The sequence below is a fragment of the Vibrio sp. 10N.247.311.51 genome (assembly GCF_041467855.1).
GTDB lineage: Bacteria > Pseudomonadota > Gammaproteobacteria > Enterobacterales > Vibrionaceae > Vibrio > Vibrio coralliirubri.
The window spans coordinates 122,109-179,779 of the sequence record NZ_JBFSVK010000003.1; the positions used below are offsets into that span (position 1 = coordinate 122,109).

Here is a 57,671-nt window from a genome sequence, read left to right on the forward strand (position 1 = left end):
CCAAGTGCCAAGTGCCAAGTGCCAAGTGCCAAGTGCCAAGTGCCAAGTGCCAAGTGCCAAGTGTGACGAACACACTTGTTCACGGTATGGGCTAAATTCGATAGAGCCGTATTTAGGAAGCCGCACCTGTTGAGCTATGTTCTGGCTAATAGGTTGCGCCACCAAACGGTAAACGTTCTCGATGATCTGTGTAGTGTTGGGATATTTGTTTGGGATGTGGAAATCAGTGAGGTAGGGGGTTGAAGGTTCGGGAGTGTGTCGGATTGGTTTAGATAGTTTTGTATAGCGCCATTTGAATAAGGGCTTTCTGTATCGCGGAATCGATAAACATGTACCATAAAAAGAAAAAGTGATAGCGGACGCCGAGGTCACACTATCACTTTTTGAGAACAATGAGGCTTAAGCTATTGAGATGCTTTCGCTCAGCTTAGAGCAATGTTCATCGTTATTGCGCTTACGTTATTGCGCTTACGTTATTGCTGTTGAATCGCCGTAAGAGCATGTTGGAAGTACAAGCTTGTCGCACACACATCGTGGTCATGATCATGATGGTGGTGATGACCGTGAGCGTTGTGGTATCTGTTGATTACATTCACAACTTTCATATTTTGCTCAGTCATGGCTAAACCAGAGTTACTGTTTTTTACCGGAGCAGGGATACCTTGGTAAATCGTTGCTTCAACTTTTATCTTGTTGATGTCTTCAGGTTTTACCGTGTATGGGTTGTCGTCGAGTACCGTAAAGTTGGCCGTTTTACCGATATCAATGGTACCCACTTCATTTTCTAGACGTGCTGTGTACGCTGCATCAATCGTGATTGCGCGCATTGCTTCATCAACCGTGATGCGCTCTTGAGGTCCCATTACCGTTTTGCCAGACAAACCGATTCTGTTTACAGCAGCCCAAACCAACCCTAGTGGTTGCGCTGGTGCCATTGGTGAATCTGAGTGCAATGATAAAATACCACCCGCATCGATGAATGAACGTCCACGCGCCATCACTTCTGCACGCTCTTGACCGATACCTTGTTCAGAGTAAAGCTCAGCCAGAATATGTGTGTAGTAAGGGTTTACACTAAAGTTTGCGCCAAGTTCAACGGCTTTAGGGATGTCGTCTTTATCGGTAATACCTAAATGGTGGAAGCTGGTTCTGTGATCGTCTCTGCCTTTTTCTTTGTTGAGCTTGTCGACAATGTTCAGTGCAGTCTCAAAGCCTAGATCACCATTGGCATGGATAACAATCGTGTAGTCGTCTTCCCAGTAAGGACGCATACTTGCTTCAAGGTCTTCAGGTTGTTGCAACCATTCACCTGAGTGACCATCGGTGTAACCATCTTTAAGCTGCATTAACTGGCTGTACATTGCGCCGTCTGAGAACAACTTAACGAATTTAGGTAGCCATTTGATCTGTTCACCTTGATAAGACGGGTGTTGAGTCAAACCTTCGGCAATCGCTTTACCTTTGGCAGGGTCGTTTTCTGCCATCATGTAGGTAAAGTTACCGGCTGGCATTAACCAGTAATCCATTGGGAAGTTACCGTCTTCAAGAATGTCGACTACTTGTTCGAACATCTCTGGTGTTGCAACAACACCTGGATCAATGGCGGTAGTGATACCACCAGAGTGGATGTAATCTTTGGTTCGCTCCATCCCCGTTGCAAAAATGCCGCTATTTACCCAGAAGCTCATTACATCATTGAGAATGAGTTTGCCGCCAGCTTCATAAGCATGGCCTCGTTCCCAGTCCAACTGAGTATACGCATGGCCTTCACCAGTCCAGTCTTCTTCAGACCAACCTAGCATCTCCATCGCTGCATCGTTGAAGAACAATTCGTGGAAGCTGCGATGCCAAATGATAATTGGTCGATCTTCAGAAATGTTATTCAACAACTCGCGGCTCATTTCATTGCCGTGGAAGTAGTGATGGTAGCCCCAGCTTACCAATGGTTCGCCTTCAGCCAGTCCACTTTCTAACTCTGTTAAACGGGCTAAGTAGTTATCATGACCTGTTACGCCTTCAACGTTACCCCACGGTAAATCCCAATCAGCAGGAGTAATAAAGTCTGTGCCGATCAATAACGCCATCAGCCAAAGGTGAACGTGAGGTTCAACAAAGCCCGGTGTAAGAACGCGATCTTCAAATGATTTATCAATCGTAAAACCATCTTTAGATTGGTACTTAGTGGTGAGCGTTTTTTGATCGCCAAGGTCGAGTATTTTACCGTCTTGGACTGCGATAGCGTCTACGTTGCTATGATCGTGATCTGAAAGAGTAATGATGTCGTTCGATACATAGAGCGTGATAGGGCTAGTAGAGGTTTCGGCGAAAGCAGGTGTGGCGACTAGGCCAGCAATAACCGTTGAGAGAAGTAGCTTTTTCATAATGGATCCTATTGCTCTCAACTAACGGCCTTGTTCTATGAGAGGATTAAGTCGACCATCGCGCTTTGGAAAATCAATCTTCCTGTGAGCGCTTAGAAAGTCAGTTCTTTGTATTCACGGATAAGTGACAAGAAAAGAGAGGCGGTAAACCCATAATTAGCAATGCGTAACTCTGTTCAAATAAGTGTGTATAGCTAACTTCTGGGCTTACTGCCAATACATAGAGAAGCGAATTTTATCGTTCAAATACAGAGTGAAAACTCTCTTCGCCTCACATTTGTTGCTAATTTAGCAGTGTTATTACGTTTCTAATAACGCATAATGATGGGTAAAACCAAACATTAATTATCTAAGGTGGTAGGGATGTTTTCTTATGAACACTTAAACTCATTCTGTGCGACGTATGACGAACAGAGCTATAGCAAGGCTGCGAGAGCGATTGGTAAAGATAGAACGACCATTCGAGAACAAGTGAAAGCGCTAGAAGACAGCTATCGAACCATTTTATTTACGATTGAAGGAAAAAAAGCAGTACCAACCAGCTTTGCACGTTCTATTTATAAGCAATCAAAATTACTGGTGCAAAACAGTGAGCGATTGCATCTAAGAATGATGAATGCTTATCAACAAGAGCTGACCCGTTTAGATTTTTATCACGATACTCTGATGCCCAATGATTTAGTGGTGGAGATAGAACAGCATGTTTTGAAGGCTCACCCTGACATGGTGCTCAATTGGCTGCATCGAAATCGAGATGAGATCTTGGTTGATGTGACACAAGCGCACAACAAAGTTGCGATCATGCAGCACCGAATGGAAAACATGTCGGAATACCCAATCAGCGCCATCAAACTTGGTGACGGTGATATTGCTGCCTACGCACGGATTGATAGTCCTTTGTTCAAAATCGGTGAGATTCGACTTGAAGATCTTCAATTAGAAACGCAATACATCAGTGAGAACCAAAGCAAAACCATGCCTGAGTGGTTGGGTATATCACCGTATTTTCGCACCGTTAGTAATAACGATATGTTATTGGAGTTAGTGAAAGTGAATGGCTGGGCGTTACTTCCAAAAAGCTTAGCGACCGAAGCGGTGAATACGAAGCAGCTACGCCGAATAGAGTTCAATGAGTTGCTTTCACACAGCGCGAAGTTCGGGCTCTCATTCTTCTATCCAACGAGTTTTGAAAATACCAATGTGTATAAAGGTTTGGTTGAAGTACTGAAGGGTTACGCAATCAAGAATCTATAGGCGAAAATTTAGATTTGGGCACATCAACGAAAAATAGAAATCGAAATAGAAACAAAAAGTGTCGTTTTGTAGTGTACCCCAGCCAAGGATAATCTCAGCTGGGGAGCTCAGTAGACTATTGGTTAACGTAAACCGTATTGCCGTCTTTGATGGTTTCTAAGATCTTGATGTCTTTGATATCCATAGGGTCAACGGTGAGTGGGTTCTCCGCTAAGATAACTAAGTCAGCACGCTTTCCAACTTCGATGCTTCCCTTAGAGTCTTCCTCAAAGTTCTGGTAAGCCGCATTAATGGTAATGGCTTCTAGTGCTTGGTATGGCTCAATTTTATGATGCTCACCCAGAGTCTCACCACTTCGTGTTACGCGATTCACATTGGTCCACATGTTCAACAGTTGATCAGGAAACAGCACAGGTGCATCCATGTGCGTTGTGAACATCAAATCATACTCATTTGCCCATCCCATTGGTGAGATGTTAGCGGCACGCCATGGGCCAAGCACAGAGCGTTTATGCCAATCTCCCCAGAAGAAGGTATGCGCGCCAAAGAAAGAAGGAATCACATCAAGTTTCGCCATTCTCTTTACTTGGTCTAATCGAATGGTTTGAGCGTGAATTGCGACTGGGCGACGATCGGCTTCACCATGCTTTTCGGCTGCGTGTTCAACCGCATTAATGAAAAGATCAGCGGCAGCATCACCATTGGTATGCGCAATCACCTGTGCGTTATGGCTGTAAGCGAGATCGACCCATTGGTTGATTTCTTCCTGAGATAAGACTGGGTAGCCATGATAGTGGTAAGCATGGCTGTGTGGCGGCTCCCAGTACGGAGTCGACAAATACGCAGTTTTACCTTGAGGTGAACCATCGGTGGTAATTTTCATCCCGCCAACTTTCACGCCGTTATGGTACTCACCGATTGGCATGACTTCGATTGAACCTTCAAACTCGCTCCACATAGGGTAAGTAATGACGTCCATGTAGAAGGCGCCTTGGTCGGCAAGGGCTTTTAGAGTGTGAGTAAGTTGAGTGTTCGATTTACCTTCTTGCGCTGTTGTGATGCCATAAGCAAGGAACATATCCTGAGCAAGTTTCACATTGGTCAAAGCTTCTTCCATATCAGCAACCGCAATGTGTTGGAACATTGGGTAGGTTGCGGACTCATCGAGTACACCGGTTAGTACGCCATTTTCATCACGTCGTAATACGCCTCCCGGTGGGTTTTCAGACTCTTGGTTGTAACCCATAGCCTCTAAACCTTTTGAATTACAGGTTAAGAAATGCCCTGAAATATGGAGTGCACACAACTTGTATTCGCCAGTCACTTCGTCCAGTTCCCATCTTGTTGGATGGCGATTTTCTTCAACGGCTGCGTCATCGTAACCAATCGCAAAGTGAAGTCTTTCTGGATCGAGTTTAGGGTCCGACATGTGATCTTTAATGATACGCTGAATGTCAGAAATACTGTTGCCTTCACCGAGAGGTGAAGGGTAAACGTAAGGTGAGTTAATTACCGGAATATACTGTGCAAAGTGACCATGAGAATCGATAAAGCCAGGTGTCATGGTGTTGCCAGCGAGATCGCGTATTTCAGTATTGTCGCCCTTTGAGCTTAATAGCTGCTGGGTGTCACCGACCGCGACAATCTTGCCATCTTTAACGGCTACTGCTTGAGCGCGCTCAGCGCTGCCTGTCATGGTGACGATATCACCGTTTGCAAAAATAACATCAGGGGCGGCGACTGAGAACTGACTCACTAATGCAATGCTTAATGCACTTAATGTTAGCTTTTTCATAAACGTCTCTTTGTATAGGAACAAGGTATGGCTCATATAATTAACCAGTAAACTCGAACAACAAAGTCAGTTTTGTTAGGCTTTCCCTATCAAGTGAAAGGTTGAGATCATATGCATACATTAGAACAGTTGAGTGCTTTCATTGCGGTTTATGAGCAAGGCTCTTATAGCCAAGCAGCAAAAACACTAAATAAATCAAGGACAACGGTGCGTGAGCATGTGATGGCGTACGAAGATATGGTGGGCTATCCGTTGTTTGATATACAAGGAAGAAAGGCGGTTCCGAGCGACCAAGCCAAACAATTGTATCCGCGAGCTAAAACCGTTGAACGTCAAAACCGTGATCTGTATGTGCAAAGCCAAGGCTTATTTGAGAACGACGTGCACACCATAAACTTGGTTTACGATGTGATCACGCCATTGGCCTTGCTGACGTCGATTGAATCAAAGGTGCAGCAAACACTCCCGGGAGTGGTCGTTAACTGGCAGCATCGCACTCGTGAGCGTGCATTAAAAATGCTTGATAACGGCGAAGCGGATATCGCGATTATGCCGAACCGTTCATCGTTGTATCCAGAGCAGCCTATTGCTTGGAAATCGATTGGGGATGTGGAACTCGCGTGTTTTGCGAGAAGTGATTCCCCGTTGGTTAGAGAGGCAAATCTAACACTGAACCACCTGCGTTTAGAGACTCAGTACATCACCGAGAATATGCTTACTTTGGATATCGCCTCGGCAAGAATATCGCCGGTTTTACATACCGTTAGTAATAGTGATCTACTTTGTGAGTTGTTGAAGTTTGGCGGTTGGGCGGTGATGCCGAAGCACTATATGAGATCCCTAGTAGAGACGGGTAAAGTCGTTGAGTTGAAGCTGGAGGAGTTAGGGCGAGGAGGGATGTTTGGTCTAAATGTGTTCTTTTCTCATGGCAAAGACAATCATCCTATATTCCAACAAATCATAAGTTGGTGCGTGGATTACGGACGAGAGAACAACCATCTTTTTGAGTAAAGAGGCTAAATAAGCTTAGCCTCTTTTCTAGTCGATTATTTTGCTGATTCGAGTATCGTTTCAGTCACATCTCCAATCAGACCTGGCTGGATTAACTGGAAGTTGATCGCTTTTCCAGATTCTTGGATATCTCGCATGTTGTATTGAAGCTGGGTGAAGTCATCTCCCCACTGGTAGCGAAGTAATGTTTCACCTGATTGTAGGTGATAGTTAACCGCGTATTCTGTCGCATAACCAGCCATCACACCATCAATGGGCGCGTTTGGCGCATCATGTGGGATCTTGTAAGTAATCGAATCTAGTTTGACCATGCCATTGATCACGCTGCTCGGCTCGGTAAGGTGGCCCATGTAGTAGCTTGAGTGTACAAATCTATCTTCTGGGTTGGCGTTACCACCTGTGCCTAAGTTGGTTTGTGAGTATTGGGCTTCTTGCGGGCCCCAACCGCGTTTAGAGCGCTCTACGTTTGCCAAGTGCTGGTCGTAGTCCGGTTGGTTGGTCATCACTGTGTATTCCGCGCCATGCCAGACTCGCGGACCTTCCGCTCTAAATTCTATAATCGCTGAATCACCCGATGTGTCTTGAAAACTAATGTGCAGTGCGATTCTAACGGGAACACCGGGTACAAATTCAGTAGCAGGCTGCGTTTTTTCAACGAATTGAACGGCTTCTTCAACGGTACTGAACTGCGATAAAACATGCTTTAGGTAGGTCAGCGTGCCTAAATCGTCAGCTTGAGTTGACTCTTCTGTATTCATACCTCGGTCGTACAAAACATTGCCACTAAGCCCTGCGTTGTTCATACCATCAGTGATTTGACCATAAGTCGTTAGTCCAGTGACATCGTATTTAGAGGTCATCTGGTTAGTATTATCTAAGTGGGTAACGTAAGTGCTGTCTTTTGGAATATTAACGAGGTGCACATCCGTTTGCTCTGACCAATCCAGAGTACGCGAAACGAATGTGCCTTGATCTTGTGTATCCCAAAGTAAGCGGGTGCAAGCTTCGGCGGCAGTAACAACGCCCATAGAGAAGGTAGCAATAATAGCGGTAGATAGAATCTTCTTATTCATGATGAATGCCTTTGTAATTTGGGGACACAATCATCATGGCATTGAATCTAGAAACGAAAAACTCAAGTATGCGGGTTAAAATCCATCAAATCATGGGGCGAAGTGTGCTTGAGTGATCGCTTTGATGGTCGGTAGTGGTTCTTTGTTACCCATTGATACTGGGTAATATAAGGTTAATCCAAAGTGAAATTGGTTTGCGATCTGCTGTATATGGAGCGTCTCTAACTCGCCGCGTTGTACTAAGGGCTCCGCAAGGTCGGTACTCATGATCGCCCAACCATCATGTTTTACTAACTCTAATAACAGATCGTTGTTGCTGACGAGGTGGTACTGAGGCGAAATGAGATAGAGCTCTGGTAGCGTGTTGAAATGGTTTTCGCTCACATATTGCTTGTCTAACTTTAAGTCTTCAATGGACAGTGCATTAAGGTGAGGGAGTTTGCTTCTTCTTCCTGCATACATACCTAACTCGCCATAGCCCAAAGAGAAGAACTCGATATTTTTACTAAAGCGCTGGATGTTTTTGTGCTGCATCAGTGCGATGCTGTTTGTTTCAGATTCAATGCTATCAAAGGCTTCCTCTCGATTACGATGCAGCCAATGCACACGAAGTTCTGGGCATTTTTGTTGTAAAGCGTGCTCGATTTTGACGGCCAAATTGAGTGGCAAGGAAATGTCGTGATAGATATTGAGCGTCAGCATCTCATCCATATAGATGTTTTCTAATGAGGTACTGAGCTTCTCAGTGTTATTCAACACAACCTTGGAGCGTTGATAAATATGATCGGCCGCTTGAGTCGGTGTTGCCTTCTTTCCGATGATTTCAAATAGCGTAACGCCATATAAGTCTTCGACGGCCTTTACTTGGTCTCGTATTGTGGTGCGGTCTTTGCCTAACTTTTTGGCAGCAGCGCTGTATGAGGATGCTTCGTACGTGGTGCAAAATGCCAATAGATGCTCATAGGAAAACATGCTCAAACCTCAATAGAAAGTGAACTCAGACTTTATGATGGAAATTATCCTGCATTAATGCTGAATTCGCTAAATTTTATCTTCGGTAATAAGATGAAAGTGTGATCAATACTAGGTGTTTATTTTTCGAGTTCGATTAACGCGCTTCAAGTAAATGCGGCGTTTCGATTTTAAGCTGTCTCACCAATCCTATATACGGCAATTCAGTGATGATCTCGTGTGACGATACAGAGATGATTTTTCTCGGTGTTGAAAACATACGAAGGATCATATCTCTCGAGAACGACTTGAATTTAACCTCGTCAATTTTCTCTGAGACTTCTTCCAAACGAATTGAATCGGCAATGACATCAAACTGTATGTGATTGTTTTCAAAGCGTTGCCACTCAGTGTCGAACTTCACTTTCACATGAGCCACGGTTCCTGTTTGGTCAAAAAAATTGAAGTGCATGGCGTGATAAGACTTATCTTTGGTCATGAGAACCTCAGATTCCGTCTCGACGACACGTATGTCCCATAACTGAGCCAAGTAGCCAAATCGACTTGGGTATCCTCTGTGTTTATATGACCAATATTGATTCAAAAACACCGATTCTGGACTGTAATGAGTAACGTAGAGGTCTTTGATGACGTAAGACATCAGCGCCACAATAATGAAACTGCTTGTGATTACTTTAGTGGTGAAAGATGACATACAAGCACCTCCTTATTGTGATCTCGCCAGAACAATCTCGGCAGTGTTGGTGCAGAGCTTTCACGATGTAACGGTAAAGTATCGAAGAGTGCGCTCTGCTGCGCTTCAATCAGTAGTGATTGGCAGATTTGAATGTCATGATCACTTGGCGTCTCAGCGTTTTGATGGATTAACATCGGGATAGGTGGCGCGATGGTGGGCTCGGTGACTAGACGGCTGAATGCGCCATTGTGGTATAAGCTGACTAAGTTCCAGCCGATAAACAGAACACATGCGAACCTGATAAGGTTATGAATGAAAAAGGTTTTGTTATGCTGAACCCAGCTTGCTGCTTTTGACCATAACGAAGCGTGGCGAGTAATCAATAATTGATATTCTACTTCAGTGAGCGCTTGAGTTTCTCCGATATAGGCGTAGCCCTTCATCACTTGAGTTTGGATGAACTTTGGTTGTTCGCTCGAATCTCCCAGCTGTGCACGCAAGTTTTTTACTGCGGTGGCGACACTCGATTTTGCACGCGTACTTTCCCAAATGGCCTCAAGAATAAACGCTGATGTGAGGTCAGAACCTGAATGTTCAATGAAAAGTGATAGCAACTTCCATTCATTGGAACGCAGTTGCGTCTCTTGCAAAGACGTCAGGTTTAACAGCTTTCCACTTTGACTGTTAAAAAGCAGATTTTGATTTAATAGGTAGAAACTCATCGTAGCTCACTCAAGGTTAAGTCTAAATCTTACTTAAGGTGGATCGTATCGTCAGTAACTTTTGATCCCACTTGCGACGCCGAGCAAGCTCAAGTCGACTCTCTTGTATCGCCAATATGCGGTCAGCGTGCGCTATTTTATTGGTCAGCCAAAGGCTTTGATACTGCAAAATATTTCTCACTATCGTATCAGCGGTTGCTGACTTAGTTTTTGATTTCAACTGTTCAATGGCTTGATTTATGTTGACGAGTTTGGCTTTTAATCGAGTTATTTGGTGTTGAGGCGAGAGTGTTGGGCGTCCTCTCTTAACGGGTTGATCTATTGCCGAGCCACTTTTAACGTCGCTACTTTGGTTAGATTTCAATTTTGAACAATCGATGGTGCGCTCATTGAGCTGATGTTCTTGGCACAGTATCTGATCTTCTAATACTAAGCTCTGATTGACGAGTTTTTGCAGTTCGCTCATCGGTTTTCTACCGGCTTTTGTTTGGGTTGTTGCTTTGCTGTTTTTTTCGAGCGCCTTGGCGGCCAGTGTTTCGATACTTAATGCTGGTTGGTTGTGTGCATGACAAGCCTGTCTGTATTCGAGGTAGGTATCTTGAAGCACTTGCTCTTGTCGCATTAATTGCACAGACAAGGGGAGTGCTGGCCGGCCCACGCTGCTTTGTGCTTGTCTTGGTAGCAGTGAATCAATTTTGTTGTCAATAATATGCAGCATCAGTAAGCGAATGACTTTTCGGTGATGCTTGATGTGTTCAAGCACAAACGAAGTGTTGTCACTCCAGAAATGATTGAAACTCTCTGAACCATTCAATAAAGCTCCGTTGAGCTCTCTGATGCTTGATTTGAAGTTTTCAGTGACGGTATAGAACCAATCATCTTGCTGCAAGACCGTCGCATTTACTAACGTACTTTCGAGCCAAGGGTTCACTGTTTGCGAAACTAACGTTTGCGAGATTACTGTTTGAGAGATTCCCTTTTGTGAGATTTCCTTTTGCGTGACAGCCTGCTCATGGAGCCAAAGCTGATCCGCGAAATCACACACAAGTATTGACCTTGGCTGCGCCGGAAGCGACCTAATCCGAAGTTGATACAGGCTAATAAGTTGCTGCACATTGCCTAATACCTTCTCTTGAATGCTTTGCCATTGCTGGGTCGGATCAGAATGACGTTGCGCAGACAGCATTAGGTTATCAATGCTGCTCCAAATCTTATACTCCTCGGAGGCGCTGATGATGTCGGCGTTAATGAGAGCCAACTGCTCTGCATTGTGTTCTGGGTACAGTTGACGAAGTTGAGCTTGGTAACGAAGGTTAAGGCTCACGTAATCTTGATAGTCTTTTACAACGTATTTAGCAAGCTTCACAACTGGCGATAGCGTAGGACGACCCCGTTGATGAGTATTCATCATACTGGCTCTAATGCGGAGAATGGTTTTGCTAGAGGTAGCACTTTGACAGCATTCCAGTGAGGCTTGCCTTTTACTTCCTCAAGCTCCATATAAACTCTCTGACCTTCCTCTAAGTTAATTTCACCATCAAATTCAATGACACTGATGTGAATGAGTACATCAATATCACCGTGATCAGGTTTAGCAAAACCAAACCCGTTTTCTAGGTGAAACCAAGTGATGTAGCCACGAGTGCAAATCAAATCGGACATTTACGAGATTAACTCAGTGAATAGATAATGAGGTGATTCTATCAGTGGGTGCTATGACTAATTTTGATTTAAATCTATTTAATAAGTAATTAATTAAATCTAAATTCTCTGTGGAACCCGACACAAAACCCTCGGTATTTGCCCGTAAATAATGACTTAGAACAAGTTTGATTCCGACGGCGCTACAGCTCAACTCCCTAAATCGCAAAACTTGACTTAAAAGGGCGCAAGTCCGTTCATCCATTTGATGTGTTGGTGGGTCATTCCATGAAAAAACAAACTTCAATGCTTCCAAGTACGGTTGCCGTTAATCGCAGAACGCCGAGATCTTCTATGAAGATTTCGGCGTTAGCTGTGCTGGTGGCCGGAGCATTAACGAGCTACGGAGCCTTGGCTGAAAGTGTCAGCTTAAGTGAGCTGTATCAGCAATCTCTCGACAATAACCCTGCGTTAAAAAGTGCAGCACTAGCCATTGATAGTGCGACCTATGGTGCAGACAAAGTAGGTGCCGCGTATTTACCTCAGGTTGATGCAAACCTTGCGTATGGTGTGCTTCGTAACAGCTACACCACACTCAACGAGATAGACACCAACGCGGCGCAAGCGTCGATTTCTGTTGGGCAAAATCTTTATAACGCGAAACTGAACGCGGCAAATGAGCTAAGTAATCAACAGGTTGAGCTCAGCCAAGTCTCACACCAAGTTGCGTTAGAGAGCCTCGCTTTGCAAGTCGTGGTGGGTTATTTCAATGCCCTTAAAGCGCAAGAGTCGTTAAAGCAAACCAAAGCGACACAAGAAGCGATCGAAGAGCAGCTTAAGCAAACCGAACGTCAATTTTCATTGGGGATGATTCCGGAAAATGACGTGATTGATGCGCGCGCTCAGTTCGATTTGGTTTCTGCATCGGTGATTGTGGCTGAAAACGAAGTTGAGAAATCATTGGACGCGCTTTACGAGCTGTCTGGCAATGAGTTTACATCGGTTTATCCACTGAATACTGACCGTTACGACGCCAATATCCCAACGCCAGAAAATGCACTGACATGGCAGGAAAAAGCGCAGCAATTCAACCCTGAGATGCAAATTCAGAAACAACTGGTTGAGCTAAGCAAGCAGCAGATTGAACTGGCGCAAGCAGGGCATCAACCGTCGTTAGGCTTGGTTGCTGAGTACCGTTATACGTTTGCGAGCGAGATTCGTAGAACCGAGATGGGTCAGTCAAAGCAGCAGTTTAATAGCATTGATGACAACTCAACTGTGTTTGCAGGTGTAGCAATGACTTTGCCTGTTTACCGAGGCGGGGCAACCAGCAACGAAGTACAACAAGCCAAAGTTCAATACCAACAAGCCCTTCAGCTTCAAGAGCAATCTTGGAGAAGCGTGACGCGTCAAATCCGGGGTGCAGAAAAAGACCTCAATGCCCTTATTAGTGCTCAGCAAGCCTATGCCAACGCTGTTCATTCTGCCGAACGCTCACTTGTTGCGACTCAACAAGGTTTTGAAATTGGCAGCAGAACGATTGTCGATGTGCTGAACGGAACTCGTCAGCTTTATGCGGCGAAGCAAGATCTGACTGAAGCGCAAATTGATTTCATTTTGGTGTCACTGCAGCTCAAGTTCTTGGGTGGCGAGCTTCTACCTGAAGACATCAGTGCGATTAACGCTGGATTGAAACGCTAGTCGAAAAAGCGGGTTAAAGCGCTCGCTCGAAATCATGGCGCAAGCGCCGAATAGAAAATAGATCAAATGTGATGGCACCTGAGATTAACCCTCAGATTGAATCAAGGATGCGGTCACTCAATGTATCGACGTATTTGTAGAGAACACACGATGAAAAAAACAATAACGTTATTAACCGCAAGTATCTTACTTGCAGGCTGTGGTGGTAATTCACAACCTACGGAGCAAACCGCTGCTCCAGTACCAAGTACACCTGTAACTGTGGTGCTTGCCGAGGAAATGGCACATTCGCCAATCCAATACCACGTCGGAAGAATGGAGGCGGTTGAATCTGCTCAACTGACACCAAGAACCAGTGGTTTCTTGTTAAATAAACTCTTTGATGACGGTGCTTATGTCGAAGCGGGCGCTGTGCTTTTTGAAATTGACCCAACGTCATACCAAGCGGCATTTGATGCGGCAAAAGCAACCTTATCTGAAGCGCAATCGGCACTGAGCTTGACTCAGCTAAACCATGAAAGAACCACTCAGATGTTGAAGTCGGGCGGTATTTCACAGTCGCAGCTCGATTTGAGTATTGCTGAGCTAGAGATGGCGAGATCTCGAGTGGTGTCTGCGCGAGCAAATGTAAGAGTTCAGCAAGACAACTTAGACCAAACCCAAGTTAAAGCACCGTACTCAGGTCAGTTAGGGAAAAGTAACTTCTCTATCGGTGACATGGTAGGCCCTAACTTTGGCCCATTGATTGACCTGATCAAGATGGATCCGATCGATGCGACCTTCTCGATTAAAGAAAGCGAACTGAGTCAGTATCAGCTTCAAGGCAAGCAAGCGACATCTGTATTGCTTGAGCGTGATGGCCAATTGACGGATTACCAAGGCAACATCGCTTTTGTTGATAACAAAGTGAATGCAGCCAGCGGTACAGTGACGATTTCTGCCTCTTTTGATAACAGCGAAGCGGGTCTGCTGCCAAATCAATTTGTTCGTGTTGGGCTAACCAGTGCAGAACCATTAAGCGGCGTGCAAATTCCTCATAAGGCGATCCATCAAGATCAGCTCACTCAATATGTACTTACTATCGAAGAAGGTAATGCGGTACGTCGTGATGTCGTTGTAGGTGATCGAATTGGACAAGATGTTTTCGTCGCAAATGGCTTGGACGCCGGTGAACCAGTGATTGTTGGCGGGCTGCAACGCATTCGTCCTGGTGCCCCTGTTTCAGTTGCGGAGTAATAGATTATGCTCAGTAAATTTTTTATCAACCGACCGAAATTTGCGTTTGTTATCTCGATCTTCCTGACCTTGATTGGTTTGATTGCGATTAAAACCATGCCGATTTCAGAGTACCCAAGCGTGACGCCTCCACAAGTGCGTGTCGTAGCGTTCATGCCGGGCGCCAGTGCTGAAACCGTAAAAGAGGTGATTGGTAATCCAATCGAAGAAGAAGTGAACGGTGTAGATGGCATGGTTTACATGCAGTCGCGTTCAACCAACGATGGCCGTTACTTCTTAAACATTACCTTTGATAACAGTGTTGACGCCGATATGGCGATGGTTAACGTATCTAACCGCGTTGCCGTTGCTGAAAACATGCTGCCGTTTGAAGTTCGTGCTCGTGGTGTGCGTATTCGTAAAGCCGCGCCGGATGACTTGCTCGCGATTGCTTTCTATTCTGAAGATCAATCGATGTCAGAGCTAGAGCTTAACAGCTGGGTTGAAGCAAACTTCATGGAGCGTATCGCTCGTATCTCTGGCTTAGCAAGCAGCGATTTGATCGGTGCGACCTATGGTATGCGCGTGTGGCTCGATATGGACCGCATGGCGTCACTGGGTGTCACGACATTTGATGTGAAGAACGCCATTCGTGAACAAAATGCAGTAGTGCCAGCAGGGCGAATTGGCCAAGGTCCAAGTCGTGAAAATGCCGCATTGCAGTTTAACTTGATCACACAAGGTCGACTGTCGAGTGCAGAAGAGTTTGAACAAATCATTGTAAAAACGTTAGCAGACGGCAATCAAATCTATCTGAAAGACGTATCTAACGTGGAGATTGGCAGCCAATTCTATGATGCCTACGCAACCTACAATGGCGGAGATGCTGCTCTAGTCGCCATGCAGGCTAACCCAGATGCCAACGCTTTGGAAACAGGCGCTGCGGTTAAATCGGTATTGGAAGACATCGAAAGCATCATGCCTGCCGGTATGACTTACGCGATCCCATACGACACCACCTTATCGGTTGAAGCGTCTATTCGCAGTATCGTTGAAACCTTGATTGTTGCTGTCGGGCTTGTGATTGCGGTGACTTACCTGTTCTTAGGTAATGTCAGAACAACACTTGCACCTGTGGTTGCGATTCCTGTGTCTTTGATTGGTACTTTTGCTTTCATGCAAATGGGTGGCTTTAGTATCAATACCGTTACCTTATTTGGCTTGATTCTGGCGATTGGTATCGTGGTGGACAATGCCATTTTGGTGGTTGAGAACGTAGAACGCATTCTCAATGAAAACCAAACCATTGATGCCAAAGAAGCCACCAATCGAGCGATGAAAGAAGTCACCGGCCCGATTGTCGCGTCGACACTAGTAATGCTTGCGGTGTTTATTCCTGTGGCATTGCTGCCAGGTATTACGGGGCTGATGTTTGCTCAGTTCTCTATCACCATCTGTATCGCTTTGGTGCTATCCGCTATTAATGCACTCACTTTGTCACCTGCATTATGTGCAATGGTTATGAAGCGTAACCGTAAGCCTGCTAAGTGGTTTGTGGCATTCAATGCAATGTTCGACAAAGTGACGACGGCTTACGGTAAAGCAGTCTCTTTATTGGTGCGCAAATCAGCTGTGCTTCTGGTGTCGTTTGCAGTGGCTATTGCTGCCATGGTAGTAATGAATGACAAGCTACCGACGGCATTTGTTCCAGCTGAAGACAAAGGCGTGTTGGCGCTCGCGATGTTCTTGCCTGATAACGCATCGAAAGAGCGTACTCATGACTTGATTCGTCAAGCTGAAGCGGTATTAAACCAAGACCCAGCAATTGAAGATTTCGCAGGTGCAATTGGCTTCAATGCTCTGACCGGTGGTGTTGCTGCTAATTCAGCGACCATGTTTGTCAATTTGAAAGGCTGGGATGAGCGTCTTGCAATGGATGGCGACCATACACAAGCTGCGGTTGCTCAGCGCATCAACATGCAATTGTATGGCATTGATAAGTCGATGAGCATCGCTATGGGTCTACCACCTATTCCAGGTATTGGTATCGGTGATGCACTTGAGTTTATGGTGCAAGACACGTCTGGACGCACTGCTCAAGAACTCGCACAAGTGACTTATGCGATGATGGCAGCGGCCAATCAAGCGCCAGAAATCACCAATGCGATGACGACTTATCGTGCCAATGTTCCACATTACAACGTTGAAATTGATCGCGAGAAAGCGCGTCAGTTAGGCGTACCACTCAGTGCAATTAACGATGCGATGGCAACACATCTGGCGTCTGCATACGTTAATGACTTTGCCCTAAACGGAAGAAGCTACCGAGTTTTTGTTCAAGCTAAAGGGGAACAACGAAATGATCTATCTGATGTGTTACGCATACATGTCCCGTCGGCGCTTGGCGAGCAAGTTCCGCTGTCTGCTGTCGCAACGATCGAACCGACATTAGAACCTGACCTAGTTACAAGCTACAACATGTTACCTGCGGCACGTTTACAGCTAAATCCAGCTCCAGGTTACTCATCTGGTGAAGCGATTGATGCAATGGAGCGTATCGCCGAGGAAGTTCTCGCTCAGGGTTACACCTATGAATGGACCAACATGGCTTATCAAGAGAAGTTGGCGGGGAACACGGCTCAAATCGCTTTGGTTTTAGCTCTGGTATTCATCTACTTGTTCCTTGTTGCTCAGTACGAATCATGGGCTCTGCCTGCTGCGATCATCATTGTGGCTCCAACCGCTGCTGTGGGTACCTTCGCGGCGCTATTAGCGGGTGGGCAAGCTTTGTCTATCTACGGTCAAATTGGCTTGATTCTATTGATTTCCCTTGCAGCTAAGAACGCGATTCTGATGGTCGAGTTCTCAAAGCTGAAGCGTGAAACTCAAGGTTTAAGTATCGAAGAGGCAGCGATCCAAGGTGGCAAGATGCGTTTTAGAGCCGTAAACATGACGTCATGGTCATTCATTCTTGGCATCTTGCCTTTGGTGTTTGCCAATGGTGCAGGGGCTATCTCTCAGAACACCACTGGATTGGCATTGCTGGGTGGCATGTTGATGGTGCTGGTGGTCGGTTCGATGATGACTCCGGGCTTCTACGCCATTTTCCAAACACTCCGTGAAAAGCTGAAAACGAAACAGCAGTAACCCATAGCCTCAATAAAGTGACGGCAAAGGTGTGTGTTGCTTTATTGATGGTTTTTACCCCTCGTTATGAATTTTAAAGATTGTTTTTATCGTCTGATAATGGAGGGGCAGGGAGTATTTCTCTGACCAAGTTATTAAACATGAGCCATGTGAGTACGGAAGCGGCTATGGCTCCAATGAGAATAAGGTTTACACATGAAAAAACTATTACTGACCGCTTCAATGTTAGCTGCAATGTCTGGTACTGCTTTGGCGAATGAAGAAGAAAGCCAAGTGATTGATCCATCGGATCTAACTCGCGTTTATACACAAGCGGCTTTTTTTGTTACTTCTGACGCTGATATCCGTTTGTCTTCAATGCTAACTGGAGCATGGTCTGAAACGACTCAGTTCGGTGGCTTTATCGAAGGCAACTTTGGCGACTCAGATGCTAAGCCTGGCAAAGATTCGATGGGCGTTGATTACCTTGGTAGCCGAGCTCAATATTTCCAAGTATCAGCAATTGATAGCTCATTGATGCCACGTGTCGGCTTCATGGCGGACTTCATCCACACCAAGAACTCAGCACTGGGCTTGGATGACAATACGTTGGTGTCTGTCGGTGCAATTGGCTTGATTAACCCTGCTTATACCGGCGGTGCAATGCTGTTTCCAAACGTAAACTACACCATCGGTGAAGTGTTTGGTGAAACGGCAGACGGCTACATGCTAAACCTGTTTGCTACTATCCCAATGGGAGATTCTGGCGCGTTCGTTCAAGCATGGCCTGAATACATGAATGTTTCTGGCGATACAGTGGAACTTGAGTCGACGTCTTTCAACATTATGATGAACGCTCCTATTAAGGAAGACCGAACTCAGTGGCTAATGACGAAACTGCAATACGCATCAGCAGATGTCACTCTGCCAACGGGCGTTACGCTAGAAGGTGACTACGAACTAAAAGCAGAAGTCGGCGTGAAGTGGTTCTTTTAAAACACTTGAGTGAGCTATCTATGGTTCTACTAGCCATGGTTTAACTATCTATGGTTTAGCGACCTAACAAGCGGTAACTGAGCTATGGTTTAAATAAGAAGAGAGCTAATGATGTTAGCTCTCTTCTTTTGTTTTATGGCGTTAAAGATAGCTTTAATCCAGTGAACTCGATGCTTGAAGCATAATTCAACATGGTCATTTCGTTGTTTTAAGATTACACTGCGCCCAATATTTCAGAAGTACATATTTAGGTAGAGGTCACCATGGACCAAGAACATTACGAAGACGCTGATTGCGAAGGTCAAGAGTTGGGCGAAGAAGGCGAAGAGATTGAAATTGAAGCAATTGGTATTGATGTTTCGTCACAGCCAATCGAGCTCTACAAAGTGTTTAAAATTGCTAACCTAGTGAGTGGTGGCGGTGAAGCTAAGCACATCATCTCTGAAGGCTACGTAGCGGTAAATGGTGAGCTGGAAACACGTAAGCGTCGCAAAATGTACGATGGCGACTTCTTTGAATTCAACCAAGAATACTATGTAGTGGTGTGTGATCAGCCAGTACAAGAAGAATCAGAAAAGCCGAAAAAGAAAGAAGCGCCTAAAAAAGAGAACAAGGCGAAGAAAGGTCAGTCTAAAAAGGATTCTAAGAAGAAGGAATCTAAGAAAAGCAAAGCAGAAATGCTAAGCGCAAAGGCTGAACCAAAGAAAGAGAAAAAAGAGAAGAAACCGAAAAAGAAAGCGGACACGCCGAAGCCAACACGTGATGACAAAAGCGGCCGTAATTCGATTGAGTTCTTCTAAGTTATAGTTCTAAAGTACAGCTCTAAACTGCTGTTCTAAAACTATTCTTTCAAAACGCAAGCAAGGTTAGACCTAGGTTTACGTTAAGCAGATATCAAAAGGCTCACTATTTAGTGAGCCTTTTTTGAATGAGCTAGGTTGAATTTAAATAGAACCCTAACTGACTTGTTCTACTTTGTTTGATTGCTTAGAGCGCTTGAACGCGTAAATCATATAACCGATGACGCTTGTAGCAACAATAACAGAGCAGATTCGGATAAAGTTAATCAACATCGGTGCGTTCTCAATAAACTCGTTAATTCCCCAAAGTAAAACGAGAGAGAATACAAACATGATGAGTAGCCCCCAACAAGGTGCATCGACTTTACCCGGCACAACATACCAACCATCTTCTTTGATCGGTTTGTTCAAACGAGCATATTCTGCTTGTTGACCTTTGACGGTGTAGAGGTGCATTTCTGTCTGTTTACCGGTTAGCAATAAGCTTGCAGCGTATGCGACAGTAGCATTGACTAACACACCGATTACACAGTACCAAGGCCAAGCAATATCAGTCGCAACAGCAACATACCAAATCGCCAAGAAGCTTGCAGCAACACCGATTAATAGTCCCTTCTCTGTTATATGTTTAGAATAAAAACCAAGCACGAACATACAGAAGTTTGCACCTACAAAATAGGAACCTGCTTTACTTAATATTTCTAAAACTGAGCCGGTGCTGGTTGCAAACATGAAGGCTGGAATGATGATACATAACGCCCACATAACCGTGAAGAAACGCGATACTTTGAGGTAATGTTCCTCTGACTCGTTTTTCTTGTAAAAGCGTTTGTAGAAGTCAGAAACTGAGACGGTAGCCATCGAGTTAAAAGCGGAATCTAGACTAGACATGCTTGCTGCAAGAATAGCGGCCGCGATGATTCCCATCAAGCCTGGCATACCATATTCGCTGGCATAGTGCAGGATAATGGTGTTTCCATTTTCGAACTCTTTACCATCGTAATAAGCGTTAAATAACACGCCTAATAGGATAAATACGAAGTAGATGAAGAAAGCAACGTAACCCATCATTAGCATCGCTTTTTTCGCATCACCCATGTTTTTAGCCGCCATACAGCGTTGAACCATCATTTGGTTACCGCCATAAACAGTGGTGTGGAACATTGTCATTGCGATAACGCCAGCCCATACGGTGGTAACTTGGCTTAAATCTAAATTCGTTTGTAACGCATTCGTCATGCCTTGTGACTTGAGATCTTGCATCACTTCGGTCATGGGTTGTGGCATGCCATTCCAGACGGCTTCGATGATGATAAATGCGCCAAGAAACAGAATGACCGCTTGGATTACATCTGTCCAAATAACGGCGGCAATTCCCCCCATTACGGTATAAATCAGTGCGATAACAGTGACAATGACGATGCAGTAAGTAACGTCGATGCCTGTAATGAATTCGAGGATTAACGAGGTCGCATATAAGACCGCAGCTGAGCTTATCGCCTGTTTAATTAAGAAGATCAAAGACAGAGTGATACGTGAGGCTTTACCAAAGCGTCGTTCTTGATATTCATAAATCGAAGTGAGGCCGTTGTTGTAGAAAAACGGCATAAACACAGCAACGATAAAGAAAATCACCAAAGGGTAGTTAAGGTGGATGGCGATCACTGACAAGCCTTCTTTGTAAGACCAAGCCGGCCCACCCAAGAAAGACATAGCACTGACATAGGTACACACAACGGAAATACCGATGGCCCACCATGGAATATTTTTATCGCCTAATGCAAATTGGTTAGCGGAAGTCACACGTCTACCAACGAGTGCACCCATAACTAAAGTAAGGACGATATAAGTACCGAGAATTGTCCAGTTTAAAGCTCCAAACTCATACATGCTCACGTCCTTTTAATTGTTCATCCATTTGCTCAAACAGATCGTAACCAAGCTGTTTTAATATGTGTGCTATATCAATAGCGACCCAGTTTTCCTTGAGTAATTCTCCTTCGCGTCGCCAGATATCCATAACACGAAGTTCGATGTGCTTGCCTGTAGGCGCTAACCCTAACCAGCCACTGCTACCAGTATGTGTACCGTGCATGTGTGGCCAACCCCCAGTGGATACGTAGTCATTTTTGGACAAAATGTTGAGCTCGATATCGACACTTCGATCAGGGAACGCAAATACAAATGGCCCTTGATGGTGGTCTCTGAAACCTTGGATTCCACGTGTCGTACCGATCCCAGCAGGCCCATACCACATAAAATCGTCATGCCAGTAGTTTTCTAGATCCATTGAATCAAGGCGCTTTCCGTCAAATCGACCCAAGCAAGCCAACATATCTAGCACTAACTTTTGGCTTTTCTGGCTCTCTTCAGCTGCGATGCTAACTGTCTGTATTCCGTCTTGAGTCGCTGGGGCAGGGACCAATCCAGTATGACCTAAGCTTTTGCGTAACGGATTAACGCCAGCTTGGTTCATTGCATCAATAAAATCAGGGATTAGATAGGATTCAATAATTTGGCCATCTTGGATGCATACCATTTCGGTGTAGCGCAAGTAGAGCGTTTTTCCTGTTGCTGGAATACCAAATAACGGCTGGGTAAATGTGCCGACAAAATAACCCGTAGAGTTTACCCAAGTGCGGCCTTCGTATTCACCTTGCATAACGATTGATGGACGTCGTTCAACATCAGGTAGTGAGTTTACAAGCGGTAATAGGAATGCTTGCTCGGTCGCCTTGACACCAGATACGTCATTAATCGGATGTGCGACACACCATTTAACATCAGCATTTAACATCTCGTGGACTACTTGAGTACGTTCTGATGAGTGAGCGTTAAAATAGGTTTTGTAGAAATTCTCAATCAAGCTGTTCAAAATAATACTTCCTTATATAGTTAACCGATTTGGATTAGAATCTGTTTCCAGACCGCACTTTCATCAAGTAGCGTAAACTCTCTGCGTAGACCCCAAGGTCCAAACTCTGCATGGCTGATTCCCATGATGTAAACGTCTTTCCCGGTTGGCTTTCCAAACATACCGTAGCCTTCATGCTTGCCTTGCAACGACCAACGAATAGCAGCTCGAGGTGACATCATTTCGTCATTGCGACCAATGCGGTGGTGTATTTTGAACTCAGCGTTCGGAAACGAAGAGCGCAGTGACATCCAAAATTGGTCGATTTCATTATGAGAGAGTGCTGTTTGCCCACCCGTGTATTCGCCGATACATGCGCGGTCATATTCTGTTGGTATTACTGAGAACTCAGCATTCATTACACGTCGCAGTATGTCTTCATAGCGCTGACCGTATTCATTGTCGTTACCTATGCCAAGGTAAGGGCCTTGTATGTCGACTTGAGGAGTGAAAGGGTATGAGCATTGTTCAACGCCACCCTCTATTTCAATTTGTTGACGGGCATACTCTTCTGACGTCATACCCAGTTGGTTTGCAATCGCAGCGATGTCTCGGATCATCCACTCATCATTGATTTGATTATTGATGGCATGACAGTCTGCGATAATTCGAAACTTAAGTGTTTTATTCGTGGCTTTACCAAACACGCCATCATTAGTATGAGTTGCTGTTGAAATGATTCGATGTGATGAAAGCATGCCTTGTTCAGGAGTCCCCGACCAAATAACGTCTTCACCCAATAAGGTACGGTTTGGGAACTCGGCTAGCGTGCCCATGGTCGCGCTAATGACCTTTTCGTTTCCCTTCGTGATGGAGAGTGGTGTACGGACGATAATGTCAGGTGAGTAATAGTTATGCAGGGTACTCAGACCTCGATCTTCCCAAATTTCTTTAGTGATACCTAATATGTAGTCTGGAAAATCTTGCCATTTAGAATCAAAGCCAACCATAGCCATTTATCGCCTCCTGATGCGTCAAAAGTTTCGTTATTGAATTAGTTTTGGTTACGTATCCAATATTGCCTTTTGTTGCTATTGTGTCAATGAGGTGTATTGCATATGTTTCTTTATTGTGGGTTGGATCTGTTTTTTAACAATTCACTAAATACGACTCTCTTAAGATAAATTGAATGAAGATTAATTATTAATCGAGTGTATATGAACAACATAATTGGGTTTAAAGGCAGTGCTTTATTCTTTAACTTATTGTATTTAATTAATATTTAATTCCGTGAAGAAGTGTGCATCAAATCAGATAATGCTCTGTGACGATTTGTCATATCGAAGTGATGACGAGAAAAAATTTAGAGTAATGATTCTAGTTCGATGAGGTTTGACTTTAATTGTTAATTATTTGTTTAAGATTGTTTAACTGCGAATGAATTCGCATGCAACAATAAGTTTGAGAATGATTGGATTGAAAAAGCCACTCAAAGGTGAATATCAAGTGGCTTTGTTCACGGAAACGTTTAAGACAATAACTCCGGAAGAAACAGTGATATGGCTGGAATAAAGGTAATGATCATCACGACCTTTTTATAATCCAACTCTTTGTAGACAAACATGCCGAAAAACAATCCGTATAGCACACCAATCGCAGCGGATTTAATTGGTGTAACGAGAAAGGATTTATTGTCTGAGTGCAGTACTACCGCGTTCTATGATGGTGCCGGGTTCAAGTAGGTACTCGCCCTTCGCATCTTCATTGTCGTTAATCCGTTGCATCAAGTCTTCGACGGCACTTTTTACGATTTTATCGATAGGCTGGGCAATGGTGGTGAGGTCATAGCTTGGCCAAGCTGCCATGGGGATATCATCGACGCCCATAATTGCGAAGTCTTGTGGGATGTTACACCCAAGCTTTCTCAAGCCATCCATAACGCCCATTGCGAGAATGTCGTTGGCACAGAACACGGCGTCAGGTTTTGAAGTGTGTTCCATCAGCTCTTTGGCTGCTTCTAATCCTGCTTCAAAACTGTATTTTGCGTTGATGAATATAGGGGAGGCCGCTTCACGTGTTTTTGCGGTTTCAGAGAAGCCTAACCAACGCTTGTCGCTGGTCATTGAGCCTGCATCACCACTGACATAAGCCAGTTGTTTGTAGCCTTTATCAAGTAAATAATCAGCCGCTTGCGTGCCAGCTCGCTGGTTGTCTAAGCCAGCGCTGTTCGCATTAATGCTTTCTGTATAACGGTTGATGAGGCTTAAGTGAACGCCAAACTTTTCACATTGTGCAAACGCTCGGGAGGTGAGGCGGCTGGTGGCGATGATTAAGCCATCAACTTGATATTCAATTGCACGTGAGATAGCGAGATCGAGGTCATCTTTGTCGATAGGGCAGAGTACAACTTGACCGCCACGCTTTTGAATTTCCATCGCGAGCGCACGAGATTGCAAGTCGTACATTGGGTTCGATTCACTATCGAGTGCGATAGCTACAAGTCCTGAGCGATTAGAAATCAAGCTACGAGCAATAGCATTGGGTGTATAGCCAAGCTTGGTAGCGGCATCCATCACCATTTTTCGCTTCTTCTCACTGATACTTGCAGTCGGGCTAAATGCCCGAGAAACGGTAGATTGAGATACGCCAAGCATCTTGGCGACATCAATAGAAGTAACTTTCGCTTTTATGGTGAATCTCCTTATAACGCGATAAATCCAAGCGCAACGTCATAGTCAATGAGTCTGGTTTGATAATTACAATACGTGTAACCGTTGAAATCACAAAGAAAAATTATGAATTCATGACGGCTTGCTCATTTCGAAAGCCATCAATGATCATTTTGTGTTCAGAACCCACACAAAAGAAGGACACGCCAAGTTCTTTCCAGTCACGCGCAGCCTGAGCATTTGCGACGAACATACCTACAGGTTTGTTTGCTTTTTTAGCCGCTTCAATGATCTTGATGCTTGCTTCACGCACGCACTCTTCGTTAACGCTCGCTGCTCCGTAAGATACGGCTAAATCAACTTGACCGATGAACAATGCATCAATGCCTTCAACTTTTGCTATAGATTCAGCATTTATCACCCCCTCCGGGTCTTCTATTTGTGCAATTACGACGGTGTTATTTTGGCTGTCTTGTAAGTGGTTTGCCATCGGTTTAGTCGCGTACTTTGCTGCTCGGCTTGAGCCGGCATACCCTCGGCCGCCTTCACCGTAATGAGACATCTTCACCAGTTTCTCTGCTTGTTCTGCACTGCATACGTGTGGGATTTGAATTCCAGTCGCCCCGCAATCTAGTGCATTCAGTATGGTCGATGGCTGGCTATCTTGGACTCGAACAACGCAAGGCAGTTGGTTGGCACGAGCAGCAAGTAGACAAGCATCCAGAGTCGAACGATCAAAAGGTGCATGTTCAGCATCCAATACAACGAAAGGCAGCCCTGCTAGCGCAAGCACTTCAATGATGTGTGGGTGGGGCGTTTTGACAAATGTGCCGAGCAGTTCTGCGTGGTTTAGTGTGTTTTTAAAGTTATCCATTTCTTTTTATCTCTCCATTGCAAAGGTATGCAAAACTTAACATGTGTTGTTGTAAAAAAAGAGTAAAAACTATGTGATCAATGCAACATTATATGATTGTTTTTTGCGATTAATGAATGCCGCGTTGATGGTGCTTTTGGTTAAAGTCATTATTTAACAGAGACTTATGTGATTTTTGTTTGATTTTCTCTTTTATTTGCCAAGTGTTAAAAAAATGTTTATGTTTATTTTGCATTCGTATCCAAAAGTATACAAAAACAAAGAATAAACTCTGTTAAAACCAATAATCAGCAAACACTAGGCATACGCCACAAGGAGAATTACGCATGGCTCGCATTCTAAAACACGGCATCACTGAAGAAGCATCAGCATCAAACAACGCGCAAGTGCGCCAAACGGTAGAGAACATTCTTTCTGACATTGAAAAGAAAGGTGACAGTGCAGTACGTGAGCTTTCAGAAAAATTTGATAACTGGTCTCCGGAGCAGTTTCGCTTAACAGATGAGCAAATTCAGGCCTGTGTGGACGCATTGGACGAATCAACCAAACACGACATTGAATTTGCACAAACACAGGTTCGCAACTTCGCTCAAATCCAACGTGACTCAATGCACGATGTTGAAGTAGAAACCATGCCAGGTGTCGTACTGGGCCACAAAAACGTACCAGTAAACAGTGTTGGTTGTTACATCCCAGGTGGTAAGTACCCATTGGTTGCATCAGCGCACATGAGTGTACTTACTGCAAAGGTTGCTGGTGTGAAACGCGTTATTGCTTGCGCTCCTCCTTTTAACGGCCAACCAAATGTGGCGATTGTTGCGGCAATGGCGATGGCGGGTGCGGATGAGATTTACTGTTTTGGCGGCGTACAAGCGGTAGGTGCAATGGCACTTGGTACAGAAACGATTGCTCCAGTAGATATGATCGTTGGTCCGGGTAACGCATTTGTCGCAGAAGCAAAACGTCAATTGTTTGGTCGTGTTGGTATCGATTTGTTCGCTGGTCCGACAGAAACATTGGTTATTGCTGATGAAGAAGGTTGTGACCCTGAATTAGCAGCAGCGGATCTATTGGGTCAGGCTGAACACGGTTATAACTCTCCAGCTGTTCTTTTGACGAACAGTGAAACATTTGCAAAAGAGACGGTAAAAGAAGTTGAGCGTCAGCTGACTATTCTTCCTACCGCTGAAATCGCAGGTAAGGCTTGGGAAAATTACGGACAAGTTATCCTTTGTGACAGCTACGAAGAGATGGTTGAAGTGGCCGATGATCTTGCTTCTGAGCACGTACAAGTAATGACAAAAGATCCTAAGTACTTCCTAGATAACATGACCAACTACGGTGCGTTGTTCTTAGGTCGTGAAACCAACGTTTCTTACGGCGATAAATGTATCGGCACTAACCATACATTGCCAACGAATAAAGCTGCACGCTACACCGGTGGTCTGTGGGTTGGTAAATTCATTAAAACATGTACTTACCAGCGCGTAACGGAATCAGCTTCGCTAAAAGTAGGTGAGTACTGTTCACGCCTATGTGCACTAGAAGGTTTCGCTGGCCATAAAGAGCAAGCAGACATTCGTGTACGTCGTTACAAAGAAAAATCGGTAGAGGCATAACATGACAAAAATCGCCTTAGTTACAGGCGGCAGTGGCGGCATTGGTGCCGCCATATGTCACAAGCTCGCGCAATCTGGTTACCGCGTTGTGTTTACCTACAACAGTAATGAAAGCGCAGCTCAAACTATCTTAGATACTTTGCAAGGCTCAGGTCATGCCATGTATCAACTTAATGTTGAAGACAGCTCTGCGATTGGCGCATTAGCGGACCAAGTTAAAGAGTCGTCAGCTTCTTTAGACTTATTAGTTAACTGTGCAGGCATGACAAAGTTTGTCGCGCACAGTGACTTAGCATCCTTGAATGATGAGTTGATAGATAAGATCTTCCGCGTCAATGTTCGTGCTCCATTCGCCATGGTTCGTGCGTTTGAACCCTTACTTCGTAGCGCTAAAGGTTGCGTGGTGAACATCACCTCAATTGCAGCGCAAACCGCAATGGGCAGTAACGTGGCTTACTGTGCGAGTAAGTCTGCAGTCGAGAATATGACACGATCATTAGGTCGAGCGTTGTCTCCTGACATTCGAGTGCTCGCTGTCGCTCCAGGCTTAGTGGATACCGAATTTGTCAAAGGGCTAGATGATGAATGGCGTAATGCACAAGAGCAATCGACACCACTAAAGCGATTAGCCAGTGATGAAGAGGTTGCCAACGCTGTTTATGCCGCTGCGGAACTACTGACATTTTCAACGGGTAATACCATCGCAGTGGATGGTGGCAGGCCGCTAGGTTAGGTAAGAAGGAATTTAGAATGACTCTACAAAATACAATAAATAATAATCTCGTTCGTTACATGGAGCTGATCCCAGGTACAAGTGCTTTCATTGATGCACGTACTCCAGGCAGCGATCTAAAAGATAACTTCTGCATCATTGGTGCTGGTGTGGCTGAAAGCAGCCGTCAGCACGTTCATATTCGTGAAACGGCTGGTTTTAACATAGGTGCTGCTGGTCAGCCTCCTGGCATTAAGAACTCGCTGCACTCTCATCACACTGCTGAACTGTTCGTGGTCTTCAAAGGTCAGTTTAGATTCTATTGGGGTAACGAAGGTGAACACGAAGCGGTGCTTTCACACGGTGATGTCATCTCTATTCCGACCAATCTTTTTAGAGGCTTTGAGGTAGTAGGGCGTGATTACGGCTTTATGTACTCTGTTTTAGGTGGCGATAACTCTGGTGGTGGTGTGGTTTGGCACCCAAGCGTAATTACGGATAGCCAAGGTTACGGCTTATACCTAAAAGCAGACGGTACATTGGTTGATACCATTGACGGCGATGCTATTCCAAATGAGTCTGAGCTGATGCCTCTGCTAACGAGCGAAGAGTTGAGCAAATTTGATACTTACACGGCTGAGCAGATGATGCCTTTTGTTGCGCTGAAAAAGGATTACCGAGAGGTTTCTGGTGATTTTGATAAGCCGGGCGTTAAACAGTTTGCGTTAACAGGGCACCCATCATCTGACTACGACTTCCAAGTTAAAAGCGTTGATGACGTCAGTATCATGGCTTATGAGTTGACTGAAGGTGCAAGCATCCCAGTACACAAACGTAGTGAGAAGCAGGTACTGATTAACTTTGAAGGTGATACATTGTTAAACATCGTTCAAGACGGTGAGCAGGCGCAAGTCGTGCTCACCACTGGTGATGTGTTCAGTGTTCCAGATGGCGCCTCATACAGCCTTGAAAACCTGAGAGGCACTAGCTTTACTTACGTTGTTCTTGGTTCTGACCAGCCACAAACTCTATAGGGTAACGAATGATGAAACCAGAAGTACCACTGTTATGGCTACCTGGTTTGTTGTGTGATGAAACGTTGTTCCAAGACGTCAATAAAGAGCTGCCCAATTGGGTGGCTCCTTTTACTTGTGATTTAGGAACGGAAACATCCATGCAAGCCTTGGCGAGTAAAGTGTTAGAGAACGCACCGGCAACTTTCGTGCTTGGAGGTTTGTCTATGGGGGGAATTCTAGCGTTTGAAGTGTTTAGACAGGCACCACAACGCGTGAAAGGTTTGATCTTAATGGACACCAATTCCGCAGATGAAAAGTCAGAGGTATCGGAGAAAAGAAACGCCTTGGTCGATAAAGCAAAAGCAGGGGAATTTGAGTCAATAACCCCTGACATCTTAATGCCAGTGCTCATTCATCCGAACCAGTTAGCGAGCCAAGAACTGACTCAAAGAATCACACAAATGGCGAATAATATTGGTGTTGAAAGGTTTGAGGCTCACGCTCAAGCACTAGCGACTCGCCCCGATGCTAGACCATTGCTGGCCGACATTCAGATTCCGACGTTGATCATCACAGGCAAAGACGACCTGTTATGTCCAATCGATAATCACCTGTTAATGGCAAAGCACATCAAACAGGTATCGCTTCACGTCATTCCTGATTGTGGCCATTTGTCGACAATGGAGCAGCCTAAGGTGGTCGCGAAATTCATCTCTGACTGGTTGAGTGCTAACGAGTTTCCTGTAAGGAAATTTGGATAGCTAATTATTATTCAGCATTGATTAGCTTCAATGAATGAACCTAATATTTTTACTCATGTTAGGTTCACCTTTTCTTTTTCTGAATAGATTTTATTGTTGAAAAATCCTCTTATTACAATTTAAACCCTTCCTCTTCAATTCAAATTAATTTCCTCTAGATAACAATGTTTAGCAGCCTAGATTAAATCTGATAAATAAATTTATCTTGTTTTTTTACATAACTCTAATCTGCAGTTTCTCATCGATATATTAAGCTATTTCAATGGTTTGTTGGAGATTAACGTCTGTCCGGAAAGGAAATTGACCGTCATCAAAAGTCCTGAGTGTGAGTAGAAAATATAATATTAGTACTTTAGTGGTATTAGCTGCTGAAGATAATAAAAATCATATCAATAAAATTTTCTCTTTATTAACGATACACTTAGGAATTAATTATGAAGGTATTTGTCCCTACCGAGCATTTCAGTCCTGTCAGTAAGTTTATACACATCGTCTCCGCCGTTGCCTTTATCGGTGCGCTGTTGATCATGCTGCTTGCGCCAGACCCTGATTCATTTGCTTTTGGTGTTCACCAATCTTTGGGCATGTTGGTTATTGTGCTGTATTTGGCTCGTATTGTTTGGATGAACTGGGCGGGAAAGCCGAATGCGCTTGGTACTAAGTTCGAAAAATTTATGGCGCACATGGCTCACTTAGCCTTATATGGCATTTTGATTCTGATGCCGTTATCTGGCCTGCTTATCGCGATGGCAAAAGCCAAAGATACCGTTGTGTTCGGTTTATTCACCATTCCTGGACTTGCGGAGCGTAATTCAGGTTTGATCGATTTTGCTTCTGGTCTCCACTCTTTCTTAGAAATCATCTGTTACCTGCTGGTCGCTATGCACGTTGGTGCAGCGCTTTATCACCACTTTATCCTTAAAGATGAAACCCTTAGCCGAATGATGGGGAAGAAATAATATGACAAAGTTCTCTATAAGAAATAGCGTTTTACTTGCTGCGTTGAGTGGTCTGTCTTTGAGTGCCAATGCTTACAATATGAGTATCTATGACACGGAATTAGACGTCGATTGGAGCGACATTCCTGTGGTTGAGAAAACCATGTTTTTCCCGGGTAAAGTGACCTTCGATTGGATCAATTCACCAGCGCATAAAGGCACGCTCAAAAAAGGCTTTGAAACCAAAACCTGTTCGAGCTGCCACCAAGGGGAGGAAGAAGGCCTTGGTGAAATGTTGGTGCAAGATGACAGGCTAGGTAACTTCCCAGATAAGAAAGGCTCGATTCCTGCCGAGTTCCAGTTTGCACACGATGATGAACATCTTTATGTGAAAGGAACGTGGAAAACGGAATCGCCTTTCCCAGCACGCTTACATGACACGCTTCTTTTCCAAGAAGGCAAATGGACAATCATTGGCGGTGACCGAGGCAAAAACCCTTACACTCCCATCTATGAAGACCGCTTCTCGTTGATGATTGACGATGGCTCTGTATTGCAGTTCCGCGAACAAGGTTGTTGGATGTCTTGCCACCGTGGTGCGCGAGACATTGGCCAAGCAACAGCGAGAGATGTTCAAGCATTGGATGTGGTTGGCGCGTTTGGCTTAGATCAGAAAGACATTCGTAAGTACCTTCCTGAGTCTCGCACTGAGCGTTACGGTGTAAACTGGGACAAAGTGAAGCCACAAGAAGAAATCGATAAGCTGAAAGCGGAAGGGCAGTTTGTTGATTTGATGCAATGGCGTTCGACGCGTTCTGCACCCACCAACAGTGCTGATGATGGTTATGTTTTTGAGTATCGTTTGAACGATAAAGGCACTACTGTGTTTACTTGGAACTTCGACAAGAAAACAGGCCTACCTAAGTATATGTACGATAAGTCTGTAACCGGTTTTTATGCGTTGAATAAAGAAGACTTCAACGACCTCAACAAGAAGATTGCAATGGTCGAAGGCGTTAACGTGATGCCTTACGACGCAAGTAAAATTGAAGAAGGTCAATATCTTCAAGGACGATTAAACCGAGAGGGTGCTGGCTCTGCAGGTGATAACAACCAAGTATTCTCTTCATGGGAAGACGGTAAATACACGGTTATCTTCAAACGTAAGTTGAACACTGGCCACCCCGAAGATGATAAAATCATGGAAATTGGCGGCACTTATGACATGAACATCGCGATTCACGATGGCGAAACAACAACACGTTTCCACTATGTCGCATTCCCATTTACGGTTGGTATTGGGGAAGGTTCCGAGGGCAGTGTTATTGCGTTGCCTATTAAGTAACGATTAACTTCACTTGATGTGAGAAACAATCTTAGGCTCTTGGTTGGTGTGCGATTCGTATAATCAACAAGAGCCTTTTTTCAAATTCAACCAACTGCTGCCCTAACTTTTGCTCTACTTGTCTCTTTGGCTTTATGTTTGCTTAGCTTGATCAGCTACAAACTCTACAAATCTATCCCTGAGTGGGTTGTCACTCTCTCCATTCCAGGTCAACCCGACAGGCCAAGTCGCGTGTTCACCTTCTAACGCAATGAATTCCACATCAGTGTTACTAATGTACTGCGCACTGCTGGGAACAATAGTGAAACCGATATTGGCAGAAACCAACGCCAGTAGGGTAAGAATGTCGTCGGCTTCTTGTGTCTTAGATAAGTCGATTTTATTGGCAAGACAATATTGTTGAATCTGTCTGTCTAATCCGGGGCCACGGTGCTGAGCCAATTTTAGATAAGGCCATTTCGATAACTCAATGAGAACCTGATCGTTACCTGGCGCTTGTTTGAGAAGGTCTTTGTGTACCGCAATCACAAGCGAATCATTGAATAGGGTTAGACTTTCTAAACCCAAAGAGTTAGGTATCCGATTGAAGCTGATATCGAGATCATGGCTCAATAACTCGTCTGTCTGCTGCTTAGACGGTGTGTCATTTAAGGTGACGTGAACCTCTGGATATTGCTGTTTATACGCCGCAATCAGCTTAGGCGCTTCATGATAAGTGGACACGCCAAAGCCAATGTTCAAATGCCCCTGAGTTCCTTTCACCACCGAGCCTGAAAGTTGCTCAAACGCCTGCATTGAATGAACCAAACGTTGGGCTTCTGTCAGTAATGTTTTTCCTGCGTGTGTCAGTTCGGCGCCATTTCTGCCACGAGAGAATAGACTCGTCCCAATGTTGGATTCAAGTCGTTGAATCTTTTTGGTAAGAGCTGACTGAGTGATGTAGAGCTGCTCTGATGCCAGGCGATAATTGCCCGATTTAGCCAACTGACAAAATGCTTTCAGTAAATCAAATTTCATTCCAAATGCTCATTGAATTAAGAATATCTTTCATTTTATGGAATTGAATCGATTTTTTATACTGAGTTCATACCAAATCAGATTAAGCGAAATCGAGGACGAATCATGAAGAGAGACATCAAAGTAGCGTCGGTTCAATTCAATCACCATGCGGGTGACAAGGCGTATAACCTATCTGTGATAGAGCAATATGTTCAAAAGGCTGCGGATAGTGGTGTGGAGATCATCAGCTTCCCAGAGATGTGCATCACTGGCTACTGGCATGTGTCTGCTTTGTCGCGAGACGAGATAGAAGCACTAGCGGAACCTGTGCCGAGTGGTGAATCGACTCAAAAGCTGATTGCACTAGCAGCACAATTTGGAATGAGTGTTGGCGCAGGCTTGATAGAGCAGGGTGTGGATGGCGAGTTATACAACACCTACGTATTCGTCATGCCTAATGGTGAGGTTCAGAAACACCGTAAACTGCACACCTTTGTGAGCCCTCATATGAGTAGCGGCGACCAATTTACAGTGTTCGATACGCCTCATGGTTGCAAAGTCGGTCTCTTGATTTGTTGGGATAACAACTTGGTTGAGAATGTTCGAATTACTGCATTGAAAGGCGCCGATATTTTGATTGCACCACACCAGACGGGCGGTTGTCAGTCACGTAGCCCCAATGCGATGAAGCGAATTGACCCAGATTTATGGTTTAACCGAGATGAAAACCCAGAGGTGATTCGAGCTGAAATGCAGGGTAAAAATGGGCGCGAATGGCTAATGCGTTGGTTGCCTGCAAGAGCACACGATAACGGTATGTTTGTGGTGTTCAGCAATGGTGTGGGTGTTGATATGGATGAAGTGAGAACAGGCAATGCGATGATCTTAAGCCCTTATGGGGAAATCATCACCGAGACGGACAGCGTTGATGACGATATGGTGATTGCGAATTTGAAAGCGCAAGAGCTAGAGATGTGTACCGGGAGACGTTGGATTCGTGGTCGTAAGCCTGAGCTTTATCATTCGCTGACGCAGTCGTTAGGTCATGAACTTGACCCACACCAAGCGCGCTTTGCAGAGAAATAATGTTGTAAGCACGGGTGAAAAAGGATGTACTAGTAGCGGTTAAAAGGGTGGGGAAGTTGAAAGAGAAGTGAGGGCTTCTGATGTAGTCTACCCACTTAAATCATGTTTAAGTGGGTAGACTATTTACACATCAAGCACTAAGCCATAAGCACTAAGCATCTAAGTTCTATTCTCAGTGTCTTGTGTGAGAAGAAGTCAGTTCTGATGCACGTAACTGAGCAACGGCTTTCGCCAATTCTAGCTGAGCTTGTGCAAAGTTAATGTCTATGTTGCCCTTGTTGATGTTCTCTAGAGCGGCATATTTCGCTTCTTCTGCGCGAGCGCGGTCAATGTCTTTACCATGCAAGGCCGTGTCGGCTAACAACGTAACCACATCCGGCTGAACTTCCAGCATCCCACCAGAGACATAAAGCACTTGGCCTTCTGATTTAGGGTCTGTAACAAACACGGTTACGCCCGGTTTGATCTTACTGAGAAGCGGAGAGTGACCGGGGCGAATCCCCAGTTCACCGTCAGCGCCAGAAACGGCTAGGGCATACGCTGGACCTGAAAACAGCGTACCTTCCGCACTTACAATATTAAGTTGAAATGTATTATCTGTAATTCCGATAGCCATGGTGCACCTACCTCTTAGAGTGATTTTGCTTTGTTAAGCACTTCGTCGATAGAGCCACAGTACAAGAACGCTTGCTCTGGGATATCGTCATATTCACCGCTTAACAGACCTTTAAAGCCTCTTAGTGTTTCGCTTAGCGGTACAAAGACACCTTTCTGACCGGTAAACACTTCGGCTACGTGGTAAGGCTGAGTTAAGAAACGTTCAATCTTACGAGCGCGAGATACGGTCTGTTTGTCTTCAGTTGAAAGCTCATCCATACCAAGAATCGCGATGATGTCTTTTAGCTCTTTGTAGCGTTGCAGTGTTGTTTGTACTTTTTGTGCAATGTCGTAGTGCTCTTGGCCAACCACAAGTGGGTCTAACTGGCGAGAGGTTGAATCCAATGGGTCAATCGCAGGGTAGAGGCCCAATGCCGCGATATTACGAGACAGTACAACGGTCGCATCTAAGTGAGCAAAGGTTGTTGCTGGTGATGGATCGGTCAAGTCATCCGCAGGTACGTATACCGCTTGGATAGACGTGATAGAGCCTTGTCTAGTTGAAGTGATACGCTCTTGAAGCACGCCCATCTCTTCAGCTAGTGTTGGTTGGTAACCTACTGCTGAAGGCATACGACCTAGCAGAGCTGATACCTCAGTCCCGGCAAGCGTGTAACGGTAAATGTTATCAATGAACAACAGTACGTCACGACCTTCATCACGGAAGCGCTCAGCCATAGTTAGGCCAGTAAGTGCTACACGTAGACGGTTTCCCGGTGGCTCGTTCATTTGGCCGTAAACCATGGCTACTTTGTCTAGTACACCCGCTTCTTTCATCTCGTAGTAGAAGTCGTTACCTTCACGAGTACGCTCACCTACACCGGTAAATACAGAAAGACCTGAGTGGGCTTTGGCGATGTTGTTGATAAGCTCCATCATGTTGACGGTTTTACCTACACCAGCACCACCGAACAGACCAATTTTACCACCCTTAGCGAATGGACAGATAAGGTCGATAACCTTAACGCCGGTTTCTAAAAGCTCAGTGCTGTTTGCTTGTTCTTCATAAGAAGGGGCTTCACGGTGAATCTCGTAGTTTTCTTTCTGACCGATTTCACCACACTCATCGATAGGTTGACCAAGCACGTTCATGATACGGCCTAGCGTTTCTTCACCCACAGGAACCGTGATTGGTGAGCCTGTGTTTTCAACCGTTAGGCCACGACGCAAGCCATCTGACGTACCCATTGCAATACAACGAACGATATTGCTACCCAGTTGTTGCTGTACTTCCAATACTAACGAGCTTGCTTCGTCGCTAGTCACTTTCAATGCATCATAAACGCGTGGGCTGTTGCCGCCGCTGAACTCGACGTCAACCACCGCGCCGATTACTTTAACTATTTTTCCAACACTCATTCTTAAATCCTCAAATTCTGTTCTTGACCCAGTCTTTTCTAGCCCTAGACAGCTTGTGCACCTGAGACTATTTCACTCAGCTCTTGGGTAATGGCAGCCTGACGCGCCTTGTTGTAGACCAATTGCAAGTCGTCAATGAGTTGGCCTGCGTTATCAGTCGCCGCTTTCATAGCGACCATTCGGGCTGCTTGCTCACAGGCAATGCTCTCAACAATGCCTTGATACACTTGCGATTCGATGTATCGATGTAACAGTTCTGAGAGTATGTCTTTGGGTGCTTGCTCATAGATGTAGTCCCAACGACGCGCTTTTTTAGGCTCACCACCTTCCTCAGAATCCGAAGGGTGGGGGAGCAACTGCAAGGTCGTTGGCGCTTGAACCATGGTGTTGACGAACTGGTTGTAAACGAGATACAAGCTGTCGATCTTGCCTTCGTCGTAATGCCCCAGCATCGCGTTCACCGTACCTAAGATGTCTTCTAACTTAGGGGTATCGCCAAGACCTGACGTTTGTGCAATAACGTTGCCGCCGCGTTGGAAGAACGAGATAGCCTTAGATCCCACTAAGGTTGTTTCTACCTCGACTCCCTTGGTGCGCCATTGCTCCATTTCTTCTAACACTTTCTTGAACAAGTTTGAGTTCAAGCCGCCACACAAGCCGCGATCGGACGAGATAATGATGTAAGCGACACGCTTAGGTTCACGCTGTTGCAGGTAAGGGTGCTGGTATTCCAGCGAACCCGATGCAACATGAGAGATAACTTTTCGCATGTTCTCGGCGTAGGGGCGAGTTAGCGTCATGTTGTCTTGAACCTTGCGCATCTTACTTGCTGCAACCATTTCCATTGCGCTAGTGATTTTCTGAGTGTTACTAACACTGGCTATCTTGGTGCGAATTTCTTTAGTACTTGCCATAATCTGCTCCTATTTGTTTTGATTTCCAGCTAACAAACCGGAGCACTTACCAAGCTTTCATCCCAACAAAACCTTCTAGGATCTCTTTAAGAGCGCCGTCGATTTCGTCGTTGTAATCGCCTGTCGCGTTGATTTTTTCGAACAACGCAGGGTTCTGACCTTTGGCGTAAGCAATCAGCTCTTCTTCAAAACGGGCAATGTTGCTTAGCTCAACACCGACCAAGTAGCCTTTCTCTGCCGCGTAAATAACCGTTGCTTGCTCAGCGACTGACATAGGAGAGTATTGTTTTTGCTTCATTAATTCGGTAACACGCTCACCGTGGTCTAGCTGTTTGCGCGTCATCTCATCTAAGTCAGAAGAGAATTGAGCAAAGGCCGCCAGCTCGCGATATTGAGCTAATGAAGTACGGATACCACCAGACAGTTTCTTGATGATCTTGCATTGCGCCGCACCGCCCACACGAGATACCGAGATACCTGGGTCTACTGCAGGACGTAGGCCTGAGTTAAACAGTTGGGTTTGAAGGAAAACCTGACCATCTGTGATTGAGATTACGTTGGTTGGTACAAACGCTGATACATCACCCGCCTGAGTTTCAATGATAGGAAGCGCCGTTAATGAGCCTGTTTGGCCTTTCACTTCACCGTTAGTGAACTTCTCTACATACTCTGCATTCACTCGTGCTGCACGTTCTAGTAGGCGTGAGTGAAGGTAGAATACGTCGCCAGGGAAGGCTTCACGACCCGGTGGGCGTTTCAGTAGCAACGAGATTTGACGGTAAGCAACGGCTTGTTTTGATAGGTCATCATAGATGATCAGCGCATCTTCACCGCGGTCACGGAAGTATTCACCCATGGTGCAACCCGCATAAGGGGCTAGGTATTGAAGCGCTGCAGACTCTGATGCTGACGCCACAACGACGATGGTGTTTTTAAGCGCATCGTGGTCTTCGAGTTTACGAACCACGTTAGCGATAGTGGAGGCTTTTTGGCCAATCGCTACATACACACATTTGATGCCAGAATCTTTCTGATTGATGATCGCATCGATAGCTAACGCTGTTTTACCCGTCTGACGGTCACCGATGATAAGTTCACGTTGACCACGACCGATTGGCACCATGGTATCAACCGCTTTGTAGCCAGTTTGAATTGGCTGATCAACAGACTTACGTTCGATTACACCGGGTGCAATCACTTCTACAGGGTCGAGTCGGTCACAACTCACTGGGCCTTTGCCATCGATTGGCTCGCCTAATGTGTTCACAACACGGCCAAGAAGTCCGTTACCGACAGGTACTTCCAAGATACGACCTGTACCTTTCACTTTCATACCTTCAGAGAGGTCAGTGTAGGGGCCCATAACCACCGCACCTACTGAATGGGTATCGAGGTTAAGTGCGAGTGCGTATTTGCCACCTGGTAGCTCAATCATCTCACCTTGCATAACATCAGCAAGGCCATTGATTGTGATGATGCCATCACGAACCGATACGATAGTACCTTCGTTGCAAGCCTCGGTGCTCACATTAAATTTCGAGATGCGTTCTTTGATTAGATCGCTGATTTCATTTGAATTTAATTGCATAATTGTTACCTATATCGCGTGAAGTTGATGAGCCAATCGGTCAATTGATGTGTTTAAGGAACCATCGATAACGGTTTCACCCGCTTTGATGACCATTCCACCTACTAACGTGTCATCAATAACTTGCTTCATTTCAACCTGACGCTCTAATTTCTTCTCAAGTGCAGCTGTTAGTGACGTAACTTGATCCTGTGTCAGCATTTCGGAACTGGTGACAGTGACAGGCACTACACGTTCATGTTCGTCCTTTAGCTCGCAGAACAATTCAAACAGGTCTCTTACAACAGAAAGGCGGCCGTTCTCGGCCAAGACTCGAATAAGATTAATGACGTGGTCATCAACGAGTCCTTGGCAAATATGAATGATGAGGTTTGCCAGCTCTTCTGTTTGGTGTGTAGAAGCACCTTCTGCTGAAGAAATCTGACTAGCGATCGTTTCTTCTTCCGCGACAGCCACAAGAATGGACAGCATTGAGTGCCACTCTTGTAACTGGTTTTCACCTAAAGCAAATTCAAACGATGCTTTGGCGTAGGGATGAGCAATATTGGTGTAATCTGACATATTGCCTCTCCTTAGAGTTCGCTAATCATTTGGTCAACTAGCGCTCGGTTCGTTGCGGAATCTAGGTTTTTGCTAATCAGTTTCTGTGCACTTTGAATCACTGCGTCTGCCATATCCGCCTGAAGTTCACGGCGTATCTTTTGGCGTTCGCCTTCTAGCTCAGCTCTACCTTGTTCTAAGATGCGTGCCTTTTCTTGCTCGGCTTCTTGTTGCGCTAAACTGATGATTTCATTGCGGCGTTTTCGGCCTTGTTCAACCAGTTCAGTCACATCTTTTCTTGCATCTTCGATGAGTTGCGCGCCATTTGATTTCGCTAGTTCTAGCTCTTTCGCAGCGTTCTCTGAGTGGCGTAAACCATCAGCGATTTCTTTTTGGCGCTCGTCTAACATCGCGGTGAGAGGGGGCCATACATATTTCATGCAGAGCCAAACAAAAATCACGAATGAGATTGCTTGTCCAAACATGCTTGCATTTAAGTTCATACCTTCCTCACTAAATCTTGATTATGTATAAATCGGTCTTTCAAAGCGGTTTGATTAAGCCACGGCGAAGATGATGTATAGACCGATACCAACACCGATCATCGGTACCGCATCCACAAGACCCATCATGATGAAGAATTGAGTACGAAGCATTGGAGTAAGGTCTGGTTGACGCGCAACACCTTCAAGGTATTTACCTGCTAAGTTACCAATACCAGATGCTGCACCTGCTGCACCTAAACCGATCAGTAATGCACCTGCTACATATAAAACTGCGCTTACGATATCCATTTGTATCTCCGAAAATAATTTGTTAGTTAATTTTTTAGTTATTAATTAGTGGTGTTCTTCTGTTGCCATTCCTAAATAAACAACGGTCAGTACCATAAATATAAATGCTTGTAAGAATACGATTAATATGTGGAATAAGGCCCAAGGTACACTCAGTGCCCACTGCATCCACCAAGGCATTAGTGCAATAAGGATGAATATCATCTCGCCTGCATACATATTTCCGAATAATCGTAAGCCTAGTGATATTGGCTTTGAAATTAATGTTATTAATTCAAGAACTAAGTTAACAGGATATAAAAGAGGGTTATCAAATGGCTGAGTAGTTAGCTCTTTGATAAAGCCTTTCAAACCTTTATTTTTAAACGTATAAGTTAACAATAAAATAAACACACCGAGTGCCATCGACATTGGTATATTTACGTCTGCTGTTGGTAGGTCTCTAAAGTGCTCTAGACCCACAGCTCGAGTTAACCCCGGGATTAAATCAATGGGTAATAGGTCGACTGCATTCATTAACAACACCCAAACAAAAGTGGTTAATGCCAGTGGCCCTATTAATTTATCTTCCGCTTGAAAAATCTCTTTGACTAGATTATTAACAAAGTCAAAGACAAGCTCGATAAAACATTGAAAACGACCTGGAACGCCGCTAGTGCCACGAGTGGCCACATAGCGAAATGCACCGATGAAAAGTAAACCTGTAATCCAAGATACCAACATCGAGTCAATGTTAAACGCCCAGAAACCATCACCTGTAGTTAAGAAGGTTAAGTGATGCTCTATGTATTCGTGAGCGGTAGTTACTTGATCCATACTACGCGTACTCCGATCTATTAGAGGCGGTAATAAACGGTGTTAAGAAGTATCCAACCATAGTAAAGATGTACGCATATAATATTACTGGGTTATCCAATTTGAAGAATTGGAACGCCAAGATAAACATCAAAAACGTATATGTTATTTTTACGACACGACTCATTTGCATTAAGTCACGTAAACTATAATTAGGGTTCTTACGCACCTTTAGGCTTGCATATATAAATCCAAACAGCGGTGGCAACATTGCAATTACGATGCCCAAAGCTGATGATTCCATATCTACTTTATTACCAAAAAACACTTCATATAAAACTACACCGATGGCTAATACTATTTGGCAGAGAACAACTCTTTTAGCGGCAACAAGGATGTCGCTACTAATCCCATTAAGCCTCATAATAAAACCTTATGCTAAACAGTGTAAGTTAATATAAAACACAGTTTAAATTTAACTTGTTACTACATTTCACTTGTTAATAACACTTGATTTGCTTTAAAGAAAAACCCTTGCTGGTTTTATATCTCCTGACGAAATGAAACGAATTAAGCTAATTCGCTATCGTTTCGACAAAATATAAATTACGCCTAAAATTATGTGATCAAAACGACAAATATTGACATCAATAATTCCATTTTTGAAATGAGTGTTTTTCATTTATGAAAGTAATAGTTCTATCACTTTATTCATGAATATTTAAGATGCTTTATCCTTGTGAAAATGAGGGTCTTTTTAGAAGGGAGCAGCGAGCTAAATTTTCAACTTATGATCTTATCAATTAAGATTATTCAAACACTTAGGTTCATTTACAAGTTGAATTGCGACGTATGATTTTGGCAGCGGTTAAGCTTGTTTGAGGCAATGATGGAAGATCTGGTTTTTCTGGAAAATTAAACGTACGTCGCTCCTTATCAATAAGCGAATATTTTTTATATTGTTGTCAGCTTGTCACTATTTGCGTGCGCGAGAGTGAAAATTCAGCGCCTAAATGTTGATGATATAGGAGTGAAATGGGGGACTGGGTGTGCGAGAAGCATGGTGCGGAGAAGAAACATCGAGTTTTGAGGAAGTAAATGGCAGCAGAGCGCTGCCTAATTTACTTAATCTAGGCTCAGTTATGACTCTTCATAACTGAGGTATTGAATACATAAGTCATGGAAAGCCTGTGCTTGTGGCGAGATCGTACGATCAGATAGTCTGAAAATGCCGATTTGTCGTTGCAAGGGTGGGTCAATTAGCGGAATCCACACCAAGCGGGTTTCATTGGTTGGGAAAGCCAGCTTAGGTAGCGTGGTCACGCCTATCCCGAGCTCTAAGACCGAAAACAGCGAGGTGATGTTCTCGACAGAGTACAGGGCTTGTTCGCTGAGCATTCGCGCGGGTGTTGGGTCCAGTAGGGTGCAAGTCCCGTTACGAATGAAGGGCTGCTTTAACAAGGTTTGCCATTCGATTCCTTCCCGTTGAGAGGCAATAGGGTTGTCTTTGAGGCACACCACACCGATAGGATCAGAAAGCAAAGGCGTGAAGTCGATGCTCTCTTCTTCTAAATGGGAGCTATTGCCGAGGGCAACATCCACCTCGCCAGAGAGTAATCTTGCTTCTACCCCTGCCGCATTATCATCAATCAAACTCACTTCTACATTCGGGTACTGCTCACAAAAAGCCCCTAAAACACTAGGGATTAGTTTTGCGGCTACCGAAGGCACGCTCGCTATTCGAACTCTTCCTTGTTGTCCTGCTGCCGCTGCGCGTAAGTCATTGTCTAATGCTTTGTAAACATTCAGAAATTGAATGATCTTTGGTAAACATATTTCTCCAAAAGGCGTCAGCGTCGATTTGTTGCCTGTTTCAAACAGTGGCTGGCCGAGTATTTTTTCCAACTCTTTTATCGAAGTCGAAAGTGCCGCTTGCGATCGATTTGCACGGTGAGATGCCGCTCGAAACCCACCTTCTTCGACAACCAAAACAAAATGTTTTAACTGTTGTAGCTTAATACTCATGGCGCGAATCCTTCTCTAGCCCTTGCTATACCTTACTTTTTGCAAGGTGATAGATTTTATTTATCAAATGCACAAAATTTACCGTTAGATTTATCAGTCGTCAAGGTGCAGTATTTAACCATCTTGAAACATAGTTGTTACAAAGTTGGATGGAATCGTGAACGCACAAACTAAAAAACACCCAGTAAAAACCGAGCTTTTCGCTTCAAAAGCACCCCTAGAGTGGGCAATCGTTAATAACGGCACTCTATACACCGCGCAGATTCCAATTGATGAAACTGGCGCAGTAGTAGAAGGCGGTATTGAAGCGCAAACGCGTCAGACTTTTAACAACCTTGTTCATACGTTGGAGTGTGCAGGCGAATCTATGGATTCCGTGCTGCAAGTTCTAATTTACGTGACAGACCGTGAATACCTAAAAACGGTAAACAGCGTATACGGAGAATACTTCAATGCACCTTATCCAAACCGTGCTGCGGTCGTCGTTGCAGGGTTAGCAAGAGAAGAAATGCTGGTCGAGTTCGTGGTTTATGCATCGGCGTCTCAACCTGAATAATTTGACTGTGAACTAAGGCTATTTGCGGATCAAAACTCTTTTGAATTAAAGCGGTTTATTGATACAAGCGATCGGGTTCACTTTAGATACAAAATGTACGACTTATTTTAGCAATTAATCACCTGAATATTAACAGTTTATTAATTAACCAGATGGTTGCCAGACTCAACCGCAACCTAACCGTTACAAGGACAGAATGATGACTCAATTACAGAATGTTCAAGCAGAAAACGCACTTTACATTGGCGGCGAATGGCAAGCGGGTGTAAGCACCGTAGCGAACATTAACCCATCAGATATTTCTGAAAACATAGGTAACTTCGCACAAGCAAGTGCTGAACAAGTTCAACAAGCGATTTCAGCGGCAAAGCACGCTCAACCAGAGTGGGAAAAAACGCCGATTGAACGCAAGCAAGCGGTCCTTCAAGCGATTGGTGATGAGCTGATTGCACGTTGTGATGAGCTGGGTACGTTGCTTTCTCGTGAAGAAGGTAAGCCTTTTGCTGAAGGTCGTGGCGAAATTTACCGTGCAGGTCAGTTTTTCCAATACTTCGCGGCTGAAGTGCTTCGTCAAATTGGCGACAACGCAGAATCAGTTCGCCCAGGCGTTTCTGTTGAAGTGACTCGTGAAGCCGTTGGTGTTATTGGCATCATCTCTCCTTGGAACTTCCCGACGGCAACAGCGGCTTGGAAAATCGCTCCAGCACTGGCTTTCGGTAACAGCGTTATCTGGAAACCAGCAAACCTAACACCAGCAAGTGCGGTTGCGCTTACTGAAATTATCCACCGTCAAGGTATCCCAGCAGGCACGTTCAACCTTGTTCTGGGTAGCGGTTCAACAGTGGGTGATGCACTGATCAACTCTAAAGAAGTGAATGGTGTGAGCTTTACTGGTTCGGTTGATACGGGTCGTAAGGTTGCCGCTGCTACAGCGCCAAATTTCGTTCGTTGCCAACTAGAGATGGGCAGCAAGAACGCACTAGTGGTTGCAGATGATGCGGATATCCAAACTGCGGTTGATGCAACGATTGCTGGTTCGTTCTCTGGCGCAGGTCAAAAATGTACAGCATCTTCTCGTCTCGTGGTTATGGATGGCATTCACGACCAATACGTTGAAGCACTGATCAAACGTATGAGCGAGCTTAAAGTCGGTCACGCACTGGAAGAAGGCGTGTTCATGGGCCCGGTAGTTGATGGCAACCAACTTGAAGCAAACCTAGGTTGGGTTGAGAAAGCACGTCAAAGCGGCGGTGAGCTAGCGTTTGGTGGCGAACGTTTGAGCATGCAACACGAAGGTTTCTACATGTCTCCAACGCTGTTCTTGAATACGAAGAACGATTGGGAAGTGAACCAAGAAGAAGTGTTTGCACCAATGGCAAGCGTGATTCGTGTGGCTGATTTAGAGGAAGCTATCGCGACGACCAACGATACTCGCTTTGGTCTAACGGGCGGCATCATTACTCAGAGCCTACGTACGAGCGCAATGTTCAAGCAACAAGCGCAAACAGGTTGTGTGATGGTGAACCTACCAACAGCAGGCACTGATTACCACGTACCGTTTGGTGGTCGCAAAGAGTCTAGCTTCGGTCCTCGTGAGCAAGGTCAATACGCGAAAGAGTTCTATACAGTAGTGAAGACGGCTTACCAGCGTCCTTACTAGATAGGTCTCTATTAATTGACGTTCTATTAATGAAAAGTGGCCTGATTCACAGAGTCAGGCCAACACCCAAACCAAAGCAGCAAACGAACTTAGACAAGTGATTTAACCCATTTTTGAAAACATGTTATTTGAGCGTGTTTTCAAAACCGAGCTAGAACACTGAGCTTTCAATAGGAGTGGTTATGTACCAGCAACGGATTGTTATAGATGGATTGCAATACTGCAATTGGAACAGAGAATATTTCCAAACACTAAAGGCGAGCGGCATTACAGCAGTTCACGCTACCGCGGTTTACCACGAGACAGCTCGTGAAACCTTATCTCGCTTTGCTGAGTGGAATTTAAGATTCGAGCAGAATGCAGACATTATCATGCCGATTCATTCAATGGCGGATGTTGAAACTGCAAAAGTGACCGGCAAAGTCGGCATTTTCCTTGGTGCTCAAAACTGTTCTCCAATCGATGATGAGATTGGTCTTATCGAAGTGATGCGCAAGCAAGGTCTTTTGATCATGCAGCTTACGTACAACAACCAGAGCTTATTGGCGACGGGTTGTTACGAAAAGAACGACACCGGTATCACGCGCTTTGGTAAGCAAGCGATCGAAGAGATGAACCGAGTGGGCATGATCATCGATATGTCTCACAGTGCGGAGCGTTCAACGCTTGAAGCGATTGACCTGTCTTCTCGTCCTATTTGTATCAGCCATGCGAACCCAACGTTTGCTCATGATGCACTGCGAAACAAATCAAACGATGTGATTAAAGCCCTAACCGCACGCGGTGGCTTAATCGGATTCAGCTTATACCCATTCCACCTACCAAACGGCAGCCAATGTACCTTGGAAGACTTCTGCCAAATGGTTGCGACGACAGCCGACATGGTTGGCGTTGAACACCTAGGAATTGGCAGTGACCTATGCTTAAACCAGCCTCAAGCGGTTCTAGAGTGGATGCGAAATGGTCGTTGGTCGAAGGCAATGGACTACGGCGAAGGTTCTGCAAACAACTCAGGTTGGCCAGATGCACTGCCTTGGTTCTGTGGTAGTTCGGGTATGGAAAATATTTATAACGGATTGATGCGTCATGGTTTCAGTGAGTCTGAAGCTGGGCAAGTCTTGGGAGAAAACTGGTTTAACTTCTTGAAAGATGGCCTAGAGCCGCAAAGCAAGGGTTAAGCGTTTCTCACTAGTCATCATCTAATAGGCAGCCTGTTAACAGACGTTCATTTAGTCAGTGCTGCTTTAATCAAATTCATTATTTAAAAGGAACAACGGTCTATTTCGCAACGCGGTAACCCAAACATGGATTAGCCTGCCCAACACAAAAAACAATAGGGCGGGTGTTAAATACACCCTTGTAGTCATCATTCAAATGACAGCTGCAAAGAAACCTCTGGAGTCAGAGTATGTCTGATTTAACCAATAGCGTGAAATCTTCAAACGTAAATGCGGGTCAAGCACACACAACAAGTAATAAAACAAGTAACACAAACCAGTCTGAATCAACTTCAGACAAATTAGGACTTACCAACCCAGCACTCTGGTACAGCGGCGGTTTTATCGCTCTGTTCGTAACGCTTGCTTTATTTGATGGCGAGCTGCTATCAAGCCTAGTAAACACAGGCTTTGCTTGGTCGGTAAAAGTATTCGGTCCTTATTGGCAAATGCTTCTTCTTCTGACTTTTCTTATTGGTCTTGGCCTGGCGGCAGGGCGAACAGGCAAGGTTATCCTAGGTGGTATTGCTAAACCTGAAATGGATGGCTTCCGTTGGATGGCTATCATCTTCTGTACGCTACTTGCGGGTGGCGGTGTATTTTGGGCGGCAGCAGAGCCTATCGCACACTACGTTAATCCACCACCGTTATATGGTGCTCAAGAGAACGCACAGCAAGGTGCAGTGAACGCGTTATCGCAGTCATTCATGCACTGGGGCTTCCTAGCGTGGGCAATTGTGGGCAGCTTAACGTCTATCGTAGTTATGCACCTTCACTATGACAAAGGCTTACCGCTTAAACCTCGTATTCTGCTTTACCCTGTATTAGGTGAAAGAGCACTGAAAGGCCATACAGGCGCACTGATTGATGCATGTTGTATTGTCGCTGTAGCGGCGGGCACCATCGGTCCTATCGGCTTCTTGGGCTTGCAAGTGAGCTACGCGCTGAACGAACTGTTTGGTATTCCAGATGGCTTCACAACACAGCTGATCATCATCTTGTTCGCTATCGTTCTTTACACACTGTCGGCATTAAGTGGTCTTAACCGCGGAATGCAAATGCTAAGCCGTTACAACGTAATTTTGGCGATGGCATTGATGGTTTACATCCTTATCTTTGGCCCAACGAACTTCATCTTCAATGGCTACATCCAAGGTGTAGGCAGCATGATTGATAACTTCATCCCGATGGCAACATATCGTGGTGACGAAGGTTGGTTGAGCTGGTGGACAGTATTCTTCTGGGGTTGGTTCTTAGGTTACGGCCCAATGATGGCAATCTTCATCGCACGTATTTCACGCGGTCGTAGTATTCGCCAATTGGTATCAACCATTAGCTTGATTGCACCGTTTGTTACTTGCTTCTGGTTCACGATTGTTGGCGGCTCTGGTCTTGCGTTCGAAATCGCAGATCCAGGCAGTGTAAGTAAAGCGTTTGAAGGTTTTAACTTACCAGGTGCGCTACTGGCGGTAACTCAGCAGCTACCAATGCCAATGCTTATCTCAATTCTGTTCTTGATCTTAACCACGATCTTCATCGTAACGACCGGTGACTCAATGACTTACACCATCAGTGTGGTGATCAGTGGTGAGACAGAGCCGAATGCAATTATTCGTACCTTCTGGGGTGTGATGATGGGGGTAACAGCGTTAATTCTGATTTCCCTAGGTTCTGGCGGTATTTCAGCGCTGCAATCCTTCATTGTTATTACCGCGGTACCGGTGTCCTTAATCTTGCTGCCATCACTTTGGAATGCGCCTCAAATCGCAATCAAGATGGCAAAAGAGCAAGGTTTTTAGAGAGCAGGTTTTTAAACAAATGGGCTCTTTAAGACAAGAGCTCTGTTAAACAAGAAACTGATCAAATAAGAACAAATCAGCCTTTGAAAGAAGGCTGATGCAAGATTCCGAAAGGAACAGAAAAACCGTACTGGTGAAGATACATCGGGCGGCACGTATTTAGGTCAATCGATCTAGTCAGGACAAATAATAAGGGGTGAGCTCGCTTACCCCAAATAACGTGAAAGCTAACCAACACACTGTAACAACGAATGCTTCAAATGATGGCAACGATCGGTTCTGAATGGCTAGCAAAATCCTATAACTATAAGGTGGTGAGCAAATGGATGCACATCGTTCTACCTACACTGAATCAGCACTACGTGACGCGACTGTCGTCATGGCACCGGAAAGACTAGGTGCAATGCACCAAACACGTATCAGCTTCGTTAGAACTCTGATTCGTAAAATGGCGCAGCAAGAATGGAAAGTGACGAAACATGAGTGGCAATTAGACGCTCAAGGTTTTGGTCATGTCATCTATAAGCTTGCGACGCCAAACCATGTTTATCATTTGGTTGTGTTCTGCGATGAGATTGCAGATGACGAACGAAATGACCGTGTAATTGCTGAAAAGTGGGACGTAACGTTTGCGCTTGTTCTTGGTGATGTTGATGTCGCCCTACTTGAAAGACTTCGTGCGAATGTACCGCTTCAAGAAGCAGGCCGTAATCCAAATAACGTGCTTGTGTTGGCGCGTGCAAACAAAAGCGTACGTGTGTTTGAACATATCGTTAGTCACTTGGCTAAAGGTGTTCAACCAACGCCAAAAGAACTGGCTGAAGTGGGTTACATCCTGCGAACGACAGCGGTATACGGTAATGGCAAATTTGGTATTGCTGACTTTAAAATCTTAGAGAAAAATGAAGATTTTAATCAGTCGTTTAGTGCGCAAATGTGTGCGGTTTATATGCTGCGTGAGTTCAGCCTAGATTGGGTTCATTACCTAGCTGAGCAACAGGGCGGTGAACAAGCGATTACCTTGCATAGAGGATTACAGCGTTACCTTGGTGTTGGTAATGCGACTGGTTTAGGCATGGCGCCATACCTTATTAACCACCCAAGTATTGTCGATCAATGGATGACAACACGTGAGCATGCATTGGCGGACGTGTTGGCTAGTCAGACCGATACGGCGTTGATCGAGCCACTACGTAGATACGTTAAAAAAGCGATTTGTCATTTAGAACAAGTTGTTACCATCAATGAAAACCAACAAGAGTTGAACAAAACCGCTGTTGATGAGTTAAAACACGCAGAACAGTCACTAGAAGCTTCTGTAAACCATTGCGATACATGGTCGCAGTTAGTTGAACAATCTAAGCACATGAGTATGGAAGCCCAAGAAATCCTTATCTCATGCTTGATGGAATTGTACCCAGAATTAGTGGACGCCCATCAAGAGCAAATGAATTGTAGCGAAACACTGTCGCTTCCTAGTGGCAAAAAGATTCAAGACCTATTGGTAGTGTTAGAAGAAAAGTACCGTTGGGCGATCACGACTGACTTTACGAAAGCAGAAAATAACTACTGGTTCTGGTATCGCTCTCAAGACAAAGAAGAGCCAAGGCTCGGTATTCGAGGCGAGGAACTAGGCGAAGAGCGCGAACTGCCGTTGGATATCGGCCGTCAAGCTTACCGTCTGTACCATGCTTTATTGCAATTCGCGCCAGAGCTTTCATTGGCTGAATTCCTTGTTAAACAACCGCAGCATCGTGCCATTGCGCGCCGTGTGTGGACGCTAGGTAACAAGGCGATGGGCGACATTCAAATGAACGTGCTGCACCAAGACTCGCCACCAATGCACTTGCTGCGTTGCAAGCTAGCAATGTTTGGTGCGACTAAGTTTGATCCTCGCTCAGACCGTTGGGTACGAGTGACGTTTTTCCAAGGTGCACCACTACTTGATGAAATTCATCAGGACGAATGGGTGTTCCCACTGTTACCGAGTGAAGCGGAGATGGCTGACTCAAATAAAGTTCCTACACATATCAACGCTCAACATGGAGGTAAATCGTTATGATCGTTTCTCACAATGAATTGGTAGCGGCCGTTAATAAAGCCTTTTTGGGTATGCGTCGTACATGTGGTGAAGCCGATGTGATAGCGAACATGGTGGCAGATTTACAAATGGTTGGCTTGGATGGTGTTCGTCATTTTAACAATGCGAGCAACTTTATGGGCCTAGAAGACGATTGCCCTGTAGACATCCAAGTGACAAGCGACAACACAGTTGAAGTGGACCTGCACAAGGCGAGCTTAGCGTGTCATCTTCCTGTGGTTATGGATTACGCCATTGAAAAAATGGTCGGCAAAAAGACACTGAAAATCGAGCTAAACAACTGCCATAACCGTTGGTTAGCGTACAGTGAGCTTGTGAAACTGGCAGCGAAAGGCATCGCGTGTACCGCACGTTGGGATAATGGCTCAAACCCTAAGAGCACCTTGTATGTGCTTAACCGTGGTTGCGTTGCACCAGAACTGTTTTTATCAGATTTGCCACTGACATCGGACGAACATATCCACAATATGACCATCGAACTTTCCGTCCAGGATTTCGATATCGAACGTTTGTCAGATGGCTACCAAACACACATTGAGTCGGAAGCGCTTTTTAAAACTCAAGAGAAAGCGTGGAACGATGGCATTGAAGTTGATGAGGCAGAGTGGGGCGCGTTGAAAGAAACCGCAACGGCCATTCTTGTCGAAAGCAGCCAACGCTCGATTCAAGGTGCAGGGGAGCTAACGACTTCATAATTTAGTGCTTAGTGCTTAGTGCTTAGTGCATCGATAGCATAATTGATAACACACGCTACAACAGATAAAACCAAAGAGCTTAACGTATCCTCACCTCGTTAAGCTCTTTTTATTTGTCTCCCGTTTTCATCATTCCTCTCAATAGACCGCCTCTTAAACCTCCTGTTTTGAAACAAGTTGTTACGCGTATAAAGCTAATTGGGCGATTTAATGAAGTACCTTCACATTCAGGCTCAACAAACGGTTTCATTTACAAGCTAGTATGCGTATCTTGCTAACTAGGGTGCCAAAGGGCACCGTTTTAATTCGTACCGATGACTTTAGAATCAGATAAAAAGGAATGAAGCGTGCAAGCTAACTTTATTGATGGAACCACCCTGTATCGTCAGCACTCGTTTGAGTTGCCACTTGATTATCAAGCCAAAGATGGACAACAGATCCAAGTCTTCGCACGTGAGCTGGTTGATCTCGCTAAAGATGGGCAAAAACTGCCGTGGTTGATCTACTTTCAAGGCGGCCCAGGTTTTCCTTCTCCACGCGTGAGTGGTCAATCGGGTTGGCTAAAGCGTGCATTACAAAACTACCGTGTTCTGCTGCTAGACCAACGTGGTACAGGCAACAGCACGGTTATCAGCCATGAAACCTTGGCGCATTTGTCTCCAGAACAACAAGTTGAGTACTTAACGCATTTCAGAGCGGACAACATCGTTCGTGATGCGGAAGCGATTCGTGAGCAGTTCGGTATTAAGCAATGGTCGACGATTGGCCAAAGCTTTGGTGGCTTCTGCACACTGAGCTATTTGTCACTGTTCCCACAGAGCTTACAACGTTGTTATGTGACGGGCGGTATTCCGTCTATCGAGCGAGAAGCTGACGATGTTTATCGTGCGACTTACAAGCGTGTAGAAGACAAAAACAGAGCTTTCTTTGCTCAGTTCCCACAAGCGCAAGCCACGTGCCGCGAGATCTCTGATTACCTGCTTAACAACGACGTAAGACTGCCAAACGGACAGGTGTTCACGGTTGAGCAATTTCAACTTATTGGCATTAACCTTGGTGGCGGTGAAGCGAACCTTCCTATGTACTTCACTCTGGAAAGTGCTTTTGTTGAAGTGAACGGCAACAGACAGCTGAGCTACAGCTTCCTAAACCAAATGCAGCAAGAGCAGGGTTACTTAACTAACCCAATTTACGCAATCTTGCATGAATCGATTTACTGTCAAGGTACAGCGTCTAACTGGTCTGCACATCGAGTTCGTGAGCAGTACCCACACTTCAACTACCAATCGGGCAGTGAGTTCTGGTTTACCGGAGAAATGGTCTACCCATGGATGTTCGATCAACTAGAAACGTTGAAGCCATTGCGTGAAGCAGCCAATCTATTAGCTGAAAAAGCCGATTGGGGTACTTTGTACAACGCTGAGCAGCTGAGCAAGAATACGGTTCCGATGGCGTGTGCGGTTTACGCAGATGACATGTACGTAGAGCTGGATTACACCCGCGAAACACTGGCTAATATTCCAAACTCGAAAGCGTGGATTACCAACGAGTATGAGCACAATGGTTTGAGAGTGGATGGTGAACGAATCGTCGATAAGCTAATGGCGATGGTTGATGCATTAGAAAACTTGCCAAAATAATCAACTTCTCTGCGTAGGTTATCTAGGTTAGAAGCTATCTACGTTAGAAGCTCTTTACGTTAGAGACAAGGCACGCCAGAAACAAGAAAACGCTGCATCCGTGCAGCGTTTTTTTTATGCCATCGAACTATTCGATTTAAGGAACTAGGAGGGGTAGCCCTTGAAGCCATTAAGGTTGGATGACGATATCTTGATTTTCAGTGGTCGATAAGCTGGCGCGGTTCTGTTCGATAAGCTGAGCCGCATAAGAGGGAGTCACAGCTTGAATTTCGCCTTTTGAACGAATCGTTAATGCTTCCCACGCATGATCACGGTATTTGCCTGTCTGTGTATATTCAATAAGTACTCTCATGATTCTTCCATCCGATGTGTGGTTAACGTGCTACTAACATTAGCGCCATTATTGTGGTTACACACCTGTTAAAAATGGAACATAAGATTAACCAAATGAGAATGCGTGTAACTTGAAAAACAGACCTAATTGCACTTATCTTACTTAACCGTATTTGTCGCAATTAACAGCATTTATCGTAACCAACCTTACTTATCGTAAATAATGTCCATAAAAAAACGCTGCACGATGGCAGCGTTAAAGTTGAGATAGGTTGAAGATTGCTTAGCTGTTTTCTAAGCCAACAATCTTGCGTGCAGACATCACTGCACTATCCAAATCGGTCAATCTACCAGCACTTGCTGGACCAAGAACTGATGAATACAAAGCCAACTGCTTCTCAAATGATAAATCTAATTGGTTATATAGATTTTGGCGGATTTGAGCGTGTTGCTGTGGCTTTGCGCTCGATAGGCCTTCCAACGTATCGTAGATGAGTGTAGTTGTATCCATAACTGTCCTTAGTACATCTTTAGAAAATTTTGCATATTATGCACTTGGTGTCATCTTTGTTCTGCGACATTGATCGCATTATGTGCAGCTCTGCTTAATTGTGTAATCAGTTAGTTACAATTGTGTTGTACGGCAAAGCATCGAAAATTCGCGTTTGGGCAAAAGAAAAGGAGACACAGTGGTCTCCTTTTGGTTTGTTAGGCAAAGATAAAAGTTACGTACTGTCCGCTGCTTATTGAGCCAATCGGCTACGCACAGCTACTATCGTATGTTAATGTTCTTATCTCGATTTTCGTACATTTCAGGCGTGGTGTGTAATCCACCCGCATAACCTGCTGCTTCAAGTGTTTCTCTTACCTCTCGAACATGCTCAGCCGTGACCGGTTCATTTCGGGCGCCAAGGTTTAAACGCACAAACGTGATTAACTCAGCTAAGCGTTGATCCGACAATACATCCTCGAAACTTGCCATCGGCATGAAGTTTCGATCTTTGTCGAGATAGGTGGGTTGCAAGCCGCGCACCGTTACCGCAATGGTATTGAATGGGTCGCTGTGCATGATAATGCCATTATTCAACAGAGTAGGGGCGATTGGGTCGCGGCCTTTACCATCGTCACCATGACACGCCCCACAAGTTTGACGATACGTGGTGTAGATTTCACTGGCATACGCAGCTTCATCAAACCCTTTAGGCTGTAACGGAACGGCATCACTGGCAATGGTGTTGTTGATGTCCCCACTGAGTAGGTAATAGGACATCGACTCAATATCTTCACGTGTCATCAAACTTAGGCTGTTTTTCACTACATCAGCCATACCCGCAAAAGCGGTGCCTTTGTCTGAATGTCCGGTGTGTAAAAAGTCGGTAAGTGTTGCTTCATCCCAACCATCGACATAGAGCTCATTAGCTGTGATATCAGGCGCGTTCCAACCGTCAATCAAGTTACCTTGGAAAATACGTTCTGGTATCAGTGCTTGGGCAATGTTTCGTGGCGTATGGCACTCCGAACAGTGACCAAGTCCTGCGACCCAATACTTGCCTTGTTGCCACTTATCGACATTCTCAATTTCTCCTTTAAGCTCCTCTGGTACTTCGTAATCAATAGGGTCGGTATCCATGAATACGATGTTCCAGCCAAGCAAACCTAAGCGAATATTGGATGGAAACATCATGCTGTTGTCATCGTTGCGTCGCGGCACGGCGGTGATTGACTGCATGTATTCCCATAAATCGACCATGTCTTGGTCGGTGAGGTATTGATAAGAGGTGTAAGGCATTGCTGGGTACAGGTAACCATTCTTACCTTTACCTGCAACTAACGCAGCTCGGAAATCATCAAAGTCATAAGTCCCAATCCCTTCGGTGGTATGTGGCGTTATGTTAGTTGAATACACGGTACCGAAAGGGGTGACAAAGGGCAGGCCGCCAGCAAAGGGTTCGCCACCTTCTGCACTATGACAAGCCACACAGTCACCGGCGTAAGCGAGATATTCTCCGCGCTCAACAGATGATGCTTTCAAACTCGCGAGCCTTTGTTGCTCCACTTCACCAGCGTGTCGGATATAAGCCCCAAGCGCGAGTATCTCGTTCTCGGTGAGCTGCTCATCAAACGCAGGCATTAGATTGTTCAAACCGTAATTGATGGTGTGCTGAATCTCTTCAATACTGCCGCCATGAAGCCAGATATCATCGGAAAGATCAGGTACACCAATCGCTGGATTAGCGACAGCACCATCGGCATGACAAGACGAACAGTATTGGACGAACAAGGTTTTACCGAGCTCGACTTTAATCTCCGGCACATCGGTATGACGTTGGTTGAGGGACGCTAGATAGTAGGAGACTTTTGCCACCTCATCTGGGCGCATGATTTCACTCCAACCCGGCATAGCACCGTTCCGGCCTTTGGCGATCGAATGAATCACAGCTTCATCACTGCCACCATAAAGCCACTCTTGGTCTATCAGGTTAGGGAAGTGCTTCTGACCTTGCGCATTATCTCGGTGACAAGCAGCACAGTGAGTTTGGAACAGAACTCTACCGCTGTTCACGATCTCTGGGACGGCAGCTAGTCCTTCTAACGTGGTTTCACTGGTTTGTGCAAATTGCTCATTGAGAGTGGTGGATGGTGAACTGAGCTTATCATCGCTTTGTTCCCAATCGACTAACCCTTCCCATTCGCCAAGCCCGGGATAGAGCACCAAATAGCCTGCAGACAAAAGAAATGCGACTGCATAACTGACAAATAACAGCTTAGGTGGAGGCGCATCTTTCTCTTCAATACCATCAAAGGTGCCAATGGTGTGGTCGTGATCGGCCTTGTGATTGCTACGCCAGTATTTAACGACAACAGACACCATCAGAACAAAGAATATTAAGGTTAATAGTACCGCCCATAGATTCCAGAATGTGCTCATTGTGATACCTCCTGTGACGTATCTTTACCCAGGCTTTGTAAATAGCGAATCAGCGCTTCACCTTTGGTTTTACCTCTTACTTGCAAACGGGCGTCACCAATTTCTTGATCGGTATAAGGCACACCTAAGGTACGTAACACTTCCATTTTGGCGCTAATATCATCGCCAGTCAGAGTCTGCTCAAATAGCCACGGGTAAGACGGCATGATCGAGGTCGGTACGACTTTTCGAGGATCAATTAAGTGAATAACATGCCATTGGTCAGAATACTTTCTACCTAAGTTAGTGAGGTCAGGGCCAGTACGTTTAGAGCCCCACAAGTTAGGAAACTCATAGATATCGTCTGCTTCTTGGTTGGGACGGCCATTACGTTTCACTTCTGGCTCTAGAGGGCGAACCATTTGTGTGTGACAAACATGGCAGCCTTCACTGATGTAGATGTCTCGGCCTGCTAACTCTATCGGTGTGAGTGGCATCGCTAAGCTGCCTTTGGCAATATCATCGCCACGGACAATGCTTGGCACTACCCAGACCAACAAAGAGAAGGAGGCCACGACAACAGTGGTCAAAATTAAAATGACGATTGAATGTGTGAAGTCTTTACTCATCATTTAAGCCCCCTCATTAACGGTGTGTTTAGCATCATGTACGGCGGGCATACGAACCGTTTTGTACAAGTTGAAAGCCATTAAGAACAATCCAAGTACAAACAGCGCACCACCAAAGAAACGCATGAATAGCCAAGGTGCTTTAAAATCCATAGCTTCTACAAAACTGTAAATCAGTTCGCCATTTTCATTTTGAGCGAGCCACATATAACCCTCGCCGATGCCTGCGATCCAAAGTGCAATCGCATAGATGGCGACGCCAGCATGAGCAAGCCAAAAGTGCCATTTAATCAGTCGTCGTGACCAAAGATCGGTTTGGCCCCATAAGCGTGGAATGAAGTAGTAAAAAACCGCTATCCCTGACATCCCAACCCATCCGAGAGCCGCGGAATGTACGTGTCCGATGATCCATTCGGTGTTGTGTGCCACCATGTTAAACCAGCGAATGGCGAGTAGCGGACCTTCGAATGTCGCCAAGCAGTAGTAAAGAATCGCTGAGAAAAAGAATAAAAGAATGTAGTCGGACTTCAGCTTTTCTTTGTTTTGTAGGAGGGTCATTGCGCTATTAAACGCACCCGCCCAAGAAGGGAGCCACAGGATCAATGACATCACGATGCCGATGTTCTGAATCCAGATAGGAACGGAAGAATAAACCAAATGGTGCGTTCCGGCCCACGTGTAAAAGCCGACCAAGCCCCAGAAATGGATCACAGACAAACGGTACGAATAGATAGGTCGATCCGCCGCTTTAGGTATGAAATAGTAGTTCATACCAATCACACCAGCGGTCAGCAAGAAGCCGACGGCATTATGTCCCCACCACCATTGAACAATCGCATCTTGAGCGCCTGCAAACACAGAGTAGGACTTCATCGCCAACACAGGCATCGCGAGGTTGTTCACGATGAAAATCATTGCAACGACGATGATGAAAGCAGCAAAGAACCAGTTAGCCACGAAGATATGGCTGACCTTACGCTTAGCAAGGGTGCCAAAGAACAACACCGCATACAGCACCCAAACTAGCACAATCATCAAGTCGATTGGCCATTCAAGCTCCGCATACTCTTTTGAGCTGGTGTGGCCTGCGGGTAAGGAAATGACCGCAAGTAACAAGATGAATTGCCAGCCCCAAAATACCATCCATGAAAGGCTTTTATTGAACAAGTCACAATGGCCTGTTCGCTGGGCAATGTATAAAGACGTCCCCATCAAGATATTCACG

The 57,671-nt window shown here is 45.1% G+C and carries 49 protein-coding genes and 1 pseudogene (1 of these 50 only partly in view); 21 read left to right on the forward strand and 29 right to left on the reverse strand.

Going from position 1 to position 57,671, the window contains the following annotated elements; genetic code table 11:
- Nucleotides 1-473: 473 nt before the first annotated feature.
- Nucleotides 474-2,381 carry an amidohydrolase gene (locus tag AB6E85_RS04530; protein WP_372141631.1) on the reverse strand — a complete coding sequence of 636 codons (1,908 nt, stop codon included), beginning with the start codon at nt 2,379-2,381 and terminating at the stop codon, nt 474-476.
- A 363-nt stretch (nt 2,382-2,744) separates the two neighbouring features.
- Here AB6E85_RS04530 and AB6E85_RS04535 point away from each other — a divergent pair, with 363 nt between their 5' ends.
- Nucleotides 2,745-3,635, forward strand: a complete 891-nt coding sequence (locus AB6E85_RS04535; protein WP_050650549.1) for a LysR family transcriptional regulator — start codon at nt 2,745-2,747, stop codon at nt 3,633-3,635.
- Nucleotides 3,636-3,750: 115 nt separating this feature from the next.
- Here the strand turns inward: AB6E85_RS04535 and AB6E85_RS04540 are convergent, their stop codons facing one another.
- On the reverse strand, nt 3,751-5,430 hold the full coding sequence (locus AB6E85_RS04540; protein WP_372141632.1) for an amidohydrolase: 1,680 nt from the start codon (nt 5,428-5,430) through the stop codon (nt 3,751-3,753).
- 111 nt (nt 5,431-5,541) lie between these two features.
- Here AB6E85_RS04540 and AB6E85_RS04545 point away from each other — a divergent pair, with 111 nt between their 5' ends.
- Nucleotides 5,542-6,441 carry a LysR family transcriptional regulator gene (locus tag AB6E85_RS04545; protein WP_372141633.1) on the forward strand — a complete coding sequence of 300 codons (900 nt, stop codon included), beginning with the start codon at nt 5,542-5,544 and terminating at the stop codon, nt 6,439-6,441.
- A 35-nt stretch (nt 6,442-6,476) separates the two neighbouring features.
- Here AB6E85_RS04545 and AB6E85_RS04550 read toward each other — a convergent pair whose 3' ends face one another.
- The 6 genes from AB6E85_RS04550 to AB6E85_RS04575 form a co-directional block, all read right to left on the reverse strand.
- On the reverse strand, nt 6,477-7,514 hold the full coding sequence (locus tag AB6E85_RS04550; RefSeq protein ID WP_372141635.1) for a linear amide C-N hydrolase: 1,038 nt from the start codon (nt 7,512-7,514) through the stop codon (nt 6,477-6,479).
- A gap of 90 nt (nt 7,515-7,604) precedes the next feature.
- Nucleotides 7,605-8,486, reverse strand: a complete 882-nt coding sequence (locus AB6E85_RS04555) for a LysR family transcriptional regulator (protein ID WP_050649356.1) — start codon at nt 8,484-8,486, stop codon at nt 7,605-7,607.
- Nucleotides 8,487-8,622: 136 nt separating this feature from the next.
- The gene (locus tag AB6E85_RS04560; protein ID WP_048613474.1) at nt 8,623-9,180 is read right to left on the reverse strand and encodes a hypothetical protein; all 558 of its coding nucleotides are present in this window, start codon (nt 9,178-9,180) and stop codon (nt 8,623-8,625) included.
- Complete coding sequence (locus AB6E85_RS04565) at nt 9,156-9,884, reverse strand: transcriptional regulator (RefSeq protein ID WP_372141637.1); 729 nt, start codon at nt 9,882-9,884, stop codon at nt 9,156-9,158. Before AB6E85_RS04565 ends, AB6E85_RS04560 begins: the two co-directional genes overlap by 25 nt.
- A 22-nt stretch (nt 9,885-9,906) precedes the next feature.
- A complete protein-coding gene (locus AB6E85_RS04570; RefSeq protein ID WP_372141639.1) occupies nt 9,907-11,295 on the reverse strand; it encodes a hypothetical protein in 1,389 nt (462 codons plus the stop codon).
- The gene (locus AB6E85_RS04575) at nt 11,292-11,546 is read right to left on the reverse strand and encodes a cold shock domain-containing protein (protein ID WP_050646132.1); all 255 of its coding nucleotides are present in this window, start codon (nt 11,544-11,546) and stop codon (nt 11,292-11,294) included. The genes AB6E85_RS04570 and AB6E85_RS04575 overlap by 4 nt, the downstream gene beginning before the upstream one ends.
- Before the next feature lie 267 nt (nt 11,547-11,813).
- Here AB6E85_RS04575 and AB6E85_RS04580 point away from each other — a divergent pair, with 267 nt between their 5' ends.
- From AB6E85_RS04580 to AB6E85_RS04600, 5 genes are all read left to right on the forward strand, one after another.
- Nucleotides 11,814-13,226 (forward strand): TolC family outer membrane protein, encoded by a 1,413-nt coding sequence (locus AB6E85_RS04580; RefSeq protein WP_231718235.1) that lies wholly within the window; start codon nt 11,814-11,816, stop codon nt 13,224-13,226.
- A 150-nt stretch (nt 13,227-13,376) separates the two neighbouring features.
- Nucleotides 13,377-14,462, forward strand: a complete 1,086-nt coding sequence (locus AB6E85_RS04585) for an efflux RND transporter periplasmic adaptor subunit (RefSeq protein ID WP_372141641.1) — start codon at nt 13,377-13,379, stop codon at nt 14,460-14,462.
- Between the two features lie 6 nt (nt 14,463-14,468).
- The gene (locus AB6E85_RS04590) at nt 14,469-17,588 is read left to right on the forward strand and encodes an efflux RND transporter permease subunit (RefSeq protein ID WP_372141643.1); all 3,120 of its coding nucleotides are present in this window, start codon (nt 14,469-14,471) and stop codon (nt 17,586-17,588) included.
- A gap of 195 nt (nt 17,589-17,783) precedes the next feature.
- Complete coding sequence (locus tag AB6E85_RS04595) at nt 17,784-18,563, forward strand: hypothetical protein (RefSeq protein ID WP_048608619.1); 780 nt, start codon at nt 17,784-17,786, stop codon at nt 18,561-18,563.
- 263 nt (nt 18,564-18,826) lie between these two features.
- Complete coding sequence (locus AB6E85_RS04600) at nt 18,827-19,363, forward strand: RNA-binding S4 domain-containing protein (RefSeq protein ID WP_372141644.1); 537 nt, start codon at nt 18,827-18,829, stop codon at nt 19,361-19,363.
- Nucleotides 19,364-19,519: 156 nt separating this feature from the next.
- On the opposite strand, the gene AB6E85_RS04605 is transcribed toward AB6E85_RS04600, so the two are convergent.
- The 5 genes from AB6E85_RS04605 to AB6E85_RS04625 all read right to left on the reverse strand — a co-directional run bounded on the left by AB6E85_RS04605 (nt 19,520) and on the right by AB6E85_RS04625 (nt 25,760).
- Complete coding sequence (locus tag AB6E85_RS04605) at nt 19,520-21,253, reverse strand: sodium:solute symporter family transporter (protein WP_017080165.1); 1,734 nt, start codon at nt 21,251-21,253, stop codon at nt 19,520-19,522.
- Entirely contained in the window at nt 21,246-22,241 is a 996-nt protein-coding gene (locus AB6E85_RS04610; protein ID WP_372141708.1) for an ester cyclase, read from the reverse strand. Before AB6E85_RS04610 ends, AB6E85_RS04605 begins: the two co-directional genes overlap by 8 nt.
- 17 nt (nt 22,242-22,258) lie before the next feature.
- On the reverse strand, nt 22,259-23,233 hold the full coding sequence (locus AB6E85_RS04615) for a nuclear transport factor 2 family protein (RefSeq protein WP_372141645.1): 975 nt from the start codon (nt 23,231-23,233) through the stop codon (nt 22,259-22,261).
- Between the two features lie 672 nt (nt 23,234-23,905).
- Entirely contained in the window at nt 23,906-24,871 is a 966-nt protein-coding gene (locus tag AB6E85_RS04620) for a LacI family DNA-binding transcriptional regulator (RefSeq protein ID WP_372141646.1), read from the reverse strand.
- Between the two features lie 139 nt (nt 24,872-25,010).
- The gene (locus AB6E85_RS04625) at nt 25,011-25,760 is read right to left on the reverse strand and encodes an HpcH/HpaI aldolase/citrate lyase family protein (RefSeq protein WP_372141647.1); all 750 of its coding nucleotides are present in this window, start codon (nt 25,758-25,760) and stop codon (nt 25,011-25,013) included.
- 326 nt (nt 25,761-26,086) lie between these two features.
- Here AB6E85_RS04625 and hisD point away from each other — a divergent pair, with 326 nt between their 5' ends.
- The 6 genes from hisD to AB6E85_RS04655 all read left to right on the forward strand — a co-directional run bounded on the left by hisD (nt 26,087) and on the right by AB6E85_RS04655 (nt 32,151).
- Nucleotides 26,087-27,379 (forward strand): histidinol dehydrogenase, encoded by a 1,293-nt coding sequence (hisD, locus tag AB6E85_RS04630; protein ID WP_050650536.1) that lies wholly within the window; start codon nt 26,087-26,089, stop codon nt 27,377-27,379.
- A 1-nt stretch (nt 27,380) separates the two neighbouring features.
- The gene (locus AB6E85_RS04635) at nt 27,381-28,112 is read left to right on the forward strand and encodes an SDR family NAD(P)-dependent oxidoreductase (protein ID WP_017080156.1); all 732 of its coding nucleotides are present in this window, start codon (nt 27,381-27,383) and stop codon (nt 28,110-28,112) included.
- Nucleotides 28,113-28,129: 17 nt separating this feature from the next.
- Entirely contained in the window at nt 28,130-29,125 is a 996-nt protein-coding gene (locus AB6E85_RS04640) for a cupin (RefSeq protein ID WP_050650535.1), read from the forward strand.
- A gap of 11 nt (nt 29,126-29,136) precedes the next feature.
- Nucleotides 29,137-29,868 carry an alpha/beta fold hydrolase gene (locus AB6E85_RS04645; RefSeq protein WP_050650534.1) on the forward strand — a complete coding sequence of 244 codons (732 nt, stop codon included), beginning with the start codon at nt 29,137-29,139 and terminating at the stop codon, nt 29,866-29,868.
- Between the two features lie 434 nt (nt 29,869-30,302).
- On the forward strand, nt 30,303-30,827 hold the full coding sequence (locus AB6E85_RS04650; RefSeq protein ID WP_048608589.1) for a cytochrome b: 525 nt from the start codon (nt 30,303-30,305) through the stop codon (nt 30,825-30,827).
- Nucleotide 30,828: 1 nt separating this feature from the next.
- Nucleotides 30,829-32,151, forward strand: coding sequence for an ethylbenzene dehydrogenase-related protein (locus AB6E85_RS04655; RefSeq protein ID WP_048608588.1), 1,323 nt, complete (start codon nt 30,829-30,831; stop codon nt 32,149-32,151).
- Between the two features lie 132 nt (nt 32,152-32,283).
- Here AB6E85_RS04655 and AB6E85_RS04660 read toward each other — a convergent pair whose 3' ends face one another.
- Nucleotides 32,284-33,168: a LysR family transcriptional regulator gene (locus tag AB6E85_RS04660; protein ID WP_372141649.1), complete on the reverse strand. Its 885-nt coding sequence runs from the start codon at nt 33,166-33,168 to the stop codon at nt 32,284-32,286.
- Between the two features lie 105 nt (nt 33,169-33,273).
- Here AB6E85_RS04660 and AB6E85_RS04665 point away from each other — a divergent pair, with 105 nt between their 5' ends.
- On the forward strand, nt 33,274-34,236 hold the full coding sequence (locus tag AB6E85_RS04665) for a nitrilase family protein (protein ID WP_372141650.1): 963 nt from the start codon (nt 33,274-33,276) through the stop codon (nt 34,234-34,236).
- A gap of 172 nt (nt 34,237-34,408) precedes the next feature.
- Here the strand turns inward: AB6E85_RS04665 and AB6E85_RS04670 are convergent, their stop codons facing one another.
- The 10 genes from AB6E85_RS04670 to AB6E85_RS04715 all read right to left on the reverse strand — a co-directional run bounded on the left by AB6E85_RS04670 (nt 34,409) and on the right by AB6E85_RS04715 (nt 42,908).
- Nucleotides 34,409-34,852, reverse strand: a complete 444-nt coding sequence (locus tag AB6E85_RS04670) for a F0F1 ATP synthase subunit epsilon (RefSeq protein WP_017060844.1) — start codon at nt 34,850-34,852, stop codon at nt 34,409-34,411.
- Nucleotides 34,853-34,866: 14 nt separating this feature from the next.
- Nucleotides 34,867-36,252: a F0F1 ATP synthase subunit beta gene (gene atpD / locus AB6E85_RS04675; RefSeq protein ID WP_019820615.1), complete on the reverse strand. Its 1,386-nt coding sequence runs from the start codon at nt 36,250-36,252 to the stop codon at nt 34,867-34,869.
- Between the two features lie 44 nt (nt 36,253-36,296).
- Complete coding sequence (gene atpG, locus AB6E85_RS04680; RefSeq protein WP_017064727.1) at nt 36,297-37,166, reverse strand: F0F1 ATP synthase subunit gamma; 870 nt, start codon at nt 37,164-37,166, stop codon at nt 36,297-36,299.
- 46 nt (nt 37,167-37,212) lie between these two features.
- Nucleotides 37,213-38,754 (reverse strand): F0F1 ATP synthase subunit alpha, encoded by a 1,542-nt coding sequence (gene atpA, locus AB6E85_RS04685; protein WP_372141652.1) that lies wholly within the window; start codon nt 38,752-38,754, stop codon nt 37,213-37,215.
- Between the two features lie 9 nt (nt 38,755-38,763).
- On the reverse strand, nt 38,764-39,315 hold the full coding sequence (locus tag AB6E85_RS04690) for a F0F1 ATP synthase subunit delta (RefSeq protein ID WP_372141653.1): 552 nt from the start codon (nt 39,313-39,315) through the stop codon (nt 38,764-38,766).
- Nucleotides 39,316-39,326: 11 nt separating this feature from the next.
- Entirely contained in the window at nt 39,327-39,797 is a 471-nt protein-coding gene (locus AB6E85_RS04695; RefSeq protein ID WP_017060839.1) for a F0F1 ATP synthase subunit B, read from the reverse strand.
- Between the two features lie 54 nt (nt 39,798-39,851).
- A complete protein-coding gene (gene atpE, locus AB6E85_RS04700; protein ID WP_004730405.1) occupies nt 39,852-40,088 on the reverse strand; it encodes a F0F1 ATP synthase subunit C in 237 nt (78 codons plus the stop codon).
- Between the two features lie 45 nt (nt 40,089-40,133).
- The gene (gene atpB, locus AB6E85_RS04705) at nt 40,134-40,904 is read right to left on the reverse strand and encodes a F0F1 ATP synthase subunit A (RefSeq protein ID WP_048608583.1); all 771 of its coding nucleotides are present in this window, start codon (nt 40,902-40,904) and stop codon (nt 40,134-40,136) included.
- 1 nt (nt 40,905) lies between these two features.
- The gene (locus tag AB6E85_RS04710; protein WP_048608582.1) at nt 40,906-41,307 is read right to left on the reverse strand and encodes an ATP synthase subunit I; all 402 of its coding nucleotides are present in this window, start codon (nt 41,305-41,307) and stop codon (nt 40,906-40,908) included.
- A 716-nt stretch (nt 41,308-42,023) separates the two neighbouring features.
- Nucleotides 42,024-42,908 (reverse strand): LysR family transcriptional regulator, encoded by an 885-nt coding sequence (locus tag AB6E85_RS04715; protein WP_017060836.1) that lies wholly within the window; start codon nt 42,906-42,908, stop codon nt 42,024-42,026.
- A 157-nt stretch (nt 42,909-43,065) separates the two neighbouring features.
- Between AB6E85_RS04715 and AB6E85_RS04720 the strand changes: the two genes are divergently transcribed.
- The 7 genes and pseudogenes from AB6E85_RS04720 to AB6E85_RS04750 all read left to right on the forward strand — a co-directional run bounded on the left by AB6E85_RS04720 (nt 43,066) and on the right by AB6E85_RS04750 (nt 52,576).
- Nucleotides 43,066-43,464, forward strand: coding sequence for a RidA family protein (locus tag AB6E85_RS04720; protein ID WP_004730412.1), 399 nt, complete (start codon nt 43,066-43,068; stop codon nt 43,462-43,464).
- 199 nt (nt 43,465-43,663) lie between these two features.
- Nucleotides 43,664-45,124 carry an aldehyde dehydrogenase family protein gene (locus tag AB6E85_RS04725; RefSeq protein ID WP_048611042.1) on the forward strand — a complete coding sequence of 487 codons (1,461 nt, stop codon included), beginning with the start codon at nt 43,664-43,666 and terminating at the stop codon, nt 45,122-45,124.
- 182 nt (nt 45,125-45,306) lie between these two features.
- Nucleotides 45,307-46,302 (forward strand): membrane dipeptidase, encoded by a 996-nt coding sequence (locus AB6E85_RS04730; RefSeq protein WP_372141655.1) that lies wholly within the window; start codon nt 45,307-45,309, stop codon nt 46,300-46,302.
- A 230-nt stretch (nt 46,303-46,532) separates the two neighbouring features.
- Complete coding sequence (locus tag AB6E85_RS04735; RefSeq protein ID WP_048608577.1) at nt 46,533-48,140, forward strand: BCCT family transporter; 1,608 nt, start codon at nt 46,533-46,535, stop codon at nt 48,138-48,140.
- Nucleotides 48,141-48,400: 260 nt separating this feature from the next.
- A pseudogene (locus AB6E85_RS04740) lies at nt 48,401-50,202 on the forward strand (hypothetical protein).
- A complete protein-coding gene (locus AB6E85_RS04745; RefSeq protein WP_372141656.1) occupies nt 50,199-50,936 on the forward strand; it encodes a DUF3726 domain-containing protein in 738 nt (245 codons plus the stop codon). The pseudogene AB6E85_RS04740 and the gene AB6E85_RS04745 overlap by 4 nt, the downstream one beginning before the upstream one ends.
- A gap of 347 nt (nt 50,937-51,283) precedes the next feature.
- The gene (locus AB6E85_RS04750) at nt 51,284-52,576 is read left to right on the forward strand and encodes an alpha/beta fold hydrolase (RefSeq protein ID WP_372141657.1); all 1,293 of its coding nucleotides are present in this window, start codon (nt 51,284-51,286) and stop codon (nt 52,574-52,576) included.
- A 169-nt stretch (nt 52,577-52,745) separates the two neighbouring features.
- Here AB6E85_RS04750 and AB6E85_RS04755 read toward each other — a convergent pair whose 3' ends face one another.
- The 5 genes from AB6E85_RS04755 to ccoN form a co-directional block, all read right to left on the reverse strand.
- Entirely contained in the window at nt 52,746-52,928 is a 183-nt protein-coding gene (locus tag AB6E85_RS04755) for a hypothetical protein (protein WP_004730424.1), read from the reverse strand.
- A 264-nt stretch (nt 52,929-53,192) separates the two neighbouring features.
- Complete coding sequence (locus AB6E85_RS04760; RefSeq protein ID WP_004730426.1) at nt 53,193-53,420, reverse strand: PAS factor family protein; 228 nt, start codon at nt 53,418-53,420, stop codon at nt 53,193-53,195.
- Nucleotides 53,421-53,681: 261 nt separating this feature from the next.
- Nucleotides 53,682-55,838, reverse strand: coding sequence for a c-type cytochrome (locus tag AB6E85_RS04765; protein WP_372141659.1), 2,157 nt, complete (start codon nt 55,836-55,838; stop codon nt 53,682-53,684).
- Nucleotides 55,835-56,449, reverse strand: a complete 615-nt coding sequence (locus AB6E85_RS04770) for a cbb3-type cytochrome c oxidase subunit II (protein ID WP_017060032.1) — start codon at nt 56,447-56,449, stop codon at nt 55,835-55,837. Before AB6E85_RS04770 ends, AB6E85_RS04765 begins: the two co-directional genes overlap by 4 nt.
- Nucleotides 56,450-57,671: the 3' portion of a cytochrome-c oxidase, cbb3-type subunit I gene (ccoN, locus tag AB6E85_RS04775; protein WP_019825043.1), read on the reverse strand. It continues 203 nt past the right edge of the window; the window shows 1,222 of its 1,425 coding nt (coding positions 204-1,425); the start codon falls outside the window, past its right edge; the stop codon is at nt 56,450-56,452.

Bases quoted from the DNA above. Each gene is read 5' to 3' on its own strand.
- AB6E85_RS04530 (WP_372141631.1), bottom strand. From the start codon at position 2,381: ATGAAAAAGCTACTTCTCTCAACGGTTATTGCTGGCCTAGTCGCCACA.
- AB6E85_RS04535 (WP_050650549.1), top strand. From the start codon at position 2,745: ATGTTTTCTTATGAACACTTAAACTCATTCTGTGCGACGTATGACGAA.
- AB6E85_RS04540 (WP_372141632.1), bottom strand. From the start codon at position 5,430: ATGAAAAAGCTAACATTAAGTGCATTAAGCATTGCATTAGTGAGTCAG.
- AB6E85_RS04545 (WP_372141633.1), top strand. From the start codon at position 5,542: ATGCATACATTAGAACAGTTGAGTGCTTTCATTGCGGTTTATGAGCAA.
- AB6E85_RS04550 (WP_372141635.1), bottom strand. From the start codon at position 7,514: ATGAATAAGAAGATTCTATCTACCGCTATTATTGCTACCTTCTCTATG.
- AB6E85_RS04555 (WP_050649356.1), bottom strand. From the start codon at position 8,486: ATGTTTTCCTATGAGCATCTATTGGCATTTTGCACCACGTACGAAGCA.
- AB6E85_RS04560 (WP_048613474.1), bottom strand. From the start codon at position 9,180: ATGTCATCTTTCACCACTAAAGTAATCACAAGCAGTTTCATTATTGTG.
- AB6E85_RS04565 (WP_372141637.1), bottom strand. From the start codon at position 9,884: ATGAGTTTCTACCTATTAAATCAAAATCTGCTTTTTAACAGTCAAAGT.
- AB6E85_RS04570 (WP_372141639.1), bottom strand. From the start codon at position 11,295: ATGATGAATACTCATCAACGGGGTCGTCCTACGCTATCGCCAGTTGTG.
- AB6E85_RS04575 (WP_050646132.1), bottom strand. From the start codon at position 11,546: ATGTCCGATTTGATTTGCACTCGTGGCTACATCACTTGGTTTCACCTA.
- AB6E85_RS04580 (WP_231718235.1), top strand. From the start codon at position 11,814: ATGAAAAAACAAACTTCAATGCTTCCAAGTACGGTTGCCGTTAATCGC.
- AB6E85_RS04585 (WP_372141641.1), top strand. From the start codon at position 13,377: ATGAAAAAAACAATAACGTTATTAACCGCAAGTATCTTACTTGCAGGC.
- AB6E85_RS04590 (WP_372141643.1), top strand. From the start codon at position 14,469: ATGCTCAGTAAATTTTTTATCAACCGACCGAAATTTGCGTTTGTTATC.
- AB6E85_RS04595 (WP_048608619.1), top strand. From the start codon at position 17,784: ATGAAAAAACTATTACTGACCGCTTCAATGTTAGCTGCAATGTCTGGT.
- AB6E85_RS04600 (WP_372141644.1), top strand. From the start codon at position 18,827: ATGGACCAAGAACATTACGAAGACGCTGATTGCGAAGGTCAAGAGTTG.
- AB6E85_RS04605 (WP_017080165.1), bottom strand. From the start codon at position 21,253: ATGTATGAGTTTGGAGCTTTAAACTGGACAATTCTCGGTACTTATATC.
- AB6E85_RS04615 (WP_372141645.1), bottom strand. From the start codon at position 23,233: ATGGCTATGGTTGGCTTTGATTCTAAATGGCAAGATTTTCCAGACTAC.
- AB6E85_RS04620 (WP_372141646.1), bottom strand. From the start codon at position 24,871: ATGCTTGGCGTATCTCAATCTACCGTTTCTCGGGCATTTAGCCCGACT.
- AB6E85_RS04625 (WP_372141647.1), bottom strand. From the start codon at position 25,760: ATGGATAACTTTAAAAACACACTAAACCACGCAGAACTGCTCGGCACA.
- hisD (WP_050650536.1), top strand. From the start codon at position 26,087: ATGGCTCGCATTCTAAAACACGGCATCACTGAAGAAGCATCAGCATCA.
- AB6E85_RS04635 (WP_017080156.1), top strand. From the start codon at position 27,381: ATGACAAAAATCGCCTTAGTTACAGGCGGCAGTGGCGGCATTGGTGCC.
- AB6E85_RS04640 (WP_050650535.1), top strand. From the start codon at position 28,130: ATGACTCTACAAAATACAATAAATAATAATCTCGTTCGTTACATGGAG.
- AB6E85_RS04645 (WP_050650534.1), top strand. From the start codon at position 29,137: ATGAAACCAGAAGTACCACTGTTATGGCTACCTGGTTTGTTGTGTGAT.
- AB6E85_RS04650 (WP_048608589.1), top strand. From the start codon at position 30,303: ATGAAGGTATTTGTCCCTACCGAGCATTTCAGTCCTGTCAGTAAGTTT.
- AB6E85_RS04655 (WP_048608588.1), top strand. From the start codon at position 30,829: ATGACAAAGTTCTCTATAAGAAATAGCGTTTTACTTGCTGCGTTGAGT.
- AB6E85_RS04660 (WP_372141649.1), bottom strand. From the start codon at position 33,168: ATGAAATTTGATTTACTGAAAGCATTTTGTCAGTTGGCTAAATCGGGC.
- AB6E85_RS04665 (WP_372141650.1), top strand. From the start codon at position 33,274: ATGAAGAGAGACATCAAAGTAGCGTCGGTTCAATTCAATCACCATGCG.
- AB6E85_RS04670 (WP_017060844.1), bottom strand. From the start codon at position 34,852: ATGGCTATCGGAATTACAGATAATACATTTCAACTTAATATTGTAAGT.
- atpD (WP_019820615.1), bottom strand. From the start codon at position 36,252: ATGAGTGTTGGAAAAATAGTTAAAGTAATCGGCGCGGTGGTTGACGTC.
- atpG (WP_017064727.1), bottom strand. From the start codon at position 37,166: ATGGCAAGTACTAAAGAAATTCGCACCAAGATAGCCAGTGTTAGTAAC.
- atpA (WP_372141652.1), bottom strand. From the start codon at position 38,754: ATGCAATTAAATTCAAATGAAATCAGCGATCTAATCAAAGAACGCATC.
- AB6E85_RS04690 (WP_372141653.1), bottom strand. From the start codon at position 39,315: ATGTCAGATTACACCAATATTGCTCATCCCTACGCCAAAGCATCGTTT.
- AB6E85_RS04695 (WP_017060839.1), bottom strand. From the start codon at position 39,797: ATGAACTTAAATGCAAGCATGTTTGGACAAGCAATCTCATTCGTGATT.
- atpE (WP_004730405.1), bottom strand. From the start codon at position 40,088: ATGGATATCGTAAGCGCAGTTTTATATGTAGCAGGTGCATTACTGATC.
- atpB (WP_048608583.1), bottom strand. From the start codon at position 40,904: ATGGATCAAGTAACTACCGCTCACGAATACATAGAGCATCACTTAACC.
- AB6E85_RS04710 (WP_048608582.1), bottom strand. From the start codon at position 41,307: ATGAGGCTTAATGGGATTAGTAGCGACATCCTTGTTGCCGCTAAAAGA.
- AB6E85_RS04715 (WP_017060836.1), bottom strand. From the start codon at position 42,908: ATGAGTATTAAGCTACAACAGTTAAAACATTTTGTTTTGGTTGTCGAA.
- AB6E85_RS04725 (WP_048611042.1), top strand. From the start codon at position 43,664: ATGACTCAATTACAGAATGTTCAAGCAGAAAACGCACTTTACATTGGC.
- AB6E85_RS04730 (WP_372141655.1), top strand. From the start codon at position 45,307: ATGTACCAGCAACGGATTGTTATAGATGGATTGCAATACTGCAATTGG.
- AB6E85_RS04735 (WP_048608577.1), top strand. From the start codon at position 46,533: ATGTCTGATTTAACCAATAGCGTGAAATCTTCAAACGTAAATGCGGGT.
- AB6E85_RS04745 (WP_372141656.1), top strand. From the start codon at position 50,199: ATGATCGTTTCTCACAATGAATTGGTAGCGGCCGTTAATAAAGCCTTT.
- AB6E85_RS04755 (WP_004730424.1), bottom strand. From the start codon at position 52,928: ATGAGAGTACTTATTGAATATACACAGACAGGCAAATACCGTGATCAT.
- AB6E85_RS04760 (WP_004730426.1), bottom strand. From the start codon at position 53,420: ATGGATACAACTACACTCATCTACGATACGTTGGAAGGCCTATCGAGC.
- AB6E85_RS04765 (WP_372141659.1), bottom strand. From the start codon at position 55,838: ATGAGCACATTCTGGAATCTATGGGCGGTACTATTAACCTTAATATTC.
- AB6E85_RS04770 (WP_017060032.1), bottom strand. From the start codon at position 56,449: ATGATGAGTAAAGACTTCACACATTCAATCGTCATTTTAATTTTGACC.